Source organism: uncultured Clostridium sp. (genome assembly GCF_934754925.1).
In the GTDB taxonomy this organism is placed as follows: Bacteria; Bacillota; Clostridia; order Clostridiales; family Clostridiaceae; genus Clostridium.
In genome coordinates this window covers 1-57,671 of record NZ_CAKVJA010000009.1, presented here as the reverse complement: position 1 = coordinate 57,671, position 57,671 = coordinate 1, and the positions used below count along the sequence as shown (strand labels likewise).

Annotated in this window: 54 protein-coding genes and 1 pseudogene; 42 read left to right on the top strand and 13 right to left on the bottom strand. The window is 27.5% G+C overall.

The genetic code is table 11. The annotated features are described in order from the left end of the window. Positions 1–293: 293 nt before the first annotated feature. Both Q0G30_RS05220 and Q0G30_RS05215 read left to right on the top strand, forming a co-directional pair. Positions 294–1,769, top strand: coding sequence for a UDP-N-acetylmuramoyl-L-alanyl-D-glutamate--2,6-diaminopimelate ligase (locus Q0G30_RS05220; RefSeq protein WP_294387455.1), 1,476 nt, complete (start codon positions 294–296; stop codon positions 1,767–1,769). Positions 1,770–2,035: 266 nt separating this feature from the next. Next, positions 2,036–4,297, top strand: a complete 2,262-nt coding sequence (locus Q0G30_RS05215; RefSeq protein ID WP_294387453.1) for a glycogen/starch/alpha-glucan phosphorylase — start codon at positions 2,036–2,038, stop codon at positions 4,295–4,297. Between the two features lie 113 nt (positions 4,298–4,410). Here the strand turns inward: Q0G30_RS05215 and Q0G30_RS05210 are convergent, their stop codons facing one another. Both Q0G30_RS05210 and yaaA read right to left on the bottom strand, forming a co-directional pair. After that, positions 4,411–4,755, bottom strand: a complete 345-nt coding sequence (locus Q0G30_RS05210; RefSeq protein WP_294387451.1) for a hypothetical protein — start codon at positions 4,753–4,755, stop codon at positions 4,411–4,413. A 532-nt stretch (positions 4,756–5,287) separates the two neighbouring features. Then, complete coding sequence (gene yaaA, locus Q0G30_RS05205) at positions 5,288–6,043, bottom strand: peroxide stress protein YaaA (RefSeq protein WP_294387448.1); 756 nt, start codon at positions 6,041–6,043, stop codon at positions 5,288–5,290. 198 nt (positions 6,044–6,241) lie between these two features. Here yaaA and Q0G30_RS05200 point away from each other — a divergent pair, with 198 nt between their 5' ends. From Q0G30_RS05200 to Q0G30_RS05180, 5 genes are all read left to right on the top strand, one after another. Then, positions 6,242–7,168 carry a patatin-like phospholipase family protein gene (locus Q0G30_RS05200; protein WP_294387445.1) on the top strand — a complete coding sequence of 309 codons (927 nt, stop codon included), beginning with the start codon at positions 6,242–6,244 and terminating at the stop codon, positions 7,166–7,168. Between the two features lie 128 nt (positions 7,169–7,296). Then, entirely contained in the window at positions 7,297–7,734 is a 438-nt protein-coding gene (locus tag Q0G30_RS05195; protein ID WP_294387442.1) for a GatB/YqeY domain-containing protein, read from the top strand. Positions 7,735–7,858: 124 nt separating this feature from the next. Beyond that, positions 7,859–9,034 carry a YibE/F family protein gene (locus Q0G30_RS05190; RefSeq protein ID WP_294387439.1) on the top strand — a complete coding sequence of 392 codons (1,176 nt, stop codon included), beginning with the start codon at positions 7,859–7,861 and terminating at the stop codon, positions 9,032–9,034. After that, on the top strand, positions 8,976–9,785 hold the full coding sequence (locus Q0G30_RS05185; protein WP_294387436.1) for a YibE/F family protein: 810 nt from the start codon (positions 8,976–8,978) through the stop codon (positions 9,783–9,785). Before Q0G30_RS05190 ends, Q0G30_RS05185 begins: the two co-directional genes overlap by 59 nt. A gap of 109 nt (positions 9,786–9,894) precedes the next feature. Then, positions 9,895–11,652, top strand: a complete 1,758-nt coding sequence (locus Q0G30_RS05180; RefSeq protein WP_195515001.1) for an aminopeptidase P family protein — start codon at positions 9,895–9,897, stop codon at positions 11,650–11,652. A gap of 130 nt (positions 11,653–11,782) precedes the next feature. On the opposite strand, the gene Q0G30_RS05175 is transcribed toward Q0G30_RS05180, so the two are convergent. Then, positions 11,783–11,962: a hypothetical protein gene (locus Q0G30_RS05175; protein WP_148322201.1), complete on the bottom strand. Its 180-nt coding sequence runs from the start codon at positions 11,960–11,962 to the stop codon at positions 11,783–11,785. A gap of 253 nt (positions 11,963–12,215) precedes the next feature. Between Q0G30_RS05175 and Q0G30_RS05170 the strand changes: the two genes are divergently transcribed. The 12 genes from Q0G30_RS05170 to Q0G30_RS05115 all read left to right on the top strand — a co-directional run bounded on the left by Q0G30_RS05170 (position 12,216) and on the right by Q0G30_RS05115 (position 26,644). Beyond that, complete coding sequence (locus Q0G30_RS05170; RefSeq protein WP_294387428.1) at positions 12,216–14,015, top strand: peptidoglycan-binding protein; 1,800 nt, start codon at positions 12,216–12,218, stop codon at positions 14,013–14,015. 275 nt (positions 14,016–14,290) lie between these two features. After that, complete coding sequence (locus Q0G30_RS05165; protein WP_294387425.1) at positions 14,291–15,121, top strand: ABC transporter permease; 831 nt, start codon at positions 14,291–14,293, stop codon at positions 15,119–15,121. A gap of 1 nt (position 15,122) precedes the next feature. Further along, positions 15,123–15,905, top strand: a complete 783-nt coding sequence (locus Q0G30_RS05160) for an ABC transporter permease (protein ID WP_294387386.1) — start codon at positions 15,123–15,125, stop codon at positions 15,903–15,905. 36 nt (positions 15,906–15,941) lie between these two features. Next, entirely contained in the window at positions 15,942–16,973 is a 1,032-nt protein-coding gene (locus Q0G30_RS05155; protein ID WP_148322195.1) for an ABC transporter ATP-binding protein, read from the top strand. A 26-nt stretch (positions 16,974–16,999) separates the two neighbouring features. Next, positions 17,000–18,046, top strand: a complete 1,047-nt coding sequence (locus Q0G30_RS05150) for an ABC transporter substrate-binding protein (protein WP_294387382.1) — start codon at positions 17,000–17,002, stop codon at positions 18,044–18,046. Positions 18,047–18,062: 16 nt separating this feature from the next. After that, positions 18,063–19,775, top strand: a complete 1,713-nt coding sequence (locus tag Q0G30_RS05145) for an adenine deaminase C-terminal domain-containing protein (protein WP_294387380.1) — start codon at positions 18,063–18,065, stop codon at positions 19,773–19,775. Between the two features lie 54 nt (positions 19,776–19,829). After that, on the top strand, positions 19,830–21,164 hold the full coding sequence (locus Q0G30_RS05140) for an amidohydrolase (protein ID WP_133013864.1): 1,335 nt from the start codon (positions 19,830–19,832) through the stop codon (positions 21,162–21,164). Positions 21,165–21,418: 254 nt separating this feature from the next. Beyond that, positions 21,419–22,234 (top strand): hypothetical protein, encoded by an 816-nt coding sequence (locus Q0G30_RS05135; RefSeq protein WP_294387375.1) that lies wholly within the window; start codon positions 21,419–21,421, stop codon positions 22,232–22,234. Between the two features lie 12 nt (positions 22,235–22,246). Continuing rightward, positions 22,247–23,377 (top strand): AAA family ATPase, encoded by a 1,131-nt coding sequence (locus Q0G30_RS05130; RefSeq protein ID WP_294387373.1) that lies wholly within the window; start codon positions 22,247–22,249, stop codon positions 23,375–23,377. A 3-nt stretch (positions 23,378–23,380) separates the two neighbouring features. After that, a complete protein-coding gene (locus Q0G30_RS05125; RefSeq protein ID WP_294387370.1) occupies positions 23,381–24,787 on the top strand; it encodes a VWA-like domain-containing protein in 1,407 nt (468 codons plus the stop codon). Between the two features lie 92 nt (positions 24,788–24,879). Continuing rightward, positions 24,880–25,641 carry an SDR family NAD(P)-dependent oxidoreductase gene (locus Q0G30_RS05120; protein ID WP_294387367.1) on the top strand — a complete coding sequence of 254 codons (762 nt, stop codon included), beginning with the start codon at positions 24,880–24,882 and terminating at the stop codon, positions 25,639–25,641. 103 nt (positions 25,642–25,744) lie between these two features. Further along, complete coding sequence (locus Q0G30_RS05115) at positions 25,745–26,644, top strand: tetratricopeptide repeat protein (RefSeq protein ID WP_294387495.1); 900 nt, start codon at positions 25,745–25,747, stop codon at positions 26,642–26,644. Positions 26,645–26,695: 51 nt separating this feature from the next. On the opposite strand, the gene queF is transcribed toward Q0G30_RS05115, so the two are convergent. The 3 genes from queF to Q0G30_RS05100 form a co-directional block, all read right to left on the bottom strand. Beyond that, positions 26,696–27,178 (bottom strand): preQ(1) synthase, encoded by a 483-nt coding sequence (gene queF, locus Q0G30_RS05110; RefSeq protein WP_294387365.1) that lies wholly within the window; start codon positions 27,176–27,178, stop codon positions 26,696–26,698. Between the two features lie 3 nt (positions 27,179–27,181). Continuing rightward, the gene (locus Q0G30_RS05105) at positions 27,182–27,661 is read right to left on the bottom strand and encodes a QueT transporter family protein (RefSeq protein WP_294387363.1); all 480 of its coding nucleotides are present in this window, start codon (positions 27,659–27,661) and stop codon (positions 27,182–27,184) included. A gap of 327 nt (positions 27,662–27,988) precedes the next feature. Further along, positions 27,989–28,660 (bottom strand): AraC family transcriptional regulator, encoded by a 672-nt coding sequence (locus Q0G30_RS05100; protein ID WP_294387359.1) that lies wholly within the window; start codon positions 28,658–28,660, stop codon positions 27,989–27,991. A 144-nt stretch (positions 28,661–28,804) separates the two neighbouring features. Between Q0G30_RS05100 and Q0G30_RS05095 the strand changes: the two genes are divergently transcribed. From Q0G30_RS05095 to Q0G30_RS05060, 8 genes are all read left to right on the top strand, one after another. Further along, a complete protein-coding gene (locus Q0G30_RS05095) occupies positions 28,805–29,323 on the top strand; it encodes a flavodoxin family protein (protein WP_294387357.1) in 519 nt (172 codons plus the stop codon). 26 nt (positions 29,324–29,349) lie between these two features. Beyond that, positions 29,350–30,093: a nitrogenase iron protein NifH gene (locus tag Q0G30_RS05090; RefSeq protein ID WP_294387493.1), complete on the top strand. Its 744-nt coding sequence runs from the start codon at positions 29,350–29,352 to the stop codon at positions 30,091–30,093. A gap of 34 nt (positions 30,094–30,127) precedes the next feature. After that, positions 30,128–31,159 carry an ABC transporter substrate-binding protein gene (locus tag Q0G30_RS05085; protein WP_294387355.1) on the top strand — a complete coding sequence of 344 codons (1,032 nt, stop codon included), beginning with the start codon at positions 30,128–30,130 and terminating at the stop codon, positions 31,157–31,159. Positions 31,160–31,184: 25 nt separating this feature from the next. Next, positions 31,185–32,192: an iron ABC transporter permease gene (locus Q0G30_RS05080; RefSeq protein ID WP_294387353.1), complete on the top strand. Its 1,008-nt coding sequence runs from the start codon at positions 31,185–31,187 to the stop codon at positions 32,190–32,192. Beyond that, positions 32,182–32,967 carry an ABC transporter ATP-binding protein gene (locus tag Q0G30_RS05075; RefSeq protein WP_294130098.1) on the top strand — a complete coding sequence of 262 codons (786 nt, stop codon included), beginning with the start codon at positions 32,182–32,184 and terminating at the stop codon, positions 32,965–32,967. The genes Q0G30_RS05080 and Q0G30_RS05075 overlap by 11 nt, the downstream gene beginning before the upstream one ends. A gap of 10 nt (positions 32,968–32,977) precedes the next feature. After that, positions 32,978–34,288: a nitrogenase component 1 gene (locus Q0G30_RS05070; protein WP_294387348.1), complete on the top strand. Its 1,311-nt coding sequence runs from the start codon at positions 32,978–32,980 to the stop codon at positions 34,286–34,288. Further along, positions 34,275–35,501 carry a nitrogenase component 1 gene (locus Q0G30_RS05065; protein ID WP_294387343.1) on the top strand — a complete coding sequence of 409 codons (1,227 nt, stop codon included), beginning with the start codon at positions 34,275–34,277 and terminating at the stop codon, positions 35,499–35,501. Before Q0G30_RS05070 ends, Q0G30_RS05065 begins: the two co-directional genes overlap by 14 nt. 163 nt (positions 35,502–35,664) lie before the next feature. Next, positions 35,665–36,252, top strand: a complete 588-nt coding sequence (locus tag Q0G30_RS05060) for an ECF transporter S component (RefSeq protein ID WP_294387340.1) — start codon at positions 35,665–35,667, stop codon at positions 36,250–36,252. 390 nt (positions 36,253–36,642) lie between these two features. On the opposite strand, the gene Q0G30_RS05055 is transcribed toward Q0G30_RS05060, so the two are convergent. After that, positions 36,643–37,551 (bottom strand): DUF362 domain-containing protein, encoded by a 909-nt coding sequence (locus tag Q0G30_RS05055; protein WP_294130105.1) that lies wholly within the window; start codon positions 37,549–37,551, stop codon positions 36,643–36,645. A gap of 121 nt (positions 37,552–37,672) precedes the next feature. Next, a complete protein-coding gene (locus Q0G30_RS05050; RefSeq protein WP_294387337.1) occupies positions 37,673–38,452 on the bottom strand; it encodes an AraC family transcriptional regulator in 780 nt (259 codons plus the stop codon). A gap of 161 nt (positions 38,453–38,613) precedes the next feature. Between Q0G30_RS05050 and Q0G30_RS05045 the strand changes: the two genes are divergently transcribed. From Q0G30_RS05045 to Q0G30_RS05005, 9 genes are all read left to right on the top strand, one after another. Beyond that, positions 38,614–40,599, top strand: a complete 1,986-nt coding sequence (locus Q0G30_RS05045; protein ID WP_294387335.1) for a beta-L-arabinofuranosidase domain-containing protein — start codon at positions 38,614–38,616, stop codon at positions 40,597–40,599. A gap of 218 nt (positions 40,600–40,817) precedes the next feature. Further along, the gene (locus tag Q0G30_RS05040) at positions 40,818–42,224 is read left to right on the top strand and encodes an MATE family efflux transporter (protein WP_294387334.1); all 1,407 of its coding nucleotides are present in this window, start codon (positions 40,818–40,820) and stop codon (positions 42,222–42,224) included. 186 nt (positions 42,225–42,410) lie between these two features. Beyond that, entirely contained in the window at positions 42,411–43,424 is a 1,014-nt protein-coding gene (locus Q0G30_RS05035) for a LacI family DNA-binding transcriptional regulator (protein ID WP_294387332.1), read from the top strand. Between the two features lie 146 nt (positions 43,425–43,570). Then, positions 43,571–44,539 carry an alpha/beta hydrolase gene (locus Q0G30_RS05030; protein ID WP_294387328.1) on the top strand — a complete coding sequence of 323 codons (969 nt, stop codon included), beginning with the start codon at positions 43,571–43,573 and terminating at the stop codon, positions 44,537–44,539. Positions 44,540–44,635: 96 nt separating this feature from the next. Beyond that, on the top strand, positions 44,636–46,702 hold the full coding sequence (locus Q0G30_RS05025) for an alpha-galactosidase (protein ID WP_294387326.1): 2,067 nt from the start codon (positions 44,636–44,638) through the stop codon (positions 46,700–46,702). A 296-nt stretch (positions 46,703–46,998) separates the two neighbouring features. Next, positions 46,999–48,378 (top strand): melibiose:sodium transporter MelB, encoded by a 1,380-nt coding sequence (gene melB, locus Q0G30_RS05020; RefSeq protein WP_294387323.1) that lies wholly within the window; start codon positions 46,999–47,001, stop codon positions 48,376–48,378. Between the two features lie 149 nt (positions 48,379–48,527). Beyond that, positions 48,528–50,480 carry a beta-galactosidase gene (locus Q0G30_RS05015; protein ID WP_294387320.1) on the top strand — a complete coding sequence of 651 codons (1,953 nt, stop codon included), beginning with the start codon at positions 48,528–48,530 and terminating at the stop codon, positions 50,478–50,480. A 197-nt stretch (positions 50,481–50,677) separates the two neighbouring features. After that, the gene (locus Q0G30_RS05010; RefSeq protein WP_294130130.1) at positions 50,678–51,214 is read left to right on the top strand and encodes a hypothetical protein; all 537 of its coding nucleotides are present in this window, start codon (positions 50,678–50,680) and stop codon (positions 51,212–51,214) included. A 31-nt stretch (positions 51,215–51,245) separates the two neighbouring features. Beyond that, on the top strand, positions 51,246–51,875 hold the full coding sequence (locus Q0G30_RS05005; protein WP_195468916.1) for a histidine phosphatase family protein: 630 nt from the start codon (positions 51,246–51,248) through the stop codon (positions 51,873–51,875). A gap of 95 nt (positions 51,876–51,970) precedes the next feature. On the opposite strand, the gene Q0G30_RS05000 is transcribed toward Q0G30_RS05005, so the two are convergent. Both Q0G30_RS05000 and Q0G30_RS04995 read right to left on the bottom strand, forming a co-directional pair. Beyond that, entirely contained in the window at positions 51,971–53,002 is a 1,032-nt protein-coding gene (locus Q0G30_RS05000; protein ID WP_195468915.1) for a DNA/RNA non-specific endonuclease, read from the bottom strand. A 2-nt stretch (positions 53,003–53,004) separates the two neighbouring features. Further along, positions 53,005–53,421 (bottom strand): ribonuclease Z, encoded by a 417-nt coding sequence (locus Q0G30_RS04995; protein WP_195468914.1) that lies wholly within the window; start codon positions 53,419–53,421, stop codon positions 53,005–53,007. 322 nt (positions 53,422–53,743) lie between these two features. Between Q0G30_RS04995 and Q0G30_RS04990 the strand changes: the two genes are divergently transcribed. From Q0G30_RS04990 to Q0G30_RS04980, 4 genes are all read left to right on the top strand, one after another. After that, positions 53,744–54,397: a FusB/FusC family EF-G-binding protein gene (locus Q0G30_RS04990; protein WP_195468913.1), complete on the top strand. Its 654-nt coding sequence runs from the start codon at positions 53,744–53,746 to the stop codon at positions 54,395–54,397. Between the two features lie 59 nt (positions 54,398–54,456). After that, positions 54,457–54,546 (top strand): nucleotidyltransferase domain-containing protein, encoded by a 90-nt coding sequence (locus tag Q0G30_RS14390; protein WP_195468961.1) that lies wholly within the window; start codon positions 54,457–54,459, stop codon positions 54,544–54,546. Between the two features lie 146 nt (positions 54,547–54,692). Further along, positions 54,693–55,238, top strand: coding sequence for a Gfo/Idh/MocA family oxidoreductase (locus tag Q0G30_RS04985; protein ID WP_294387317.1), 546 nt, complete (start codon positions 54,693–54,695; stop codon positions 55,236–55,238). Positions 55,239–55,280: 42 nt separating this feature from the next. Next, complete coding sequence (locus Q0G30_RS04980; RefSeq protein WP_294387312.1) at positions 55,281–55,514, top strand: hypothetical protein; 234 nt, start codon at positions 55,281–55,283, stop codon at positions 55,512–55,514. A 100-nt stretch (positions 55,515–55,614) separates the two neighbouring features. On the opposite strand, the gene Q0G30_RS04975 is transcribed toward Q0G30_RS04980, so the two are convergent. Further along, complete coding sequence (locus tag Q0G30_RS04975; RefSeq protein ID WP_279324979.1) at positions 55,615–55,743, bottom strand: hypothetical protein; 129 nt, start codon at positions 55,741–55,743, stop codon at positions 55,615–55,617. A 96-nt stretch (positions 55,744–55,839) separates the two neighbouring features. Here Q0G30_RS04975 and Q0G30_RS04970 point away from each other — a divergent pair, with 96 nt between their 5' ends. Further along, the gene (locus Q0G30_RS04970) at positions 55,840–56,247 is read left to right on the top strand and encodes a secondary thiamine-phosphate synthase enzyme YjbQ (RefSeq protein ID WP_195468912.1); all 408 of its coding nucleotides are present in this window, start codon (positions 55,840–55,842) and stop codon (positions 56,245–56,247) included. A gap of 72 nt (positions 56,248–56,319) precedes the next feature. Here Q0G30_RS04970 and Q0G30_RS04965 read toward each other — a convergent pair whose 3' ends face one another. Then, positions 56,320–56,499, bottom strand: a complete 180-nt coding sequence (locus tag Q0G30_RS04965; RefSeq protein ID WP_133013904.1) for a transcriptional regulator — start codon at positions 56,497–56,499, stop codon at positions 56,320–56,322. 90 nt (positions 56,500–56,589) lie between these two features. Here Q0G30_RS04965 and Q0G30_RS04960 point away from each other — a divergent pair. Continuing rightward, positions 56,590–56,964: pseudogene (locus Q0G30_RS04960) on the top strand (cytidine deaminase). Between the two features lie 150 nt (positions 56,965–57,114). Here Q0G30_RS04960 and Q0G30_RS04955 read toward each other — a convergent pair. Further along, positions 57,115–57,276 carry a hypothetical protein gene (locus Q0G30_RS04955; protein WP_195468905.1) on the bottom strand — a complete coding sequence of 54 codons (162 nt, stop codon included), beginning with the start codon at positions 57,274–57,276 and terminating at the stop codon, positions 57,115–57,117. Positions 57,277–57,671 lie beyond the last annotated feature (395 nt).

The window sequence follows — 57,671 nt, the reverse complement described above, 5'->3', positions numbered from 1 at the left end:
CTTTGATGACTAAAATTAAAAAAACTATTTGTTAAATTATATTATAAATGGAATTAAAATGCCACAAAATTTATAAAAAATATATAGATTAAATAAAAATAATTAGTAAAAGTGTTATTTATAAAAGTAGTAAGCATCACAAAAGAATTGAATATAATAAAATATAGATTTATTTATTCATTAAATCACTTTTTATAGATAAAGCACTATAAATGATGTACAATATTATGAGATAATAAAATACATTGTTATAAATAATTAATGAAAATCAATTTAAGATAAGGAGATTTTAGATGTTATTAAGTGAAATATTGAAAAATTCAAAGTTAGATTATACTTCTACAAATGAAATAGATTATACAAAAATAAATGTTATAGATATTACAAGAGATACAAGGGAAGTAATAGAAGGAAGTCTTTTTATTGCTGTTATAGGATTAAAAGTAGATGGGCATGATTTAATAAATGATGCCATAGAAAAAGGTGCAAAGGTAATTGTTCACAGTAAAGATATAAGTGATATTAAAGAAGGCGTTGCTTACATAAGGGTAAGTGATACAAGAGAATGTATGGCTATTATTGCAAAGACATTCTTTAACATACAAGATGGTGACTTAACATTCTTAGGGGTAACAGGTACTAACGGAAAGACTACATCAACATATATGATGAAGCACATATTAGAACATGCAGGAAACAAGGTTGGTCTTATAGGAACTATAGCCAATTATATTGGTGATAAGATGATTCCTACATCAATGACAACTCCAGAAGCTATAGAATTATTTAGACTTATTAAGGATATGAGAGAAGCGGGCTGTAAATACTGCTTAATGGAAGTATCATCTCATGCATCTGCAATGGGAAGAGTAGAAGGATTAAACTTCAGCAGAGGTATGTTTACAAACTTAACTCAAGATCATATGGACTATCATAAGACATTTGAAAATTATTATAATGCAAAGTTTAAGTTTATTAAGGGAGCTGAAACTACTGTTATAAATTGTGATGATCAATATGGAAAAAGAATGTTAGATACATTATATGAGAATAGCAATGATAATAAAGTTGTTACTTCTTATGGAGTAAATTCTGGATATGTTAGGGCTAAAAATTTAGACTTACAAGCAAATGGTTCAACTTTTGACTTATATATAGATGAAGAATTTAAGGGAAGTATTAAGCTTCATATTCCAGGACTTTATAATATTTATAATGCATTAGGTGTTATAGGAATGCTTGTTGTTGGTGGATATGTAAATGTAGATGATGTCATAGAAGGTTTTGATACAATGAAAGCAGTTGCTGGAAGATGTGAAAGAGTATATCATGATAAAATGAAATCTACAATAGTTATAGATTATGCTCATACTCCAGATGGATTAGAAAATATTTTAGAAACTATGAAGGAAGTTGTTAAAGGAAAATTAATAACAGTATTCGGTTGTGGTGGAGATAGAGATAAAACCAAGAGACCTTTAATGGGAGCAATTGCTGAAAAATATAGTGATGTTGCAATAGTAACGTCTGATAATCCACGAACAGAAGATCCACACAGAATAATAGAAGATATATTAGAGGGAATTAAGGATAGTCATACTGTTATTGAAGATAGAAAAGAAGCTATAGAGTATGCATGTAGAATTGCAGGTAAAGATGATATAGTTGTTATAGCAGGAAAAGGTCACGAAGATTATCAAATAATAGGAACAGTAAAACATCATTTTAGTGATAAAGAAACAGTTATAAATTATTTTGATAGCATTTAATTAAATAATTATTTTAAAAATAGGTATACTGAAAGGTATGCCTATTATTTTTTTGAAGATTTAAGAGGTAGCCATGAAAAAGATTACAAGAAAACGTATAAAAATAGTATATTTTTTAAAAGTAACATAAAAAATATACAAAAAATAAAAAAAATGTACAAAGATTATTTTTAAAAATTGTTATTATATAATTGTAAATGAGATAATTATAAAATAAGTTATTAAATATTATTAAAAATAATGAATTTAAGGTGGGATAATTTATTATGGTAAAAAATAATTTAGCTGAAATCTTAAAAAATAGATTTCAAAAATCAATAGAAGAAGCAACAAACGAAGAAGTATATTTAGCATTATTAGAAATGACAAAAGGATGTATTAAAAATAAAGGAACAAATAAAGGTAGTAAAAAATTATATTATATTTCAGCAGAATTTTTAATCGGAAAATTATTATCAAATAATTTAATAAATTTAGGCCTTTATGATGAAGTTAAAGAAGTGTTAGCTGCTAATGGAAAGGATTTAACTGAAATAGAAGAAATAGAGTTAGAACCTTCATTAGGAAATGGTGGATTAGGAAGATTAGCTGCATGTTTCTTAGATTCAATAGCAACGTTAGGTTTAAACGGAGATGGTGTTGGATTAAACTATCACTATGGATTATTTAAGCAAGTATTTAAGAATAATAAACAAACAGCTGAAAAGAACCCATGGATAACTCCTGAAAGTTGGTTAAATAAATCTAACATTAAATTTGATGTATTATTTGGTGGATTTAAGGTAACTTCAACATTATATGATATAGATGTAACAGGATACAATCAAGCTTCAAATAAATTAAGATTATTTGATATTGATACAATTAATGAAGATTTAGTTAAAGATGGAATAAGTTTTGATAAAGAGGATATTAAAGAAAACTTAACATTATTCTTATATCCAGATGATAGTGATGAAGCAGGACACTTATTAAGAATATATCAACAATATTTTATGGTAAGTAATGCTGCGCAATTAATTCTTTTAGAAGCAGAAGAGAATGGATATGACTTACACAAGTTACATGAGCATGTAGTTGTTCAAATTAATGATACACACCCTTCAATGGTTATACCAGAATTAATAAGATTATTAGGAGAAAAGGGTATCGAAATGCAAGAAGCTATCGGTATCGTTACCAAGACTTGTGCATATACAAATCATACAATATTAGCTGAAGCATTAGAAAAATGGCCAATAGCTTATTTAGAAAAGGTTGTGCCTCAACTAATGCCAATTATAAGAGAATTAGACAACTTAGTTAAAGAAAAATATGATGATGAAAGAGTCTATATTATAGATAAAGATGATAGAGTTCATATGGCTCATATGGATATTCATTATGGATTTAGTGTAAATGGTGTTGCAGCACTTCACACAGAAATATTAGAACAAGAAGAATTAAGACCATTTTATGATATCTATCCAGAAAAATTTAATAATAAGACAAATGGTATAACTTTTAGAAGATGGTTAATCCACTGTAATAATGAATTAACTAATTATATTACAGAACTTATTGGTGATGAGTTCAAGACTGATGCAACTAAATTAGAAGATTTAGGTAAGTATGTTGATAACAAAGAGGTATTAAAAAAGCTTGGAGAAATAAAGAAGCATAATAAAATTGCATTAAAGAAATATTTAAAAGACACTCAAAATATTGAAATAGATGAAAACTCTATTTTTGATATTCAAATAAAGAGACTTCACGAATATAAGAGACAACAAATGAATGTTTTATATATCATTCATAAATATTTAGATATTAAAGCAGGAAACATTCCAACAACTCCAATCACAATGATATTTGGAGCAAAGGCTGCACCAGCTTATATAATTGCACAGGATATAATTCATACAATTCTTTGCTTACAAGAAATTATAAATAATGATCCACTTGTTAGCAAACATTTAAAAGTTGTTATGGTTGAAAACTATAATGTAACTAAAGCTTCTAAGTTAATACCAGCTTGTGATGTTTCTGAACAAATTTCTTTAGCATCTAAGGAAGCTTCAGGAACAGGTAATATGAAGTTTATGTTAAATGGTGCATTAACTTTAGGAACTGAAGATGGAGCTAACGTTGAAATTCATCAATTAGTTGGTGATGATAACATCTATATCTTTGGTGAGTCAAGTGAACAAGTAATTGAGCATTATAAGAAAGCTGACTATATTTCAAAGAAATATTATGAAAAAGAAAATATCAAGGAACTAGTTGACTTTATAGTAAGTGATGAAATGTTAAAGGTTGGAGATGAAGTTAATCTAAACAGACTTCACCATGAATTAATAGTTAAGGACTGGTTCATGACGTTACTTGATATTGAAGATTATATTAAAACTAAGGATAAAGTATTTAAAGATTATGAAGATAGAGAAACTTGGAATAGAAAAGTTTTAATAAACATCAGTAAAGCAGGATTCTTCTCATCAGATAGAACAATTGCTCAATACAATGAAGATATATGGAAATTAAAATAATATAATAAACGAAGGAAAAATTTAAAGGAGCTTATCATAAGATCAGCTCCTTTATTATTCCAAGATTTAAACTAGTATTACTTAAAATAATAATAAATGTTTAGTAGTTTTTATTAAACTGCAACATTTAGAATTTCTTCTACCTTCTTTTTAGAAGTTGGAATTATTCCACAATTAGGAGTTGAATATGGTAAGTAATTTATATTTAAGGGTTTTCTTTCAGCAAATAAAGCTTCATACTTGTTAGAAGGTTTATTTGATTCAACACTTTTAATTAACCCTTGCTCTATAAACTTCTTTTCAGAAATGTTATATAGTAAATAGAAAATTTCTTCATCTTTGGCATCACTAATTAGTCTTTCAGCATTTAAGTTATTTATTTTAAAGTTATAACCATTAATTAATTTGTTAGCAGTATAATCTGACTTTGCATTAGTTCTTAAAATGTAATATCTCATAAAAAAATCTCTCCCCATTTAGAATATATTTTTATAAAATTAACTAGACATTAATTTTATCTATTTTCTCATTTAATTATAAGTAGTTTGGCCACTCTACAATTATATATAATAACATTTATGGAAAATAAAGTAAATGAGGAGCGAGAAATTTTTATACAAGTAAATTAGATAAAAATATACATTATATATTACATGTTGTTGCAAAAAATCTAGTTTAGAGAGAAATGGTAGTATTTAATTTTTTTATTTGCATCATTATCTAATTTACTGTCAAGTAGGTTTTATAATGACATTGAAGCATTGGATAGATAAAGATTGTAAAGAGAATGAAGTTAAATTAGCAAAAATTATAGCGAAATGGATACCTATTCCATTAAATTTGTCTAAATAATTTTAATTTAGTTTAATTTGAAGATATTTATTATTTAAAGTTCAATATATTAAATTTTTCAAGATTTTAATATATTACTATATAGAAGGATGTCCAATTTGAACATCCTTTCTAATATACTTATTTTAAAAAAAGCCATTATTTTAAGAAAACAAATTCATTAGGTTTTGAATGTTCTTTTGAATAAGAGAATCCAAGTTCCTTAAAGTCCTTAACTTTTTCTATATCAGTAATATTATTTTCGGCTAAATAGCGTATCATAAGTCCACGAGCCATTTTAGCCTCTGTTGCTTTCACTTTAATTTTAGAGTTAACAAAATTTCCAAAAACACATGTTATGAAAATATCATCCTTTGTTAAATACTTTTCGATAGTCTTGCTATATTCTTTTGAAGCAAGATTTAATATAGTTTTAGCATCTTTAGTAAGTTCTTTATATAAAGAATCTCCCCAGAAAGAGTATAAGTTTTTGTTATCTCCTATTGATAACTTTGCTTGCATTTCTAATCTATAAGGGACGATACCATCAAATGGTTTTAAAATACCATAAAAACCAGATAAAATTCTTAAATGATTAGATATATAATCAAATTCTGAATTGCTAAATGAATCTGGAGACATGTATTTGTATTGGATACCTTCATAAGAAAGAATTGCAGGTGATAAATTTTTATATAAATTCATATTTTTATACCTAGAATAGTTAAGCTCTGCAATTTCATCATTACAAGCTAAAAGTTTTTTTAAATCATCATAGCTATAATTTTTTAAATTACTATATAAATACTCTGTCTTGTCCATAAAACATGGTATAGATTCGCTTATAATATCGTCATTATTTATATTCATTTTTTTTGCAGGTGAAATAATTATATTAAATGTTTTAGTGTTCAAATTAATCAGCTCCTAAATGAAATGTCATAAATAGTATATCATACATAATAATTATTATTATATAAAAATTAAAAGTTTAGAATTAATTCTAATAATGTTAAATAAAAATATTATTAGGAAAAATTATGAATATTTTATAAGTTTAAATTTTATAGTATAATTTATTTAATAAAAAATGGAAAATAGAGAGGGCAATTTATGAAGATAGGATTAGTATTAGCTGGTGGAGGCGGAAAGGGAGCATATGAACTTGGTGTTTGGAAAGCCTTAAAGCAGTTGAATTTAACTAAATACATATCAGTTTTTTCAGGCACTTCTATAGGAGCCTTTAATTCTGTATTATTTGCTATGGATGAAATGGAAAAGGCAGATAAACTTTGGGAAGAAGTAACAATGGATAAATTAGTACCTGTTAGTAAAACAGAGTTAATTAAAAGAGGAATTGGACTATATATTGGAGGAAAGAATCTACAGCTAGCTAAAAAGTTTTTAACAGATAAATTGGAACATGGAGCTATTAGTAATGATGGCGCTGTAGAAATGGTAGAAAAGTATCTAGATTTTAATAAAATTAATGAAAATAAAAAAATATGTTATGCAGCATGTACAAAGTTACCTAATCTTAATGCTAAGTATTTTAAAATAAATGATTATGATGATGAGACTGCAAAAAAGATTGTATTAGCGTCAGCGTCACTACCCTTAATATATGATAGCACTGAGGTTCTAGGAGAAAAATATATAGACGGAGGAATAGCAGATAATGTTCCAATCCAGCCTGTATATGGAGAAAAATGTGATATTATAATTGTAGTTCTATTATCTAAAGATGCACAAATTGATAGATCTCTTTATCCAAATTCAAGACTTATAATAATAGCACCAGAAAATTTATCTGAAAATACTATAACAGGGACTTTGAATTTAGATAGAGATGCAAAGCGTGTAAGAATAATTGAAGGATATAATGATACTCTTAATAAGATAGAACCAATTATGGAATTAATTAAGTTTGTTCATAAGAAAGAAGAGGAAGTGAAGAATCCAACTTTATATAAAACTTATAAGTATTTAAAAGATATAAAGAAGAAAATTCATAAGAAGAAAATAAATAAAATTAAATAGAATTTATTAAATATTATTATAATAAATTTTGGATAAATTTGATTTTAAGGTAAAAACTGATATAATTTATATAAAAATATAATAGATGAAAGAGAGGGTAGGTTAGTTATATAAACTAACTATAAAATATGTTAAAAGAGGTATTAAAAAAAGATGAAATAGCAGCAATGAAGGCAAGAGATAAGGCAAGAGTTAGCGTTTTAAGATTAGTTAATTCTGAAATTAAGGCTTATGAAGTTAATAACAGAGAGGAAATTCCAGATGAAAATGTTATTAAAATAATAGAAAAAAGTATAAAGCAAACTAAGGAAGCTTTAGAATATGCTGTTCAAGCTAATAATGAAGAAAAGATTGCAGAAGGAAATTTTGCATTAGAAGTTTTAACTCCATATTTACCAAAACAATTAACTGAAGAAGAAGTTAATGCCATGTTAAAAGAAATCATAACTAATGGAAATTATACAGCTAAGGATATGGGAAAAATAATGAAAGAAATAATGCCAATGGTAAATGGTAAGTTTGATAGATCTAAAATTAATCCAATGGTAAAACAAATATTAGGTTAATAAAATAAATTTTAATAAAGGGTTGAGAGTATACTATTCTCAACCTTATTATATTTGATGTATACTTATGAAGGATATAAATTAGGATTTATATTTATAATATAATGTTAAGAAGGGAGTTTCCATGGAAAAAACAAAAAAATATATTAGAAATAATAGAATAAAAGTTTTTAGTTTGCTAATATTATTTATTATTTTTATAGCTGTATTTATATGGACTAATAATGATTATAATATATACAAATCAACAATAGCTAAGATAATAAATGTTAGTGAGTCTTTTGATAAAACAGAAGAGGGTCCAGATGGAAGGGAAGAGAATTATTACAATCAGGTTATTACAGCTAAAGTGAAAAATGGTAAATTTAAAGGAGAAATAGTTACATTAAAAAATACATACTCATCATCTATGCTTAAGGATGAAAAATATAAAAAAGGTGACGATTTGTTTGTAAGCATCAGAGAAGATAATGGAAACTTTACTGGAAGTATTAGTGGTGTAAAAAGAGATAAATTTATAGTTTTACTTATAGAAATATTTATTTTTACTATTGTTAGTATAGCTGGGAAATTTGGCGTTTATACACTAGCTACATTGATTGTTAATATATCTGCATTTATATATTTTATAAAGTTATATATTTTAGGAAGGGATTTCGTACTAATAAATTTATTAATGATAATATTTTTTAGTACTGTAACGTTATTGTTACTTGGCGGTTTTTCAAGAAAAAACGTAGGAGCAATAATTTCAACACTAATAACAACTTCGTTAATATATGTATTATACAAGCTAATTATAGAACTTACAGGTGATTTACATTATGAATTAATGGATTATATATCAGGACCTAATGATATAGAAAACATATTTTTATCAGGTGTAATAATAGGATGCTTAGGTGCAGTTATGGATGTAAGTATAACAATTAATTCTGCTGTTAACGAAATTGTTAATTCAAAAAGTTCTGTCACTCTAAAGCAGTTAGTTAAATCTATAAGAGAAATTGGACATGATATTATGGGAACTATGATAAATGTTCTAATGTTTTCTTATATAGGAGGGAGTTTAACTATTGTTATATTGAAAATAATAAATGGATATAATTTGGCAAGGATGATTCAGTTTGATATTTCTTTTGAAATAATTAGATTTTTAATTGGCTCTATAGGAATAGTTGCAGCTGTACCTATATCAGCCTTAGTTGCGGTATTATTTTTTAGGAAAGGAATGAAGAAAGATGATACTGATATTAGCAATAGTGTTATTAGTATTAATGATTCTAATAGGGGGAGATAGGGGGGCAAAATCTTTTATTGCACTTATGTGTAATATGCTTGCCTTAGTAATTGGTCTTTATCTTATAATTTTAGGAATTAATCCACTAATAATAACTATTTTAGGTATTATAGTTTTTTGTCAGATAACATTGATATATCAAAATGGACATAATTTAAAAACTTATGCTGCAGTTATTTCGGTTATTTTTGTTACATTAATATTAAGTTTAATTATTATGTATATAGGTAATAAATCTAATTTTGGTGGATATAGTGAATTAGATTTAAGTTCAGATATTAGTATCTATTTATCTCCTAATGTAAATATTAATATGAATCAATTAATGATATGTATGATTATAGTAAGTTTGTTAGGGGCAATAATGGATACGGCAATGGCAATAACATCTTCTTTATTTGAATTTAATGAAGTTAATAATGACATTACTATTAAAGAGTTAATAAAGATGGGATTTAATGTTGGAAGAGACATATTAGGAACTACAGTTAATACACTTTTCTTTGCCACCATAGGAGAAACTATGATGATTAGTATTTTATTTATGAAAAACAATTATACTTTTGAAAGTGTTATTAATTCAAAGGAGTTTTTTCAAAACTTATTTAGCTTAGCTATTTCTAATATAGGATGTTTACTTATAATACCAATAAGTATTTTTATAGGAACTTATATGTTAAAGGGAGATAATAAAGTTATAAATAAAATAAAATTTTATTGTAACAGGTTAGAGAAAGAAAATAATAATTAAAATAGGATAAATTTATTTTTTAAAACAATTGAAATATTACAAAATTGCTATTAAAGTAAATATTATACAAATAGTAATAAGATTATTATAAATTAGGGGGAAAGAAAAAATGAGTAAACTTAAGAAATTAAGAGAAGTTATGAAAAAATATAATATTAATTATTACATAATTCCAAGTGCAGATCCTCATCAAAGTGAATATGTAGCAGAATATTATAGAGGAAGAGCAGAAGTGTCAGGATTTACTGGTTCTGCTGGTACATTATTAGTTGGAGAAAAAGAAGCTAAATTATGGACTGATGGAAGATATTTTATACAAGCAGCAGAGCAATTACAAGGTAGTGGAATTGATTTAATGAAAATGGCAACACCAGGATATGATACTATTAATCAATGGGTAGAAAAGAACATTAAAGAAAATAAAACATTAGGTTTTGATGGAAGATGTTATAGTACTAATCAATATAAAGATTTATTAAAGATAGCTGAGAAGAATAAGTTCAATATAAATATGGACAAGGATTTATTAGAAGAGATATGGAATGATAGACCAAGCTTACCAGAAGATAAGATTTTTGTTCATGATGAAAAATATTGTGGAAAAAGTGTAAAAGAAAAACTAAATGAAGTTAGAAAATATATGAAGGAAAATGAAGTTCAAAACTACTTATTAACTTCTTTAGATGATATAGCATGGCTTTTTAATATTAGAGGCAATGATATTTTGTTTAATCCGGTGGCGTTAAGTTATGCAATAATAACAGAGAATGAGGCAAAGCTTTATATTAGTAAAACTAAAGTTGATGCTGAAGTAGAAGCAGCCTTAAAAGCACAAGAAGTTATTATATATGATTATAGTGAAATTGAAGAGCATGTAAAACATCTTAATGGAAATACATTAATAGATCCAGCTAAAGTTAATGCTAAACTTTATTCTTTATTATCTTGCACAATAATAGAAAAGCTAAATGTAACTACTAAATTAAAGGCTATAAAAAATGAGATTGAAATAGCTAATTTTGAAAATGCTCATATTAAAGATGGCGTTGCAATGGTTAAATTTATAAAATATTTAAAAGATAATATTGGTAAAGAAAAAGTTACTGAAATATCAGCTAGTAAAAAGTTATCAGAATTGAGAAGTCAAGGTGAACTAGCAAAGGGAGATAGCTTTGGAACAATAGCTGGATATAAAGAACATGCGGCTATGATGCATTATAGTGCTACTCCTAAAAGTGATTATGAATTAAAACCACAGGGATTATTTTTAGTGGATTCAGGTGGACAATATTTAGATGGAACTACTGATATAACAAGAACTTTTGTATTAGGAGATATTACAGAAGAGGAGAAAAGAGACTTTACTTTAGTGTTAAAAGGTCACATTAATTTGGCAAAAGCTAAATTTTTAAAGGGATCTACAGGGTGTAATTTAGATATTTTAGCTAGAGGTCCATTGTGGCAATATGGTTTAGATTATAAGTGTGGAACAGGGCATGGAGTTGGATTTTTCTTAAATGTTCATGAAGGGCCACAAGGTATAAGACCTAATGGAAATACAGTTCCATTGGAGCCAGGAATGATATTAACTAATGAACCTGGTGTTTATAAAGAGGGTAAATTTGGAATAAGAACTGAAAATGTTATGGTAGTAGTTAAGGATGAAAGTAATGAATGTGGAGAATTTTATAAATTTGATACAATATCATACTGTCCTATAGATTTAAATGGAATTAAAGTAGAATTGTTAAATGAGGATGAGAAAAAATGGTTAAACAATTATCATAAGAAAGTATATAATAAGCTTTCACCTTATTTAAACTCAGAAGAGAAAGAATTATTAAAAAGAGAAACAAGAGAAATATAACTATAAATAAGAAAAAGTTAGGATTGGAGATATAATCCTAACTTTTTTTCTGTAAATTATATAAATAAAAATAATAGTACCAAAGATAGAGTAGTTATATAAGAATTGCGTTTAATATTAGCTTAGTGTACTAGAAAAATAAGAATAATAACGGCCATATTAGCCAGTTGTTACCAAAGCCGCAGTTTCCAGAACCACAGTTATTAAAGCCACAATTTCTACAGCCGCAGTTATTAAAATTACCACAATTATTTCTACCACAATTATTTCTACAACAATTTCTGTTACGATTATTACAAGATCTTCCCATAAATTTTCCTCCTATGAAATATGAAAACTTAATTCATATTCTGTTAAATTTGTTTTATACTATAATATACTCAACATAAAAAATATAGTGCATATTATTTATGGAAATTTTAGTATAATTACAATATTTAAAAAAATAGTTTTGATATAATAAATGTAAATATTAGATAAAAGCCTTAATATATGGGATGTATACTCACATAATAATACAGATTTAATATATTAATAACGAAGTATTAAATTAAGGTGGTAAAATGAGTTTTGGAAAATTAGAATTTATTTTATATGTGGGGGAAGAGGCGTTACCAGTTACTGATGCTGAAATAATTATTTTAAATACAGATACAGCAGATATTTTTAGTAATAAGGTTTTAAAGGTAGATAGTAATGGTAAAAGTAAACCTGTGAGTTTATATACCTATGAGAGATATTTATCAGAAGAGCCTGATGCATCTATCAAGCCATATAAAACTTATGATGCTATTATTATTAGTAATACACTACAAAATAAATATATAAAAAATATCCCTATTTTTGCTGGTATAACATCTATTCAAAAAGTTCAGATGACTCCAAAAGCAAGGGGATTAAATGCAATTGATATTATAGATATACCACCAAATGGGTTAATTGCAAGTGAAGAAGTAATAGCTGAAGAAAAAATAGGGGTTAAAAATATTGCAATGGAAGCTAGTAATGAAAAAGGTGAAAAAATACTAAAGGAAGTTGTTATACCTGAATATATAACTGTTCATTTAGGTTCTCCAAATTCAAGTGCACAAAATGTGACTGTATTATTTACTGATTATTTAAAAAATGTTGCATCAAGTGAAATATACCCAACATGGCCAAGAGCAGCATTAGAAAGTAACATTTATGCTCAAATTTCATTTACTTTAAATAGAATATACACTGAATGGTATAGAAGTAGAGGATATGATTTTGATATTACAAATTCAACAGCTTATGACCATTATTTTGTAAATGGAAGAAATATTTATGATACTATAAGTGAAGTTGTAGATGATATATTCAATGAATATATATCTAGAATTCAATTTAAAGAACCATTATTGGCTCAATATTGTAATGGGACAACTGTTACTTGTGATGGATTATCTCAATGGGGAACAGTAAGTTATGCAGATCAAGGATATGATGCATTTAAAATATTACAGGTGTATTATGGTAATAATATTGAATTAAGAACAGCTAATTATGAATATGGCACCATACAATCCTATCCTGGTAAGGCACTAAGAGTAGGTGATAGTGGTGAGGATGTTAAAACAATTCAAATGCAACTAAATAGAATAAGAAAAAATTATCCTGAAATTCCTGAAATAACAAATGTAAATGGAGAGTTTAATGAGGCAACTAAAAATGCTGTAAAAACCTTTCAAAAGATTTTTAATTTAACTCAAGATGGAATAGTAGGAAAACAAACATGGTATAAGATATCACAAATTTATGTAGGTGTAAAAAAACTAGCAGAACTTAATTCAGAGGGAGAAAAGTTACCTTTACCTGAAACTGCGCCAACAGAAACAATACGATTAGGTGCTGAAGGAGAAAACGTAAAGATTGCACAATACTTATTAGCTGTTATAGGAGCTTTTTATGATGAAATATTACCGGTAAAAATTACTGGAAAATATGATAATGAAACAGAGGAGTCAGTAAGATCATTCCAAAGGCAATTTAATTTAACTGTGGATGGGATTATTGGACCTAAAACATGGAGTAAGCTGATAGAAGTATATAAAACTCTAGAACCTTATATACTAGATTCTTCAGGGAAATTTATTAAATATCCAGGATATGTGCTAAAGAGGGGAAAGAGGGGTGAATCAGTAAGGCTTATTCAAACTTGGTTAGATGCAATTAATTCAAAATATCCATTTATTCCAGCAGTTACTGTTGATGGAATATTTGGAGATAGAACTAGAGAAGCTGTGATGATATTTCAAAGGTGGGCTGGATTAGTAGATGATGGAATAGTAGGGAAATTAACTTGGGATAAATTATATGAAGTCTATAGAAGCGTGGTTTAAATAAAAACTCTCTATGTATTGTAACTTAATCAATACGTAGAGAGTTTTTTGTTTTTAAATAAGATTTAAAATCTATAACAGTTTAATAAGAGGTTAAGTATAATTGTTGAGTTTAATCTCATATATTTCGTATTTATAATAAGTCAAGTTAAATATTACGAAAAATAATAATAAAAATATTGACAATGTTCGTAACAGGTAATAGAATTAAAGTGAAATATGAAGAATAAAATTAAATTAAGTCGAACATAAATTATTTAAGCTGGAGGAAAAGTATGAAAAGAAAAGGTCGTTATTTACTATTTATTCCATGTATAGTATTGGTAGCTTATTTTATGATAGTTCCATTAGTAGAGACAATAATTCCTACATTTACAGATACAAAAGATGGAATGTTTAGTGCGTATAAGGAATTTTTTACAGACTCATATATGATGTCAATATTTTTGAGAACAATCAAAATATCAGTAATATCATCAGTAATCTGTATGATTATAGGGGTACCAGTATCTTACTATATATCAAGGGTATCTAAAAAAATAAGAGGATTATTTATTGCATTAACAGTGTTTCCTATATTAACAAATTCAGTTGTGCGTTCATTTGCTTGGATGAGTATATTAGGAAAAAGTGGAATAATAAATAATTTACTTATGAAATTAAATATAATAAATGAACCATTATCTCTTTTATATACAGAGGGAGCAATTATAGTTGGTACTGTATATATATTCTTACCTTTAATGATTATTTCATTAGTAGGTGTTATGGAAAATATAGATAATGATTTATTAGAGGCAGCAGAAAGCCTAGGAGCAAATAAATTAAAGTCATTCTTTAAGGTTGTGTTTCCTTTAAGTTTACCAGGATTAATAGTTGGAACGGTTTTAGTATTTACAGGTTCTTTAACTGCATACACAACTCCACAATTATTAGGGGGAAATAAAAATACAGTTTTAGCAACATTAATATATCAAAAAACTATGACATTAGGAGATTGGCAAGGTGCTGCAGTAGTAGCAACTATAATGATTGTAGTAACTTTAATAGTGATAAAAGGAATCAATTTCTTGGCATCAAGATTAGATAAGAGAGGTGTTTCATAAGATGAAAAAAAATAAAGTTTTAACAGTGTTTGTTATATTAACATATATATTCTTATTTGCACCATTAGTTATTATTGCAATGACAAGTATAGGAACAGAAAATTATATAGCATTTCCACCAAAAGGATTTTCTTTAAAGTGGTTTATTACAGTTTTTGAATCACAATCATTTATAAAGAGCATGGGGACAAGTTTTGTAATATCTGGAATAGCTACATTGGTAGCATTAATAATAGGTATGCCAGCAGCTTATGGATTAAGTAGATTTAACTTTAAAGGAAAATCTCTTATTAAAAGCTTCTTCTTTTCACCATTAATAGTACCTGGAATAGTAGTAGGTTTTTCGCTGTTCCAATTCTTATTAGTAAAATTAAATCTTTCAGTATATATGAGTTTATTTATTGGACATACAGTAGTAATTATTCCTTACATTATAAGAGTTGTAGGATCGAGTTTAGAAGGGTTTGATTATTCTATAGAAGAAGCAGCTATGAGTTTAGGATGTAAAAAGTCATTAACATTCTTTAAGGTAGTATTACCTAACATAACATCAGGTGTAATGGCAGCTTTTATGTTAGCATTTATAAATTCATTTAATAATGTTCCAGTATCTATGTTCTTAACTGGACCAGGGGTAAGTACATTACCTATAACAATGATGAATTATGTTGAATATAATTATGACCCAACAGTATCAGCATTGTCAGTAATATTAATGATATTAACTATTGGAATTATGTACATATTAGAAAAAACATTAGGTCTTAATAATTTTGCAGGATAAAGTTAGAACTAAATAATTAGTTGGAGGACAATAAAGATGGATTTAATAAATTTACAAAATATAAATGTTTCATATGATAAGAAAAATAACATATTAGAAAATTTAAATTTAAAGGTTAAAAAAGGAGAGTTAGTTTCTCTACTTGGACCAAGTGGTTGTGGAAAAACTACTACTTTAAGAGTTGTAGCAGGGTTTATAGAGCCAACAGCAGGTAAATTTTTATTAGGTGATAAAGATTATACAAAAATACCTGTACATAATAGAAATTTTGGATTAGTGTTTCAAAGTTATGCCTTATTTCCGCACTTAACTGTAGAAGAAAATGTGGCCTTTGGATTAAAGATGAAAAAGATGCCTAAAGAAGAGATAAAAACAAAAGTAGCAGAAATATTAGAAACGGTTGATATGAGTCATTTAGCTAAGAGATATCCTAAGGAGTTATCTGGTGGACAAAGACAAAGAGTAGCTATAGCAAGAGCTTTAGTTATTGAACCAAGCCTTTTACTTTTAGATGAGCCATTAAGTAATCTTGATGCTAAATTAAGATTAAAAATGAGAGTTGAAATAAGAAAGCTTCAACAAAAACTAGGAATAACAACATTATTTGTTACTCACGATCAAGAAGAATGTTTTTCAATTTCTGATAGAGTAGCAGTGCTTAATAAAGGAGTGATAGAGCAATTTGATACTCCAGAAAATATATACTCAAATCCAGCAACAGAGTTTGTTGCAAGATTTGTAGGATTTGAAAATTTCTTTGAATTAAATAAGATATCTGAAGATACTTATGAAAATGAAGGTGGAATTAAATTAAAGGTTACAAGAGCAAAGGAAAATTCTAAGGCAAAAGGAACTATAAGACCAGATGATATAAGGATAGTTGAAGATGATTTGGAAAATACAGTAGAAGGTACTATAGAGATAAGAACTTTCTTAGGGAAAGCTTATCAATATGATGTAAAAACAGCTATGGGTAACATTATTGTAAATAGTGAAAATAATGTTGTATATGAAAAAGGTGAGAAAATAAAACTTCAATTACCATCAAATAAAATTGTAATATTATAAAAATATTTATATTAAGGAGTTTACTTATGAAAAAGAGAATTTTATCAGTATTATTAGCAGGAGTTCTATCTGCAACGGCATTAGTAGGATGTGGAAGTGCAGAAGGAGAATCATCAAATAAAAAACTTGTAATCTCAACTTGGGGATTAAATGAAGATGTTTTAAAAGAGACAGTATTTAAACCTTTTGAAGAAGAATATGGAGTAGAAATTGTTTTAGAAGTAGGAAATAACTCTGAGAGATTAACTAAAATGAAAAACAATCCAAACTCTCAAATAGATATAACTTATTTAGCAGAATCTTTTGCAGAACAAGGAATAGAGGCTGGAATATTTGAAGAGTTAGATTATTCAAAGATTCCTAATGCTGAAAAGCTTAATAGTAAAGCGCAAACTACTGTAGAAAGAGGGTTTGGTCCAGCTTATACATTAAATAGTATTGGAATAGTTGTAGATCCATCTGCAGGAATAGAGATTAATTCATGGGAAGATTTATGGAAGCCTGAATTAGCTAATAAAATAGCTATTCCAGATATAACAACTACTAATGGACCTGCAATAGTTGAAATAGCAGCAGAAAAAGCCGGTGTTGATGTACAAACAGACAATGGAGAAGCTGCATTTAAAGAATTAGAAGCTTTGAAACCTAATATTGTTAAAACTTATAGCAAGTCTTCAGATTTAGCAAATATGTTTGCAAGTGGTGAAATAGTGGCAGCAATAGCAGCAGATTTCGCTTATGGAAATATTGCAAAAGCAAAACCAGAAGTAACTTATGTAGTTCCAGAATCAGGAACTTACTTAAACTTTAATACAATTAATATAAACAAAAATTCAAAAAACAAAGAGTTAGCTTATGAATTTATTAACTATGCATTAAGTGAAGAGGTTCAAGAAAGAACTGCTAAGGCTTTAAGTGAATCACCAGTTAATACTGACGTTGAATTAACAGAAGAAGAAGCTACAAATTTAACATATGGTTCAGTAGTTGATAATGCTAAAATAATTGATTTTAAATTTGTTAATACATTAATGGATGAATGGGTTAATACTTGGAACAGAATAATGAACTAGTATTATGGGTATAAAAATGGAAGTACAATTAATTATTAAAAACTTAAAAGTATATAACAGTTATTTTAAAAAGTTTATACAAGGTGACGTTGTAATAAATGATGGGAAATTTATTCATATAGGAAATAATTATGAGGATAGATTAAGCTCTAAAAATATTATAGACGGAAATAATAAGTACATGATTCCAGGATTAATAGATATACACATGCATATAGAAAGCTCAATGACAATACCAGGTGAGTTTTCTAAAGCAGCAATAAAACAGGGGGTCACTACAGTTGTAGCTGACCCTCATGAAATTGCAAATGTTTTTGGGATTGAAGGAATAAAGGAATTTATTAAGTCTAAAGAAAAGCTTGATATTTTTTATGGTATACCAAGTTCTGTACCTTCAACTAGTAAGCATTTAGAGACTACTGGAGGAGAAATAACTGTTAATGAAGTAAAGGAATTATTATCTTATGAAAATATACTTTGTCTTGGGGAAGTAATGAACTTTAAAGACTTAATAGAAGATGAGAATTCAGCTATAAATAATATTATTAATGTTAGTAAAGATAAGAAGATTCCATTGGAAGGGCATTGTCCTAAAATAGATGGAGTTGACTTATCATTTTATATTTACAGAGGTGTTGATGGAGATCATACACAACAGTCAGTAGCCTCTCTTGAAGAAAAAATCAAAAATGGCATGTTTATTGAAATGCAACATAAATCAATGACTACAGAAAATATTAAATTTTTAGTAGAAAATAATTTATATGAACATTTTGCTTTAGCTACAGATGATGTTATGGCTGATAAATTAACTAAAGGACACCTTAATGAATTAGTAAAAGAAGCTGTAAATTTAGGTATGTCTATAGAAAATGCAATATATGTAGCTACTTATACTCCGGCTAAAAGAATGAGGCTTTTTGATAGAGGAACAATAGCTCCAGGAAAAATAGCAGATTTTATTTTACTTGATGATATAAAAAACTTTGATATTTATGAAGTGTATAAAAATGGAGAAGTTGTATTTAATAGATGTAACGGCTTAAAAGAAAAGTATTTTATGAAAAAAAGTAATTTTCATAAGAAGTTTTATAATAGCATAAAGTTAAATCAAATTACTAAGGAAAATTTATTAGTTAGGGTACCACAAAAATATAATAATAATAATAAAGTTACTTGTAGAACTATGAATATTATGAAGAATACTACATTTACAGAAGAAGGGGAAGTTTCTTTGGATGTAGAAAATAACATTTTAAAATGGGAAAATAGTAACTGTGCTTTAATTGCTGTTTTTGAGAGATACGGAAAAAATAATAATGTAGCTTTTGGATTAGTACAAGGAGAGATTATTAAAGAAGGAGCAGTAGCTACAACTTGGGCTCATGATAATCATAATGTTATGGTTATGGGAAGAAATGTTGAAGATATGGCTTTAGCTGTTAATAAATTAATAGACTTTAATGGAGGATATATTGTTGTAAAGGATAATAATGTATTAGCAAAATTAGAGTTACCTATAGGTGGAATAGTTAGTGATGAACCAATTGAAGTTGTAGGAGAAAAATTAGGTAAGGTTAGAAGTGCTATGAAGGAATTAGGTTATAATCATATGAATGAAATAATGTCATTTAGCACCTTATCTTTGCCAGTAAGTCCAGCTATAAAAATTACAGATAAGGGACTTATTGATGTTAAAAAGTGTAAAGTGGTATCACTATTTAAATAAGTAAAAGAGACTATGTATGTGCATAGTCTTTTACTGCAGGTTGGAGGATTTAAAATGAAAAAGAAAATTACTATAGTTGAAAATACTACAGTTATTACTATGAATGAAAATAGAGATATCATAGAAAATGGAGTAGTAGTGTTTGAAGAAAACAAAATAATTTATGTTGGTGATAATAAGGGAAAAGAAAATTTTATAAATAAAGATAATTATGAAGTTGAGATTATAGATGGTGAAGAAGGAATATTAATGCCTGGAATGATAAATTGTCATACTCATGCATCAATGGTTCCTTTTAGAAGTTTAGCTGATGATTATAAAGACAGATTAAAGAGATATTTATTTCCTTTAGAGCAAAAATTAGTAGATGAAAATTTAACTTATATTGGAGCTAAATACGCTATAGCAGAAATGCTATTAGGTGGTGTAACTACTTTTTGTGACATGTATTATTTTGAAGATGAAGTTGCTAAGGCTTCTAAAGAGCTTAATATGAGAGGAGTATTATGTGAAACAATAGTGAATTTTTCAGCTCCCGATGCTAAGGAGCCTTTTGGAGGATTAGATTATTCAAGAAAGTTTATTGAAAAGTGGAAAAATGATAGTCTTATAATTCCTGGAATAGCACCGCATGCACCTTATACTAATAGTGATGAATCATTAAAAGAGGCTTATGAAATAAGTAAAAAATATAATGTTCCAATGACAATGCATGTTGCTGAAATGGACTATGAGTTTAAAGAGTGTATAGAAAAACATGGCATGACACCTGTTCAATATTTAAATAAGTTGGGTATACTAGACTCTAATTTTATATCAGCTCATACAGTATTAGTAAATGATGAGGATATAAAAATATTAAAAGATAAAGGGGTAGGGGTATCTCATAATATAGGAGCTAATGCAAAAGGAGCAAAAGGGGTTGCACCTATAATTAAGATGAAAGAAGAAGGAATTAATATAGGTCTTGGTACTGATGGACCTATGAGTGGAAATACTTTAGATGTAATTGGACAAATGGTTCAAGTAGGAAAGATTCATAAATTATTTAATAATGATAGAACAATATTACCATCAATAGAGTTAGTTGAGATGGCAACTATAGGTGGAGCAAAAGTATTAGGATTAGATAAGGAAGTAGGATCAATTGAAGTTGGAAAGAAAGCAGATTTGGCTTTAATAGAAACTAAATCTGTAAATATGCAACCGATATATGATTATTATGCAGCGATAGTTTATTCTGCAAATGCTAGTAATATTGATACCGTAATTGTTGATGGAAAGGTAGTTGTTAAAAATAAAAAATTAATAAGCGGTGACTTTACTGAAATTAGAAATAATTTATTGGGATTAAAAGATAAGATAAATAAGATTGCAAAAGAACTATAATTTTATAAAATAATTTAATAATGAAGTTATAAAATGCCTATCAAGTACTATAGTGTTTTGATAGGTATTTTAATATTTATAAATATAATAAAAAAGAATAAGCATAAGAGGTTATTATAGATATAATTAAAAAAAATAATAAATCCTACTATATTTATCTACTTTAAAAATTTTAAAAAAGTATTATAATAAATATAGGTAATAATTATTATTAAATAAAAATAAAAATTAATAATAGAGATAGAGGAAATTTTATGGATGATACAAAAGTAGTTGAAATGATAAAGATAAATCCAATTGTTATAAAAAATATAAGTAATCCTACAGAGGAAATGAAAAAAATAGCTGTAGAGAAAGATGGACTTTTATTAAGATATATAAAGAATCCAACTATAGAAATACAAGAATTAGCTATGAAAAGCAATCCTAGAGCTATTGAGTTTATAGATAATCCTACAGAGAAAATGATGATAGAAGCTATAAAGAGTGGATGGAGTAATTTAAACTATATTAAAAATCCTACTAATGATGTAATTAAATTAGCTATAGAGCAAAGGGGATGGGCTATTAGATACGTTAAGGACCCTAGTGAAGAGCTACAGTTACTAGCTGTAAGAAAAGATTACGATTCAATTAAATATATTAAAGAGCCTTATGAAAGTGTTCAAGAAGAGGCTGTAAATATAAGTTATGATGCATTGAGATATATTAATTCACCATGTTATAAGGCAGAGGTTGAAGCTGTTAAAAATAATGAAGCAGCAGTAAAATTTATTAATAATTTAAATAAAGATAAGGTATTAAGCTTTTTAAAGGTTAATATTTTAGTAATTAGATATATTACTAAAAGTATGTTAAATGAAATATCTGAAGATGAATTAAAAGATATGCTAAGAGAAGTATTGTCAAAGGATAATGTGCAAGAAAAGTATGTAAGGGATTTTTTAAACTGCAGTATCATTGATAAAGATAGTAATGATATAGCTATTGATAAAATCATGTTTATTTATAAATATGGAAGCAAGAAAGCGAAAAAAATTGCAGTAGATGAAAAACTAAAGATGATGTAAGGGGAATTTAAAATGAATTTTATAGATACGTTAAAAAGTGTGGAATTAGTATTGGCAACGGAAGAAGTTCCTTTAGTAGTTGGTGAAAGCGGAATTGGAAAGACAGCTTTAGCAAATAGATTAGCTAATGAAAATAATTGGAGCTTAATAGTTATTGATGGAAATCTTCTTAAAGAAGGAGAAATAGGGGGATTACCTACAGTAGAATCATATATGTCTATAGATTCTAATGGAAATAAGATTGAAAAGAAAACAACAATATATGCTGTTCATACAAAGCTTAGAGAAATTGATGAAGAAATATCTAAAGGAAAAAAAGTTCTTTTATTTATAGATGAAATAAATCGTTGTGAGCATACAGTACAGCAAGAACTTATGAATTTAATATTAAATAGAGAAATTAATGGATACAAATTACATGATGATGTAAATATATTAGCAGCAATGAATCCATCAAGTAAATATGGTTCAGATTTTGATTATCAAGTAGTTGATATGGATGCAGCTCAAGAAAATAGATTTGTATGGCTTAACATGGAAAGTGATTATAAAGCTTGGTTAAAGTGGGCAATGGAAGCTGGAATTGAGCAAAAAGTAATAGAGTTTATTGGAGTTTTCCCAGAATATCTACATAAGATAAATGAAGATGATGTAAGAGCAACACCAAGAAGTTATGAAAGAGTATCTAAAGCATTTAAAGCTTATAAAGAGAAGAAAGATTCTATACCTAGGTCAGTATTTTTAAATGTTATAAAAGGTAATGTTGGAAAGGTTATAGCAGAGGAATTTATAAATTTTGTTGAATCAGAACATAGTCCTTTAATATCTTTTGAGGAAGTTTTCGTAGGTGATACTTTAAGTGAAGAAGTTATAGAAAAGGTTAAAAGTGAAAGTCATACTAGACTTTATTTAAGTGCAATGAATATTTTAAAGAGTTTAGAAGAAAACATAAAAAATAGTAATGAGGAAGATGTATATCACATAAATAGATTTATTGAATTTTTAAAGAAATATCCTGTAGATTTAATGGTAGGGATTATGAAGGATATGAAAAATAGCTATCCTGAAAGTTATAAAAGAGCTTTAGAGAATGAAGAGTTTGTAGAAAGTTATTTTGAAGCTTATAGTGCAATAAGGGGATAGCATATGGATAGTTATTTTGAAAAGTTAAAAAAGGAACTTTATATTAAAGCTGATAAAATAGTAAATAGTTCAGTTATGTTTAAAGCATTACGTGCTGGTGAAAAGTTTCAGATAGATATTCCTAAAGATTTTGAAGAAGAATTTTTTAAACTTATAGATAAAGTAAATCTAAGTCTTATGGAAGAAAAGGATAATTTCTATGGTTACTTTTTATTTCAAATGGGAAGAGAAATACGTTTTGATATAAGTACTCCTACTGGTATAAATTTTAAAGGTGCTAAATATGTTATATATTTTAATCCCATAATATTTTTACAGCTTAATATAAAACAAATGGAAACTACTATTAAGCATGAAATTCATCATGTATTATCTATGCACTTAATAAGAGCTAAAGAATTAAAAGGTAACTTTAGTACACTTGCAATTAATTTAGCTATGGATATAGTAGTAAATCAATATCTTAATAATTTACCACCATATGCAATTACTTTAAAGGGAATAAACTTAAAGTATGAACTAAATCTTGAGCCTTATAATACCTTTGAATATTACGCAGAAAATATTCAAAATGTATTAAATGTGCTTGAAGAGGATGATGAAGGCGAAGAAGATGATAGTTGGGGAGAAGATACTGATAGTGGATTTAATCCAGAGAAAGCTCATGATTTATGGGATGAAAATGAAAATATAGATGAAAAAATGCTTAAGGATTTTACTGAGAAGTTCATAAGTAATGCTGAAAAGTGTACAATTCCTCTTTATTTAGAAGGAATGATATCTGCCTTAAGAAAAAGTAAAGGAGAGCTTCCTTGGAATTTATATCTTAAGAGATTAATGGGGACTGTAGAAAGTAATAAGAAAAAAACTATAACAAGAAGAAATAGAAGACAGCCTAATAGATTAGATTTACGAGGTGAACTTAGAAATCATAAGGCAGAAATAGCAGTTGCTATTGATATAAGTGGAAGTATTAGTGATGAAGAGTTTAAGCAAGCTATTAAGGAAGTTTTAGCTATAGTAAAAAATTATAATCATGAAATAACTATAATAGAATGTGACCAAGAAGTTAAACGTGCATATAAAGCAAAAAATATAAATGATATAAAAGAAAGATGTTCTTCTTGTGGAGGAACTAGATTTACTCCTGTTTTTCAATATGCTAATAGTAAAAATATTAATTTGTTAGTTTATTTTACTGATGGCAAGGGTGAAGATAAATTACAAGTTAAACCGAGGGGATATAAAGTTTTATGGGTTATTTCCGGAAGAGGAGATAAGCTTTCATTAAATGAACCTCATGGTGCAGTTAAAAAGCTTAGTAAAGTTGAAGTAAAAGATAACTTAGTGGATATGAAAGATGTTAGAAATGATGGATATTCAATGAATAATCAAGAACCAATTTTTTAATTAATTTAATAATAAAGATATGGAATAATTGAATATATTATTGTAAAAATTATATTTAGTTAAAAAGGTTAAGGTGAAAGGAGAATGGCATTATGGGAATATTAGAAAACAGTATAAAAAATAAAGTAGTTATAGTAACTGGGGGAACTAGGGGAATTGGATTTTCAACGGTAAAGACATTTCTTGAAAATGGAGCAAAGGTTGCGCTCTGTGGCTCAAGAAAAGAAACAGTAGATAAAGCTTTATCAGAACTTAACAAAATAAATTCTAGCTATGAAGTTATTGGGTTTTCAACTGATTTGCTAAATTTATCAGAAGTTAAAAAGATGATGGAAGAAGTTATAAATAAATGGGGAACTATAGATGTGCTAATTAATAATGCAGGTATAAGCGATAATGTTAGTATATATGACCAAGATTCAGAGCATTTTGCAAAGATAATAGATATAAATGTAGAGGCAGTATTTAATTGTAGTAAAATAGCTGCTGAGAAAATGAAATCAAAAGGTAAAGGAGTTATACTTAATACAAGTTCAATAGTAAGTATAAATGGACAAAAATCAGGTGTAGGATATCCAACTTCTAAATTTGCCGTAAATGGATTAACTAAATCTTTAGCAAGAGAGCTAGGTAAGGATGGAATAAGAGTTAATGCGGTAGCTCCAGGAATAATTGGTACTGATATGGTAGCGGCATTAGATCAAAATATGATAAAGGCTATGGCTGCTAATATTCCCTTAGGAAGAATTGGAGAACCAGAGGAGATTGCTAATGTATTTTTATTCTTAGCTTCAGATATGGCAAGTTATATAAGTGGGGCTATTTTATCTGTTGATGGAGCAACAGTAATTTAATATAATATAAATTAGATATAATGAAATTAGTGTAAAAATAAGATTGTACCAAATAAGGTGCAATCTTATTTAATTTGGAGGATTTACTTTGGAAAAGACATACATGTTTGATAACTATATATCTATAGGACGTAACTTTATGACTGAAAAGAATTATTTAAAGGCTTTAAAGTTTTTTAAGAAGGCATACAATTGTCCAGAAGGAAAAGATGATATAGATTTAATATTAGACTTAGCATTTCTTTATGATAAAATAGCACATTTTGATTTAGCAGAAAAAATGTATAGAAGAGTATTAGAATTAGATGAGACTAATGCTATAGCCTATTATGGATTAGGTATAATTTATGATGATGATGAATTATATGAAGAAGCTATTGAGTATTATAAAAATGCTATAAAATATGATAACAAATATGAAAAGGCTTATTTCTTTTTAGCTAATGCTTATGATGAATTAGGTAATAAAGAAGAGGCAATAAAAAATTATAAGGAAGTATTAAAGCTAAATTCAAAGGATTTATGGGCAAATGCTAATTTAGGATGTATTTATGATGAACTAGGCGATACTAAGTTAGCTTTAGAATATATGGAAAAAGCCCTTAAAATAAATAGTAATCATTTTAGAATACTATTTAATATGGGAGTATTTAATAAAAAGTTAGGTAACTTAGAGTTGGCAGAAGAATATTATAAGAAATCAATAGAAGAAAATCCTTATTATCCATATAGTTATTTAAATTATGCAGTAATGTATAGAGAAAAGGAAGATTATACTAGGGCCATTGAAATAATAAATGAAGGTATATTAGAGAATAAAGATCAAGGATTTTTATATTATAATAGAGCTTGCTTTTATGTAGCGGTTAATAAATTAGAGTTAGCATTAGAAGATATACTTAAATCTATAGAATTAAATGATTTCTTTGAAGAATATATGAAGGAAGATGAAGAACTTAATGCTATAAGAGAATTAGAAAAATATAAGAAAATGTTTGGATAAAAAACAGTAGGCAGGCTTATGGAATATAAGTTTGTCTACTGTATAGTTTTATTATCTATTATCTATTTTTTCAGGATATAAATCATGATTACTTAATCTATTAAAAGCAACTTCTTCCCATCTTGTTCCTGGTTTTCCGTAGTTACAGTAAGGATCAATAGAAATGCCACCTCTTGGAGTAAATTTACCCCAAACTTCAATATATTTAGGATCCATTAGTTTTATTAAATCTTTCATTATGATATTCATACAGTCTTCATGAAAATCACCATGATTTCTAAAGCTAAATAAATATAATTTTAATGATTTACTTTCAACCATTTTTATGTTTGGAACATATGAAATATAAATTGTAGCAAAGTCTGGTTGAGAAGTAATAGGACATAAACTAGTAAATTCAGGACAATTAAATTTAACAAAATAATCATTTTCAGGATGTTTGTTATCAAATGTCTCTAAGATATCAGGATTATATCCAAAATCATATTTTACATTTTGATTTCCAAGTAAGTCTAAATTTAAATCATTTCTCATAAATTAATCTCCAATCTTATCTTTTAATGCCTTAATTAAAAATGAACCAAGTATTGCTGGTATAACTTGTCCTAAACATAAGCTAGTTGCAAGAGCGCTATATGGAACATTTAATATCATTGATAACCAAATAGGAACTATTAATCCTGGTATAAATATTATTGGTAGTATTGTAATTGTAATATTTAGTTTATATTTGCGAACACAATAAACTAATAAGGCTGTTAATATACCAACGAATCCACCACCAAGGATATCAAATATACTTAAACCTCCTAAAAGCATATTAGATAATAAGTTCGAAAGTCCCAAAGGTAAAACTAGGAATGGAAAAATATAAGCTAATGCATATAAACTAGTTGCTAAACGAATTTGTATAGCTCCAAAAGAAAAACTTTGAGTTATCGTCATTATTACAACATATAGAGCAATAACTATTGCTGAAATTGTTAGCTTTTTTGTTTTTGACATAGTAATTTCCATAACTATCACCTCCATAAAAATAAAAAAAGGATGGAAAAACTCCATCCTAAATAAACAATAATAGAATAACTATTATTAATCCCTAGTTTTATTTTGAGACAGGATGGTTTCGAACTGTCTTATTTAATTATGAATCAACTTTTCTCTAAAATAAAAGTTGTAAGTTTGATTAACTAGATTTAAAATCTAGTTAATCAAACTTAAGTATATAGTGATTAATAGGAAAAGTCAACCAATTATTATTTTAAATGTAATAAGGCTTGTGTAATAATGATAATCATATTTATTATAGTGATCTATCTACTTTCCCTATAATATTTATTTAAGTTAATTTTTTATATCTAAAATTTTAGTTTTATTTTTCATATTTTTATATTCTAAAGGAGTTATACCAATAATTTTTTTAAATAATCGACAAAAGTATGAGTAATTATTAAAACCACAACATAATGAAACTTCAACTAAAGAGAGTTGAGGGTCTAATAGTAGGTGTTTTGCAGCGGTTATTTTTCGTGTATTTACATATTCGCTAAATGTACAATTTGTATAATTTTTAAAAACCCTACAAAAATAAGTTTTATTCATATTTACAATAGAGCAAATATCATTTAAGGAAATATTTTCATCTATATGTTTATGAATATAATAAATAGCTTTTCTAATTTCAGGGTGAGGATACTTTTCACCTAAATAATCTTTACAATAACTATATGAGTTTATTATTTTATGGCCAGTAAGTAATAAAGAAGATAGATTACAGCTATCAAAATCTTCCTTGGTATTTTTAAAACAACATTTGTGTAAAGAAATTCCTTCCTTAACGAGAATATAGTTATAAATACTAAAGTTAAGAGATGAAATAAAGGCATCACAATGCTCGAATCCCGTAGTGTCTATAAGGTACTTCAAATTTTTATCAAATAGTTTAAGTGCTAGATTGGTATTTCCACAGTATACTAATGTGCAAATGTGCAGATGATTAAGTATATTTTTCTCCATAAAACTCCTCCTTATACTAAATATTACATTAAAAAGTGTAAAATAATTAAAAAACAAGAGAATATAGTTAAAGACTACCTAATTATACCATGATACAATTGTAAAGTAAAAATGATAATCATTATCAATTAAAAAGGGGAAGGTATGAATATTTTAATTACTTATTCAAGCAAAACAGGAAATACTGAAAAATTAGCAACAGGTATTTATAAAAATATAAATGAGGAACATGGATTGAATGTAGAAATAAAACCTATTGCTCAAGTTAAATGTACAGAAAATTATGATGCTATATTAATTGGATATTGGGTGGATAAGGGTGGACCTAATGAAGAAGCAAAAAAATTTATGGAAAAAATTAAAAATAAAAAAGTAGGCATATTTGCTACATTAGGTGCATATCCGGATTCAAATCATGGATTTAATAGTTTAGTTAGGGGCGAAGATCTTTTAAAAGAAAACAATGAAATAATAGGGAAATATATTTGTCAGGGAGCAGTTGACCCTAATTTAATTGAGGCTTTCAAAAAGTTAGATTCTAATAATTATCATGCTATAACAGATGAAAAATTAAGAAGATATAAAATTGCCAAGCTTCATCCTAATGAAGCTGAAATATTAAGTGCATCTATATTATTTAAGGAAAGATTAACAATAATTTAGGAGGAATAACTGTGGAAGATAAGAAGATTCGTAAGATTGCTATATATGGAAAAGGTGGTATTGGAAAATCAACTACAACATCTAATTTATCAGCAGCATTATCTCAATTGGGTTTAAAGGTTATGCAAATAGGATGTGATCCTAAAGCTGATTCAACTAAAAATCTTATGGGAGGAAAAAGAATTCCAACTGTTTTAGAGCAACTTAAGGAAAAGGGAGATGATTTATCATTAGAGGATATAGTTTTTTCAGGCTATAACGGAGTGTTATGCGTAGAGTCTGGAGGCCCTACACCAGGAATAGGATGTGCGGGAAGAGGAATTATATCAGCCTTTGAAAAGCTAGAGGAATTAGAAGCTTTTGAAACATATAAGCCAGATATTGTTTTATATGATGTTCTTGGAGATGTAGTATGCGGCGGCTTTGCAATGCCTATAAGAGGAGGATATGCAGAGGAAGTATATATTGTATCATCTGGTGAAATGATGTCTTTATATGCTGCATCAAATATTAGTTCAGCTATTAAAAATTTCAGAAGTAGAGGATATGCAGAATTAAAAGGCTTAATATTAAACTCAAAAAATATAGAAAATGAAATTAGTATTGTGGAAAAAGCAGTAGAAGAAATAGAGACGAAAATAGTTCACGTAATACCAAGAAGTGGTGAAATTCAGATTGCAGAAAATGCAGGGGGAACAGTATTTGAGTTTCTAAAAGAATCAAGTATGCAAAAGGTATATACAGAGTTAGCAAATAAAATTATAGCATAAAATTAAGGTTTATAAAATTAGGGGGATTTACATTATGATGAGTAGAAAAACAAGATTAGTAGCAATGATGATTTCAGCAACATTAGCAGTAGGAATGTTTACTGGGTGTTCGGAAAAAAGTACAGGAGAATCAGGAGCGGTAGGTGCTGAAGTGGTATCTTCTGGAGCTAGTGAGGCAGAAAATGTAGAAGAAAAGTTTACGTTAGAATATACAGAAATAATGAAACAACAAGGTTTCACAGAACCAATAGTGTTAGAAAGTAAACCACAAAGAGTAGTGTGTGTATCAACATCAACAACACCTTTATTATTTGAAGTAGGTGCATCACTTGTTGGAATTCCAACTTCAACAGTTTTTGAAACACCTAGTGATTACAATGGAGAAAAGTTACAATCACTTATGTCTGATGATTTTAATATAGAAACAGTTGTAGCTCTTAATCCTGATTTAGTTATAATTCCATCTTCATCTAAAGAACAATATGGGGATGCTTTAGAATCATCAAATATTCCAGTTTATTATACAAATAGTGGACATTCAGCAACATATGAATCTGTAGTTCAAGAAGCAGAAGTAATTATAAATGCTTTTGGGAAGGATTCAGAAAATGCAAAGAAAGTATTACAATCATTTGATGACTTAGATAAAAAGATGGAGGAAAGTAAGAAAGCCTTAGAAGGAAAAACAGTTATGATACTTGCTACAACTCAATATATACAATCAAAGAGTGGTACTGCAGGTTCTATGGCAGATATGATAGGTCTAACTAATGTATATGAGAATGAACAAGCTGGAATGGTTCCTCTTGATCAGGAAACTACTCTTGGATACAATCCAGACGTTATATTAGCAATAGGAAGTAGTATGTCAGAGGAAGATAATAAAGCAGTTTTTGAAGCAGCATTTGATGAAAACAGTGAATATTGGGGAAGTTTTGAAGCAATAAAGAATGATAAAGTTATTTATTTACCATCAAGCTATATGCCAAGTACGGGTATAGGAGTAATAAAGCAAATATCAGACCTTATAGATTTAGTTTATGAAAAACTAGAAATTAATAATTAATTAAATAAAAAAGTAGGAGTAAGAGATGAAAAAGAAATCAAAATCTATAATAAAGGTTACTTCAGTTATATTAATTCTTAGCTGCATATTATGTATATTAGCTCTTATTTCTATATCTATAGGAAGTGCAAGATATTCTTTAAGGGATATAATGACTAATTTATTAACTGAAGAAAGCAATCCTATTAAGATTATAATATATAATTTAAGATTGCCACGTATAATTTCAGCTATTTTAATAGGTGCAGCATTATCAGTAGGAGGAGCATTATTGCAATCTGTTATGAGAAATCCTTTAGCTGATCCAGGAACAATTGGTGTATCAGCAGGGGCAGGTACAGCTGCAACTACTATATTACTATTATTTCCACATATGACAACGGCGGTTCCAATATTTGCTTTTGGAGGAGCTGCCCTTGCTTGTGGGCTAATATATTTATTAGCTTGGAAGGGTGGAGTAGACCCAGTAAGAATAATTCTTTCTGGAGTAGCAATAAACTCCGTTTTAGGAGGATATAATGGATTCTTACAAATGTTATATTCAGATAATTTACAAGGAGTTTTGGGATTTATGAATGGAAGTCTATCAGGGCGTTCATGGAGTGATGTTAAAACTCTGGCTATATATGTTATCATAGGGTTATTTTTAGCTTTAATATGTATAAAAAGTGCTAATGCACTGCAGCTTGGAGACGAAATGGCGAAAAATTTAGGGATTAACGTAAACTTAAGTAGAATAGCCTTATCTGCTGTTTCAGCATTTTTGGCAGCGGCCACAGTAAGTGTTGCAGGAATGATCGGATTTGTAGGACTTGTTGTACCACATATTGCAAGGATGATAGTAGGTTCAGATTATAAAATTATGATTCCAACCAGTATGCTTTTAGGAGCTGTAGTATTACTTTTTGCTGATACTGTAGGTCGTACATTAGTACCAGGAATGGATATTCCAGTAGGAACCATTATGTCTATGGTAGGTGGACCATTTTTCTTATACATGCTTAGAAAGAAGGGGAAAATAAGTGGAAATTAATTGTAGAGGTATAGAGGTTAAATATGGAGAATATAAAGCTGTAAAGGGAATAGATACATCATTATATAAAGGAGTTATCACAACTATTATAGGTCCTAACGGATCAGGAAAATCTACATTTTTAAAATCTATAACTAGATTGTTAAAATATGATAGAGGAACTGTTCATATAAATAATAGAAATATTGAATCTTTTAAAGGAAAAGAGCTATCAAAGATGATAGCTGTTCTTCCTCAAAGACATTCAGCTCCACCAGATTTTAAGGTTGAGGAGCTTGTAAGCTATGGTAGAATGCCACATAAAAAATGGTATGATAATAAAAATGATGCCAAAGATCCAATTGTTAATTGGGCAATGGAATGTACTAATATAAGTCATTTAAAAAAGAAGTCTATTAATGAAATTTCAGGGGGAGAATCACAAAGAGTATGGATAGCTACAGTGTTAGCTCAAAATCCGGAGATACTATTTTTAGATGAGCCTACAACTTATTTAGATATTTCTCATCAGTTAGAAACTATGAATTTAGTAAAGAGGCTGAATAAAGAGCATGGAATTGGAGTTGTTATGGTCTTACATGATTTATCTCATGCTTTAGAAGTTAGTGATAGAATAATAGTTTTAAAAGATGGTAAGAAGTATGATGAGGGAAAACCAACAGATGTAATAACATCTAAAATGATGAAAGAAGTTTATAACGTAGATTGTGACATTATAAATATAGAAGGAAGAGATAAACCAATTATTGCATATAAAGAAATTGCAGCGGTTTAGAGGGGGAGACATGATAAATTCAACAGAAATAATTAATAAATTATCTAAGTTAGATAGTATAAACAATATGAAAGATGTAAAACCATTAACATATGCATCATTTCCGGGATCACATTGTCCCCTATTTGGGTCAGCACTATTACTTAAAGAAATTAAAGATGCTGTATTTGTAGTAATAGGAACAGATGAATGTTCTTATTATACTAAGCAAATGACCATGAGATCAGAGGTATATGGTGGTATAGATGGAAGATGTGTCAGTATTATTCTTAATCAGCATGATATAACTTTTGGATGTCAAAAGAAAATTGAATCAGCATTTAGTGAACTAATGGAAGAATACAAGCCTAATGCAGTTTTTCTTATAACAACATGTGTTGTTGAACTAATTGGTGATGATGTTGAATCTTTAGGAGATACATTAGGTGATGAGTATGGAGTGCCAGTTGTCACAGTACATACTGAGCATTTTAAATCAGAAAATCATATTGTAGGTTTAGAAAGAACATTATCAGCCTGTATAGGTATAATGGAGAGACAAGCTAAATCAGAGAATATATCAGTAAACGTTATAGGTCAGAGAAGCGGAAATTTTAGTGAGACAGAATTAGGAAAAATATTAAGCGATTCTAATGTAGAAATTAATTTAATGTTACCAGGTTGTACAGTAGAAGATATACGTAAAGCACCACAAGCACATATAAATATTGTTACAAGTTCCATAGGATTACCATTGGCTAAAAAAATGAGAAGTAAATTTAAGATACCATATATATTATTTGAAAAATTTACTGATCCAGAATATATATTAGAAGCATATAATAATCTTTTTGATACATTACAGTTAGAATTACCAAAGGAAGTTATACAACTTTATAATAAGGCTAATGATGCTGTGAATTTTGGAAAAAAGGTTTTAAAAGGAGCTAAATATATATATGGAAATACACCGTTCCAATGTTTTGAAGTAAACTCATTTATGACAAAATTAGGAATGATACCAGAGCTTATACAAGTATCTTATATGACAGAAAATGATGATAAGTATATAGAGGATATATTAAGTAAAGAAAATCCTTATGTATGTAAAAGTGCTAATATAGCACCATTACAAGGAGTATACGATATATTAAAACCAGATTTATACTTAGGACATGAATATGCTACAAGGTTAGCTAAAAAGGGAATTGCGCTAGTAAGAAGTGATATGGCATCAGCAATGGCTGGAATGGAAGTAGTTAATTTCTTTGTAGAAGAGTTAGTTAGAGCATATAAAGAATCAAAAGAATATCAAGGAGGTACAGTAAATGAGCTTATGTAGATATTTGCCGACTCCATCAGATAGAATGGGAATTTTATGGACACTTTTATCTATAGATGATACTGTAGTAATAGAATTTGGTCCAACAGGAACAACACATTTTAGTATGGGCTTTTTTGGGAAAATTGGGGTGGAACAAGAAAACAGATTATTTGCAACACATATGAGTGAAGATGATGTAATAATGGGTTATACAGAAACTCTAGAAGAGGCTATTATAGAGGTTGATAAATGGATAAGCCCTAAAGCTATTTTTATAGTAGCATCATCTGTTAGTGCAATAATTGGAACTGATTTAAAAGGTGTATGTAGAGCTATTAGCCCTAAGGTATCAGCTAAATTATATGCTTTAGAAAATGGTGGCTTTAGAGGTGACTATACAACTGGAATAAAAATTGCTTACGATACTTTGTTTAAAAATATGTTAGGTGAAAAAACGGAAAAATTAGATAATACTTATAACATATTAGGGGCATCATTATATAGTTATCGTATGCGTTCTGATATTAATGAAATTAAAGAATTAATGAAGAATAGCTTTAATTATGATGTAATAGGTACATTATGTGTAGATACTAGTGAAGAGGTTATTAGGAATACTGTTAAAGCTAAACTTAATATTGTTATCTCTTTTGAAGCTTTAGAGTTAGCAAAGTATATGAAGGAAGTTTATGATATACCATATATTTATGGAGCACCATATGGATATACAGGAACATTAGAGTGGTTGAAGCAAATATCACAAACTATAGATGTAAGTATTGATAATAAGGTTACTCAAGAGTTAATGAAGCGTATTATGAATATTAAGCATTATCCTATGTATAAAAGAATGCTTAAAAATTCTAAGCCAACTATGAGTATATATTCTGAATATGATAGATTATTAGGATTTAGAAAAATATCAGAAGAAATTGGATTCAATATAGATAGTTTTATATGTAATCATAGCATTAAAGATATAGATGATAAGGATATAACTACTCTAAATTCAGAAAGAGAAAGAATAGAGTTATTTAAAAATAAAAATAATCAATTAATTATAGCTGATGATGTGACATTAAGAATGGCTAATGATACAAATGTAAAACTTAGAGCTAGTATGCCAATAGTATATGGAAGTCAAGTAGCTAATCATATACCTTTAATAGGAATAAAAGGTATGGATTATTTCTTGGAGTATGTTGATCAATATTTACAGACTTTAAGCTAATAAAATTGTGAAAATGAACTATAGATACAATAAACTATAGTTCATTTTTATTACATTTAAATAAATTTGTATAAAGTGCATATTTGTATGGATACAATTGATTTATTTATATTAATAGGTATAAAATGGATATAAAGTTTTAGAAATAAGGGGGCAAATATCGATGAATAAACAAATCAGATTTAAAAAATTAATTCAAACAGCATTACTTGCAGCATTATGCTTTGTATCTTTTACTTATTTGCAAATTAAAATTCCAGTGCCAGGTGGAGATGCAACTTCACTTCATATTGGAAATACATTTTGCGTTTTAGCAGCTTTATTACTTGGAGGATGGTATGGAGGATTAGCAGGGGCAATAGGAATGACAATTGCAGACTTAATTGATCCTGTATATATAATAGTAGCACCTAAGACATTTATTTTAAAATTATGCATAGGTTTAATAACAGGTTTAATCGCACATAAAATAGCAAAAATAGGAGAAAGTAATGATAGTAAATATATTTTTAAGTGGAGTTTAATAGCATCAATTGCTGGACTTGCTTTTAATGTAATTGCTGACCCTATAGTTGGATTCTTCTATAAGCAATATATACTTGGACAACCTCAAGATGCAGCTATGATTTTAGCTAAATTAAGTGCAGCAACAACATTTATAAATGCAATAGTATCAGTAATTTTAGTATCAATCATATATAACGCAATAAGACCAATACTAAAAAAATCAGGTTTACTACTACCAGTATAACTAAATTGTTCGTTAAAGCTTAAATACCGTGATGACGAAAATTAATGATATTATCTCCAGAAATTAGTGTAATTTTCGTTAAGAATTTATATTGTTTTTTCCAGAAAAAGTTCTAAAGCTTCGAAGTTCACTATCGTTTACCTTAAGTGAGATTCAAAATTTTAATTTTGCCAATCGAACTTACACATCCGACATCAGGCGGAGGTGCTTCCTTTTAAAAGGAAACTCACTCTTCACTATCGCTCAGAGGAGTAAGTTCATCTAACTAAATCAAGATTTAGAGATTCACTTAACGGACTTTCCTTCCAAAAACAATTAAATTCTAGACGAAAATTTCACCGTTCCCGGAAAATAAATATTTCATTTTTTCGCCCCATGTAGTGCGCAATTCTATTCAATAGAGAATTCTTTGCCGTATGCACATTTATTAAAATGTTTTTCTGCATCTTGAAGATTCATACCTAAAATCTTTATAGGTGAATCTGAATTAATTGTAACTTCTCCACAACCTAAGCCTTTATTTATTGATTTATATAAATAATTTATTGCTTGTGGTTTAAAACCAAGAAGCCTAGCACCAACTGTATCTGTAGCAATAGGATCAGTTCCGCATAATACTAAACCAGTATGATTTCCAATTCCTTTATGAGGACCAGTTCCAACCATAGCAGGACTAGCACTAACTATAGAAAGGTCTATAGTGAATTTTTCTAGCATTGCACTTATAAATCCATGCAAATCTTTATGTATTCCTAAATTTTTCTTAGGATAACCTTGCTCTTCACCACTTGGCCAGCCCATAGCTATATTTTTAATAGCAGCAGAAATAGTAGCTTCTTCATGAATTTTTAATTGAGTAAATGATATTAAAAAAGTCATTTCTTCATAAAGTTTATTTAAGGCTATTGATATAGGGCAGCTATGGTTAAGAGGAATATTAATAAAAGGTCCATTATTTAAGTTTATAAACTCAACATTTTCAGATTTTATAACATCCATAAAACCTACATCTGTCATTAGCTTTTCAACATCTTTCTGAGCAGAAGCAGTAGCAACTACTATTCTTTTGGGTGTGCAACCCTTAATTATTTGAATTATCTTTTTTAAACTATTAGGACCAACTACATCCCCAACATCGGGGCCACCAGTTCCAACCCAGTTTGGGGTAATAACCACAACATCATCACTTTTTATCATAGAAGAAATATTAAGTAAATTTAAACCTTCTTCAATGGCAAGTGATTCATTATTGTTTTGTGTAATTGCAACTAGTGGACTTAATGTTCTCCTTACTCTCATAATAAAAATCTCCTTATAAAATAAAAGTTATAAAACTATTTATGTTATAACCTATTTTTCACTTTTTATTTAGAGCTTTATTTTGTAAGATAAAAAAGATTTCGTTTTTTTACATGATAGATTAATTAGCTTTAGTTCTAAAAGCATTAGGAGAAGTGTTAAATAATTTTTTAAAAGCTTTACTATAATGAAACTCATCATAAAAGCCAAACATATCAGCTATTTCTTTTAACTTCATATCAGGATAAGAAACTAAAAAATATTTAGAGTTATTAAGTTTAAGTTCTAAATGATATTCATGAATACTTTTCCCAGTATTATTTTTAAAATGTTTCTGTATAGTTCTAGAAGAAAAATTTAATAACCTAGATAAATTATCAATACTAATTTTACTTTGAATATTTTCTTCTAATATTGATATTATGTCTTTTGTAAGTTGATTATATTGAAGTGTATCAATTTTATTAACTTCTAAGTCTATTTCAGCTAAAATTCTAGATAAAATTGAGCTTTTTATTTTTGTATTATCTATATTACTTATATTACATAATGATGATAATTCGTGAAAGTAATAGGGTAATTTAGGGTTATCTTTAAGGTTTAATTTTGATGGAATACAGTAAAAGTTATCAATAATTTTATCAGGTTTATTAAAAATAACATCATCTTTAATGTCATAAGAAAAATGAATGTAATAACAAGATGTGTTGTTAAGATTATTTGAATGTGGATAATGGTGCTTATAAGCAGGTAAAAACATAATATCACCTTCACGACTTTCAATTAGTTCATTTTCAACAATTACATTAAAACCTCCACTTACAACGTAAACTAAATCGTGAAAAGGTAAAGTTCTATCAGGATGAGCAATAGTACTATTAAAGATTAATTTACTGCACATATCAACTTTTCTAAAACAGTTTAAATTCAAATTTGTATATAACATGTGCATTATTTTACATGAGCTTCTCATTAAAGTCAATGGAGTCAATAAATGGAATATTAGTATAATTAAATTATACTAATGGTAATGAAAATGGTGAGAATATGGAGGGTGAAATTATGGATAATATGGTCACTAAAGACTTAGCAAGTAATATAAAATTTAATAATGTAAATATAACAGATAGGTTTTTTGGATACTATCAAAACTTGATAATTAATGAGGTTATACCTTATCAATGGAAGGTATTAAATGATGAGTTAGAAGATGTAGAAAAAAGCTCTGCAATAAAAAATTTTAAAATAGCAGCAAAAGAAATGAAAGGAAATTTTTATGGATTTATCTTTCAAGATAGTGATGTTTATAAGTGGTTAGAAGCAGTTGCATATAGTTTGCACTTAAAAGAAAATAAAGAGTTAGAAAAATGTGCAGATGAAGTTATAGATTTAATAGGAAGAGCACAACAAGAGGACGGATATCTTCATACTTATTTTATAATAGAAAGGCCAGATATGAAGTTTAAAGACCTTTGGGAATGTCATGAATTATATTGTGCAGGACATTTCTTTGAAGCAGCTACAGCTTATTATAATGCAACTGGAAAAGAAAAGGTTATTAAAATAGCTAAGAAGTTAGCAGATTGCATTTATAATAATTTTGGAACTGAAGAAGGAAAAATAAAAGGATATGATGGCCATGAAGAAGTTGAGTTAGGTCTTATGTCTTTGTACAGTGTAACAAAAGAAAAGAAATATTTAGATTTAGCTAAGTTTTTTATTGATGAAAGGGGACAATCTCCACATTTTTTTGAACTGGAATGGGAAGCAAGAGGAAAAACTAGCTATTGGAATGGTTGGAATCCTTGTGAATCACCAAATGCTTCGAAAGATTTTATTTCTTGTATAGGTGCAGAATATAATCAAACCCATAAGCCAGTAAGAGAACAAGATGAAGCTGTTGGACATGCTGTTCGAGTTGTATATATGTTATGTGGAATGATTGATGTTGCTAAAGAGTCAAAAGATAATAGTTTATTAGAGGCTTGTCAAAAGTTATGGAATAATATAGTGAATAAAAAGATGTATATAACAGGAGCGATAGGATCTACACATGTTGGAGAAGCATTTACAGGAAACTATGATTTACCTAATGATTCATTATATGGAGAGACATGTGCTTCAATAGGACTTGCTATGGCTTCTAAGAGAATGTTAAATACAGATATAAATTCAAAGTATAGTGATGTAATAGAAAAGGAAATATATAATGGAATAATCTCAGGGATAGCAATGGATGGAAAGTCTTTTTTTTATGTAAATCCATTAGAAGTATATCCTAAAAATCATACTAATCCTGTTTTGAAACAAGTAAAGGTTGAAAGACAAAAATGGTATCCTTGTGCATGTTGTCCACCAAATGTAGCTAGATTTTTATTAAACATAGGAGATTATATATATTCAGCTAACAATGATACATTATATATTAATCAATATATTGCAAATAATTCAAGGATTAATATAGGAAAGTCTTTTATGAATATAGAAATGGAATGTGATTTGTTAAAATATCAAGATGTGAAAATAAAAATAAGTAGCACTGATTTGGAAAATAGGAATGTGGCATTAAGACTACCTAGTTGGAGCAATGGATATACAGTAAAGGTATCTAATAATAAAGTAGAGTGTGAAATTATAAATGGATATATATATTTAAATAATATAAGGAAAAAAGAGATTTCTATATATTTAAGATTAAATCCTGAATTGAAAATGATAAAGGCAAATAAAAGAGTAAGATATGATGCTGGGAAAGTTGCTATAACATATGGACCATTAGTATATTGTGCAGAAGAAATAGATAATGGAGATATGTTGTATAATTTAATACTTAAAGATTCAATAAATTTTAAAAAAGAGAAATTTAGCCATAATGGATTAGAATTATTTAAAGTAATAGTTGATGGATATAGAGAAATTGATGATGATGATAGCTTATACCATGAAAATAATGTTACTTTAGAAAATCAAAAAATAACATTAGTTCCATATCACTATTGGGGAAATAGGGGTATTGGAGAAATGCAAGTTTGGTTTAGAATAAAATAAAAAAGTAATAAAAACCATCTAGAAAGTTTACTTATTATCTAGATGGTTTTTATTATAAAAAAGTATAAAAATAGTATAAGAAAACACATGGAAATTATTTCACCTTTGTAATAATATATATGTTAGCAAAAGAAATATAACATTTTGTGGAAGAATTAGTTATTAAAAGAGAAACTTAGTTTAGTTAAAATTATAATTAAAATAAAGAGGAAAAAGTTATGGGAAAGAATGATGTAAAAGACTTAACACAAGGTAATGTATTCAAGCTGATTTTAGGATTTTCAATTCCATTATTACTTGGAATGCTATTTCAACAGTTCTATAGTATGGTAGATACAATTATTGTTGGTAGATACTTAGGGGTTACTGCTTTGGCAGAAGTAGGATCAACAGGTTCAATAAACTTTATGATAATTGGTTTTTGTATGGGCGTTTGTAACGGATTTGCTATACCAGTAGCACAAAAATTTGGAGCACGTAATTATAAACTTTTACGTAAATATGTATTTAATAGTGGAGTATTAGCAGTAATATTTTCAGTTATTATGACTTTAGTAGTATGCTTACTTTGCAGAAATATTTTAGGGTGGATGAATACACCTAATGATATAATGGAGGGTGCATATAGTTATATATTTGTTATATTTTTAGGAATACCAGTTACTTATTTATATAATTTATTAGCTGGAATAATACGTTCACTTGGTGATAGTAAAACACCACTAATGTTTTTAATTATGTCATCAATAATTAATATTATTTTAGATTTAGTATTTATAATTGTTTTTAATATGGGAGTATCAGGAGCTGCTTGGGCTACAGTTATATCACAAGGTGTATCAGGTATATGCTGCTTAATATTTATGGCAAAAAGATATAGTATCCTAAAATTTGAAAAAGATGAACTTAAGATTAATGGCCACTGTATTAGAAGATTGTGTTATATGGGAGTACCTATGGGACTACAATATTCTATAACAGCAATAGGAAGTGTAATACTTCAAACGGCAGTAAATGGATTAGGTTCTCTTGTTGTTGCTGCAGTTACTGCTGGAAGTAAGATTTCTATGTTTTTATGTTGTCCATTTGATGCATTAGGTTCTACTATGGCAACTTATGCAGGACAAAATGTTGGAGCAAAAAAATTAGATCGTGTAAATGAGGGAATTAAAAATAGTATAATAATAGGGTCTGTGTATTCTATAATCGCTTTTTTAGTATCTATTTTCTTTGGAAAAACTATAGCGTTACTTTTTGTAGATGGAAATGAGTTAGAATTACTTTCAATGGTAAGTAAACAATTAATAATTACAGCATTATTTTATATTCCATTATGTTTAGTAAATGTTGTACGTTTTACTATTCAAGGAATGGGGTATTCAACTTTTGCAATATTTGCAGGAATATGTGAAATGATAGCTAGAACAATATGTGGATTTATTTTAGTACCTATATTTGGATTTAATGCAGTATGTTTAGCAAGTCCTATTGCTTGGATATGTGCAGATTTATTTTTGATACCTGGATATATAAGTGTAATGAATAAGATGAAGAGGGAAATAAAACCGTTAACTAAAGAAAAAGTAGGTAATATTAAAGAGATTAGTAGAAGCATAGAAGTTTAAAATTCATAAAATATACGTTAAATATTTGATAAGTTATCAAGGGTTTAGCGTATTTTTTATATTAAATTTATGTTTATAAGAAGAGTAAAAAATATATTAGTATAATACTATAAAGTTAAATTGATTTATATTATAATGTTAATAAAATGCAGAAAGTTAAAAGGAACATTGAGGTGAAAGATAATAATGGCTACATTAAAAGAAATAGCAGATAAGGTAGGGGTATCTTTAGCAACTGTGTCTAGAGTTTTAAATAATGATAGTGGAATTTTAGTTGCCGATGAAACTAAGGCACAAATATTAAAGGTAGCAACGGAATTAAATTATAAGACTGCAAAGCAGAGAAAAGGTAAAAACTTGGAAAAGAAAATAGTTACTATAGGAATCGTAGAAATGTATGATGTAGTTAAACAATTACAAGATCCTTATTATTTGCTTTTGAGAAATATAGTTGAGAAAAAGGCTTTTGAAAATGATATAAAGCTTGTTAGGCTTTTTAAGAAAGAAAATGATTATGAGTTTCTTGAAGATATTGAATTACAAGGAATTATTGCTATAGGAAAATTTACTTCAAAGGAAGTAGAGAAATTAGCTAATAGAACTTCTAATATAGTATTTATAGATTCATCGCCTAATGATGAGTTATATGATAGTGTAAAAGTTAACTATAAATTAGGAGTAAGGCAAGCATTAGATTATTTTATTGAGTTAGGACATAAAGATATTGGGTTCATCGGTGAAAAATATACATTAGGTGATAATAAAATTCCTATTTTTGATGAAAGGTTAAAATATTTTTATGAATATATGAATAATAATAACTTATTAAATGAAAAGTTTATAATTAATAGCAGTATGACAGCAGAGGGTGGACATGAGGCTATAATTAACTATATTGATAATAAATATAAGATGCCAACAGCATTTTTTGCAGCTAATGATGCTGTTGCAAGTGGATTAATTAAAGGACTATCTGAAAGAAATATAAAGGTTCCTGAAGAAATAAGTATAATAGGATTTAATGATACAATAATATCACAATATACAAACCCACCACTAACAGCTATAAGAGTACATATAGAGTATTTAGGTGAGGTTGCAGTAAATCTTATGATTGAAAAAATAAAGGGCAGAAACTATGCAAAAAAAGTTATAATACCTAGTGAATTTGTACTGAGAAATAGTGTAAGAAAGATATAATAGAAAGCTATGAAAAAGAGAGTATTCTTAGGAAAGTAAGATACTCTCTTTACTTTTTTAGGAATATTATAAATTGTAAGTGAGGTATAAATGTTATATTATATAACCTATAAAAACGTTAACATGAAATGGGAGTAGGTATAAATATGGAGGATGGAAATAATAAGTTTATTCATAATTATGGATATGATAAATATGTAGTAGAAGAGGTGAAAGAAAAATTAGGCAAAATAAAAGAGTTTGGATATTTTATGGGAACCAATAATGTAAATATATATTATGAAAAATATTGTATAGAAAAGGAAAAGGGTGCAATAGTAATATGTCATGGATTTTCTGAATGTATAAATAAATTTACAGAGATGATATATTATTTTTTAGAAATGGGATATTCAGTTTATGCAATTGAACATAGGGGTCATGGAAGATCAGGCTCTTTAAGTAAAACTGATAAAAGTCAAGTTAATATAGATAAGTTTGAAAATTATGTGGAAGATTTAAAGTTATTCTTAGATGAAATAGTTACAAAAAATAGTTCAGAGTTATACCTATATGCACATTCTATGGGAGGAGCTATAGGAGCAATGTTTTTAGAAGAATATGATAAGTATTTTAAAAAGGCTATACTAAGTTCACCTATGATGGAAATAGAAACAGGAAAATTTTCCAAGAGGATGTCATATATAATAAGTAGTCTATATGTAGTAGCTAGAAAAGGAGATAAGTACGTATTAGGGCATGGACCATTTGATGGAAAATATCATTTAGAGGAATCAGGAACTAGTAATAAGTATAGGTATGAAAATCATTTAGAGGAATTAAAAGAAAATGAGAAATTACAAAGATCAGGAGGATCTTTTAAATGGCTTTTAGAATCTTTAAAGGCTACTGATAAAATACTTAAAAATAAAAATGTTGAAAAGATAGACATACCTATATTACTTTTCCAAGCAGGAAGAGATACTTTTGTAAGAGCTGGTGGACAAAATGAATTTTGTGAAAGAGTTAAAAACTGCAGAAAAATAAGATTTGAAAATGCAAAACATGAGATATTTCTAGAAAATGACGAAATACTTATTGAATATTTGAAAAAAATAAAAGAATTTTTAAAATAATTTTACTAAAAATATTGAAAATTTTACTATAAATATATTATAATACTCTTGGGAAAACGTTATCTAAAGGTATTGTGATAAGGAGATAGTAGAGTTATGGGAATTTTAATTAATAAATTAGAAAATATATTTAGTATTCAAACAAAAAATACTTCATATGTATTTGGTATAGACAATAAGGGCTTGTTAAGAAATTTATATTGGGGAAGTAAAATTAAGGAAATTGAAGACTTTGATATGCCTATATTGTGCGAAGTATCAACAAATGATCCAGTATATGAAATTACTAGAGAAGAATATCCTGTATATGGTAGTTTGAGATATAAAGAGCATTGTCTAAAGGTTACTTTTGAAGATAGAAGTAGAGAATTAGTTTATAAATATATAGGATATTATATTGATGGTAATGAATTAATAATAAAGTTAAAAGATAATTACTATGATTTCAATATTAATCTTCACTATAAGGTTTATGAACAGTATGATTTAATAGAAAGATATGTAAGTGTTAAAAATAATTCTAATGATATTATTGAAATTGAAAAAATACATAGTGGACAATTTCATATCCCTTATGAGGGATTGAATTTCTCTAATGTTCATGGTCATTGGGGGGCAGAGCAACAAAGGTTTATTCAAAAAGTTAACTATGGAAAGATTATTATAGAAAATAGAAGAGGAATATCAACTCATAATCACAACCCTTATTTTATATTAGATAAGGATGCTACTGAAACTACAGGGGAAGTATTCTTTGGAGCCTTAAAATTAAGTGGAAATTTTAGTGGGATAATAGAGCAAACTCAATATGGTGAAACATTAGTTCAAATGGGAATAAATTCACATGATTTTCAAATGAAGCTAAAACCAAAAGAGGAATTTGTTACTCCTGCAATTATAGCTGGATATAGTAATTCAGGTTTTGAAACTATGACCCATAATATTCATAATTTTGCAAAGGATAGAGTGCTAAGAAAAGGCATAAGACCTGTATTATATAATTCATGGGAGGCAACTGAATTTAAGGTAAGTTGTGATGAACAAATAAAACTTGCAGAAAAAGCTAAGGAAATAGGAGCAGAGTTATTTGTAGTAGATGATGGTTGGTTTGGAGAAAGACATGGAATAGATAATGGCTTAGGGGATTGGCATGTAAATAGAGACAAGTTCCCAGAAGGATTAGATCCGTTAATTAGAAAAGTTAAAGAAATGGATATGATGTTTGGTATATGGGTAGAGCCAGAAATGGTAAATCCATTATCACAACTTTATAAGGAACATCCAGATTGGATATATCACTTTAAAACTAGAGAAAGTGATACATCTAGAGGACAATATGTATTAAATTTAACTAAAAAGGAAGTAAAAAGATTTATTTATGATATGTTAGATAATTTATTATCAACTTATGATATTGATTATATTAAGTGGGATGCTAATAGACCTATGTCACAAACAGATATTGAAAAAGATATCTGGTACAAGCATATAGAAGCTATTTATGATATTGTTAGAGAATTAAAAATTAAGCATCCTAATGTACTATTTGAAGCCTGTGCATCTGGGGGTGGAAGAATTGATTACGGTATTTTAGGAATATTTGATGATTTTTGGACAAGTGATAATACTGATGCATATGATAGATTGTTTATTCAAGATAGTTATTCATATATTTATCCAATTAAGGCCATGAGAGCTTGGGTAACTGATTGTCCAAATTTCTTGTCTAAAAGAGTTATACCAATGAAGTTTAGATATCATAGTGCAATGATGGGAACATTAGGCGTTGGATGTAATATTTTAAAATTTAATGAAGATGAAATAAAATTATCACAAGAATTAATAAAAGAGTATAAAGAAATAAGGCATATAATCCAAGAAGGAGATTTTTATAGAATAGAAAATACATCAAAAAATAATTATAGTATTTATCAATATAATAAAGATGGTGAAAGTTTATTATTTGTATTCTTACCTCAAAGCTTAATTGGACATAGGGGAACTAATATTAAACTTAGAGGATTAGAAAATAATTCTAAATATATAATAAGAATTAATGGAGAAGAATTGATAAAATCAGGAGATTATTTAATGAATAGAGGTTTGGAAATAAAACTAAGTGGAGATTATGCTAGTGATATTATAAAGATTAATAAAATTTAATTAAGAATTATTTGAAAGTAGATTATTAAATTCTAATTGGACTTATATGTTCTTTAAGTATTTGATAATCTATTTTTATATGTATTATTTTAATAAAATATTTAATAACTATAATGTAAACTTATTAGGTATAAATATTAGATTATATTCTTTAATAAAAAAATGGTAAAATAAAATAAATTTTCACAGTAAAAATACTTGTAAAAAGTTTTCTGATATGGTAATATATAAATATGAAATATGAAAACAATTACAAGGGTAAGTAAAACACATAGGGTATTTGGAGGGAGAGAATTATGGGATTATCATTTAAAGAAAAGTATTCTTTTGGTATTGGTGCGCTAGGAAAAGATTTATGTTATGCAATTGTATCTAGTTACTTAATGATCTATTTTACTGATTCAATTGGATTAGCGCCAGCATTTGTAGGAAGTTTGTTTTTAGTAGCGAGATTATGGGATGCGGTTAATGATCCAGCAATGGGAATGATTGTTGACAACACAAAGACAAAATGGGGAAAATTTAGACCTTGGATTTTAATAGGTACATTGATAAATGCAGTAATATTAGTTTTCTTATTTAAAAGGCCAGAAGGATTAGAAGGAACTTCACTGTATGCTTATTATTCAGTGATGTATATATTATGGGGAATGACTTATACAATAATGGATATTCCTTATTGGTCAATGTTACCTTCTTTATCTAAGACAAATGAAGAAAGAGCTCAAATGTCAGTTATACCAAGAATATTTGCAAGTTGTGCATGGTTAATAATGGGAGCATTTGGACTTTCTATAGTTAATACTTTAGGAAATGGAAATCAAACTAAGGGGTATGGAGCTTTTGCAATAATAATATCAGTAATCTTTGTAATAACTTCTATTATAACTGTTGTAAACGTTAAGGATAGTAGTTGTAATGCAACAGAGATAAACAAAAAAGCAGAAAAAACAGGTCTAAAGAAAGCGTTTAAGCTTATAAAAGAAAATGATCAACTTATGGTATTTATAGGAGTAGTACTTGCTTATAATTTAGTTGCTCAATTATCAGGTGGAATGTCAATTTACTATTTTAAATATGTTGTTGGAAATGAAAATATGTATCAAGTGTTTACCGCATTTGCTGGATTAGCTGAAATATCAGCGCTTATGCTTTTCCCAATGCTTTCAAAGAGAATGAGCAAAAAGGGTGTATTTAGATTAGCATGTTACTTACCAGCAGTAGGTTTAATAATATTATTATTTGCAGGAATTTTTGTACCAGGAAATGCAGCACTTATAGCTTTATCAGGAATTATAGTTAAGTTAGGTTCAGGATTCAGCCTAGGAGCTACAACTGTTATGATTGCAGATGTAATAGATTATGGTGAAGTAAGATTTGGTTCAAGAAATGAAAGTATAATAGCTTCCTTCCAAACATTATTAGTTAAAACTGCATCAGCTGTATCAGGATGGTTAATAGGTGTTGGATTAACGATAGTAGGATATGTTCCTAATATAACACAAACAGCAGGAACAATATTAGGAATGAGGATACTTATGGTAGCAGTGCCATCAATAATAACATTATTAGGATTCTTTATTTATGTTAAAGGATACAAGTTACATGGTGAATATCAAGAAAAAATAATGGATGAGTTAAATAAGAAGAGAGAAGCTGAAGAATGTGTTATTTAATTTATAAGTAATCTATAGTGACATTATAAAAATGACAAATTGAAGTTTTAATTCTCCAATTTGTCATTTTTTATTTTAAGATATGCTATAAAAATAAAAAAATGATATAATATTTTAGTAAAATTTACAGTAAAAAAGGGGAGAGTAAAATGTTTTTAGGCGTTGATTATTATCCAGAGCATTGGAATGAATATATGTTAGAAGAAGATTTAAATAATATTATAGAGTTAGGGAGTAATGTAATAAGAATAGGTGAATTTGCATGGCATATGATGGAGAGTGAAGAAGGTAAATTTGATTTTTCATATTTTGATCATATAATAAATGAAGCTAAGAAAAAAGGATTAAAGATTATATTTGGTACTCCAACAGCTACAATGCCAGCTTGGCTTGCAAAAAAACATCCAGATGTTTTAGGTGAATTTGAAGATAATACTAAGAGAGTTTTTGGAGGAAGAAGACAATATTGTTTTAATAGTAAAACATATCTTAAATATAGTGAAACAATAATTAGGGAACTTGCAAATCATTTTAAGGAAGAAAAGGCTATAGTAGCTTGGCAAATAGATAATGAACTTGGTCACGAAGGTAGTGATGTATGTTTTTGTAATGAATGTAAAAATGCATTTAGAGATTATTTAAGAAAAAATTATAATAATGATATAAACAAGTTAAATGAAATATGGGGAACTAGATTTTGGTCTCAAACTTATAATGACTTTGATGAAATTCCGGTTCCAGCAAAGACAATAACTACTCACAATCCAAGTTTAAGAATGGAATGGGAAAGATTTAGGAATGTAAGTGTTGAAAATTATGCAAAATTACAAGTAAATATTTTAAAAGAAATATTAGGAGAAGATTCTATTATAATTCATGATTTCTCAGGTGGATACTTTGATAAAAGTTTTGATTTTTCAAAGGTAGCACAACATATAGATGTAGTTGCATATAATAATTATCCAGTATGGGGTGGGCAAAAGGAACCAATTCCACCACATGAAATTGCTTGTGGCTTAGATTTTATGAGAGGGGCTAAAAGACAAAACTTTTGGATTACAGAAGCTATAATGGGTGCTCAAGGACATGATGTTATTGGATATCTTCCAAGACCAAATCAAGCTAAAATGTGGTCATATCAAGCAATGGCTCATGGATGTAATTCTCTTATGTATTTCAGATATAGAGGAGCAACTAAGGGAGCAGAACAATATTGTTATGGAATAATAGATCAGGATAATAGAAAAAGAAGAAAGTTCTATGAAGTTCAAGATTTCTTTAAAGATATGAAAGAAAATGAAGGTGTTATAAATAGTGAAATAAAATCAGAAGTAGCAGTTATTTATGACTATGAATCTATGGCATCATTTAGAATCCAAAGACAAAGTTTTCTAATGGATTATAAAAATGAAGTATATAGATTATACAGACCTTTTTATGAAAATAATATAAATATTGATGTTATTCCATCATATGTAGACTTTAATGAATATAAAGTTCTATTAATACCAACCATGATTGTATTTAAGCCTGAAGTCCAACATAGAATTAAAGAATTTGTTAAAAATGGTGGTAAGGTAGTATTTAGCTTTAGAACTGCAATTAAAGATTACTATAATAACTTAACATTAGGAGAATTAAATCCAAGTTTTTATAATGATTTAATTGGTGGATTTGTTGAAGAAATAGAATCTCTTCAAGAAGGTCAATATGTTAAAGTTAAAGGAATAAATGATTTTAGTGGAGTAGAAGGTAGTGGAACTGTATTTAGAGATATGTTAAAAACTACTACTGCAGAAAGTCTATTTATGTATGATGATGAGTTTTATAATGACTTATCAGCTATAACATTAAATAAGTATGGTGCTGGAGAAGCTTATTATATTGGTACAGGTGTAGATAATAATATTATGAATATAATAGCTAAGAAGATATTATCAGATGCTAATATAGAAGTTATTGAATCAGAACAAGGCATAGAAGTTGTTAAGAGAGTAGTAAATGATGAAGAGTACTATTTTGTTATGAATCACACGGCATTAACAAAAGAGTTTAATGGAATTTCTTTAGCAGCTTATGAAAGCAAAATAATTAAAAAGTAATATTATAAAAGTTAATATTTATAGCCTTATCTAATATTTTATTTAGATAGGGCTATTTTTATATTTATTTTACTATAAAGCTTAAATAATTGATTTATTAATATAATAAGAATATTATTATATTAATAAATTAATTAGAAACAAATTATAGATAATTTCATTTTCTATAGTTATTTTATAAGATGGAGGGAATTTAAATGAAATTAAAAAAGATGATAGTTTGTATAACAAAAAGTGATATAAGAAATTTTTTAAAGTTACAAAATAAAATTAATATAAGTGATATTTTTATTAATGATGATTTAAGATTGCTTGGAAGTGTTAATATATTAGGTATGAACGTAAATATAGAAGCTGAATTAAGCTTTTCAAAAGTTGAATGCAATAATATTTATATAAATATAAAGAGTTTTAAGGTTTTAAAAATGAATATAGTAAATCCAATATCTAAAAAAGTATTTAATTATGTAATTAATGCTTTTACCGATATAGAAGGTGTTACATTTGAAGAAAATGACTTTAAATTAGAAGTTACTACTTTAATAAATAAATACTATAAAGAGCAAAAATTTATTGATTTAAACAAAGTACAAGTTATAGATGTATCAATAGTAGACAAAGAAGTTGAAGTATATTTTGGAGGTATAGACATTGATACTGAAGTTATTAGAAGAGAGTATGGAAAAAATGAAGTTCCTTATGTTGAAGCTGAAATAGTAAGTGATGGAGAATAATAAAAGTAAAGAGTTTTAGGAGAGAAATTTAATGGATACAATAATATACTTAACAAGGCATGGACAAACTCTGTGGAATATAGAAAAAAGATTACAAGGTAGAGGAAACTCTCCATTAACAGAACAAGGAATAGAAAGAGCTAAAGAACTTAGAGATAGAATAAAATATATACATATAGATATTATATATTCAAGTCCTATAGAGAGAGCACTTACTACTGCTAATATAATTAAAGGCGATAAAAGTATTGAAGTAATAACTGATGATGGCCTTATGGAAATGTGTTTTGGTGACTATGAAGGTCAAATAACAGATGAAGTTATGAAAGAAAATCCTGATTGGGATATAAGTCTTATTATGAAAGGAAATACTGAATTAGCAGCACCAAATGGAGAAAACTTAGCAGAAGTTAGAGATAGAGTAGCTAGAACAATGAATAAAATAATTGAAGCAAATAGGGGGAAAACTATTTTAATAGTGGCTCATGGAATAACCTTAAAGGCTATTATGTATTATTTTAAAGATGAAGAGGTAAATTCTGAAGTTATGGGACAAGCAACTTTAACTAAAGTAAATGTAGATAAAAATAATAAATTTCATATAGAATTTAAAAATGATAATAGTCATTTTACAAAAAAAGAGCAAAAGCTAGGATGGTAGATACTAAAGGTTTTGAGGTGAGATAATAAAAATTCCTACAGCAATTTTTACTGTAGGAATTTTTTTGTTATAAGATTTTTAGATAAAATTAAAGATTATCTAGAAGCTTTTCGATAGCCTGCATCAATGGCTTCTTGTTCACTATTGAATTTAACAAGGTATTCAGAATCTGCCATGTTTTCGTAATCTCTTTGACCAGGGCAGTGATAAATTTTTGATTTAGAGTTTCCTCTTATTACAGTTGTTTTATTAGAAGAAGTTGTGTTATTTGAGTTATTATTTGAGCTTGAAGAAGTAGTTGTGCTGTTTGATGAACCAGTTTTATTTACTTCTTCACCGCTAAGGGCACTATTACCAGTTGCATAATCTATTGTAATTCCAGGTTGAACATTATATACAAATACATTAAATTGAATTCCTTCACCATCATCTTCTACAGATTTTGCTTCCATTTGAACCCCTTTTGCAACAAGATTATTCCCATCAAATACAGGAGTTACTCTATATAAAACATGATTATTTGTTTCTTTTACATAGTCAGCTACCATATTTTCATATGGCAACATTAATGTTGCATTAAAGTATCTTGTACCAGTAATTAAATTTCTATCATTTGCATTTTCAGCAGTTAATTGATAACCAATTAAGTGAGATCTATTATAAAGATATTTTCCTTCAACAATATCATATTTTATTGATTGCCAACCACTTGGTTTAACAGAGCTAATAGATTCTCTTTTTTCTGTTGGCATTATATCTTTACCTACATTGGCATATGCAACACCACATCTTCCTAAACTATCTAGTGGACTATATTTTTCAAAAGAAGTAGTAGTTAAATCAGCTTTAGAGAAGTTAGGAACATTATTATTTAATATTATATAGTCTTGACCAGAGTAATCTGGAATATCAGTAGTATTTGAAATATTAATATTAGTATTACTATTGTTATTACTTCCATTTGGATTAGTTAAAGGTACATTATTAGAATTAGAGTTTTCGACTACTTGTCCACTATTATTTATAGAAGAATTATTAGTTGAAGAACAACCAATAAATCCAACTAAGCATAATAAAATCCCTAATGTCATAATTAGTGAGTTTTTTAATTTAAATATATTTTTCATTGCTATATTCTCCTATAAGTTTCTTTTGTTATTTTTTCATGAGATGATCCTTGAAATTCTTCTGTTTTAAGTAGTTCCCATGAGTTAGTGTTTAAATCAATATCAAAATAGAAGTCTGATGGATAAATACGGTTCCACTTATAGACAACTATAGTATTTATATTGTTTATATAATTTTTTACTTCTGTATTTTCTATTAAACAAAAATCATTGTCAGAGCATTCATTTAAAAAGTTTTCACAAACCTTTATATTACCGTCATCAATATCCTTATATAATTTATAAGAGTATTCGTTCATAAAAAGATCTTGATTTTTAACAAGTTCTTTTATATCAGCTCTAAGGACTTTATCTTGACTTTGCCTTCTTTTATTAAACATCATTCCATTTTTATCATCTAAACAAACAATTATATTCATTACTATCCTCCTTTTTATATTCTTTGTAATATTATATCAAAAGATTATATGATTTTGATATAGACTTTTTATTTGGCAGTTGAAAAAAATATGATATAATCTTATTATAATTAGGAGGTGATTAGCATGAAGGTATATAATGCTTTCAGATTTAAATCAGCTTGCTCCTTGCAAGGACTACAACAAAGTCAGCTATGCTTTGTCTGGAGCTTAAATAAATAAAAATAGCTGTAAATTTAATAAAGGTTTTAGAAAAACATAAATGATTTTTAGTATTCTTTGCTTTAATTATTAGTATTTTAAAGTTAAGGAGTAATGAATAATGAAAGAATTTATAAAAAAACAACAATATAATTATATAAAAAGATGTTTAGGCGATTTAAATGGTGCATTTAGAAATTGCGTAGATGGTAACATTATAGAAACTGTAAAGGCGTGTTCCCAAGAAAAGATTTTATCTATTTTTAATGATTTATCAATAGAGCAAAAAGACATACTAGATATTAGTAAAATTACTGATCCGTTGCATATAGAACCTTATTTAAAAGAATTAGATAAGTATGTATATGGGATGGAAAAGATAACAGCAATGGAAATCACTAAAGTTTTTAAGAAGGAGAAAAAGCTAAAGATACCAAATTTAGACAAACTAGATTCTAAACTTGTATATTTAGGTTGGATTGATGAATCAACTAGAAAACTTCTTATTACTTATAAGTTAGAGGGGAAACTTTTAGGAATGGCTTGTAGACTTCCAAAGACAAATAGTAAATCAACTAATATATGTACTTTTTGTAATAAGATTGGTTCAGAACAGGAAGTAGCCTTTGTATCACCAATATGTAAGCAAGTAAGGGAAGATGATTATAAGTCATTAGGATTTTATGTATGCTTAGATAGTGATGAATGTAATGAAAGAATAGAATCTGTAGAAAAGCTTGAAAAGATTCTAAAGAGTGTAAATAGAATTAAATAATTATTATAATTTATTAATAAAAATCCTACAGTAAATTTTTGATGTAGGATTTTTTATTAATATTTGCTTCTATATCAAAGGGAAAATATAGAAATAGTAGTGATATTGATATATTAATATTAGTTGATGATAATAAAAGTATTATATAATCTTGTTAAACTATTAGAAGTATTATATTTACAAGATTATTATGAATTAAAAAAGTATAAAAGTTTATGTAGAGACTTAAAAGATTTTTATTTTAGTAGAAGATATGCTAGTGATGATTATGAAATTTTAACTAAAGAAGAATATATTGATTATATTGATTACAGCAAATTTTGGATTTAAGAGTGAAGAGGATGTTGATTCAAGATTATATAATGCCAATTTAGCTGGAGGAGCTTTGTTAGATGTAGGGATATATCCAATATTATTTTCAAACTTTATAATGAATGATATTCCAAAGGAAATAAAAGCAAGTGCAACAATGACTAGAACAGGTGTAGATGAGACTGATGTTATTGATTTAAGATATAAAGATGGTGCATTAGCATCATTAACATGTTCTATTGCAGCAGAAACAGATAATACAACTGTTATCTATGGAGAAAAAGGTAAAATAGTAATACCAACTTTTTGGATGGCAAAGGAAGCCTATCTATATAGTTATGAGAATGAAGAAAAATTTGAAGATAAATATAATGAAGCTGGATATAAATATGAGATTATAGAAGCTAATAATTGTATAGTTAATAAAGTTTTAGAAAGTGAGATAGCATCACATGATGTAACTTTATGTTTAGCAAGAATAATGGATGAAATTAGAGAACAAATAGGATTAGTATATCCTTTTGAATAAACTTATATATGGTAATGATTTACAATAATGGGAGGAGATTTTGTGAGGAATAAAACAGATAAGGGATTTGAGTTAATTTATTGGAAATTGAGTTATAGGAGAAGGTTTATTAGGAATTTATGGTGGCTACCAATAGTTATTATATCAATAGCCTTTATGTTTTTAATCAATGATAAATTAATACTAAATAGAATAGTACCTATAGTACTATTAATTTTATATATAGTTGAATTAATATATAATTATATGAAGTGGAATAAATGTGAAAAAAGATAAAAATATAAGCAAAAAACATAGTTAATTACTGTGTTTTTGTTTTTTTAATTCTTCTTTTATAAAATCAGAATTATGTGTAAAAATCATCTTACTTTTTAAACTATTCACTAGGAGATTCGTTAAAATAGTGAGGTGAAAATTCTGTAATATTATAATCTTGTATATTATTAATTTTAAGAGGCTCATCAGATAAATTGTTATGTACATCATCAATAGATTCAGATTTCATAATAAATAATCCACTACTCATTTAATTTTTTTATTTTATTATATGATATTATAATCAGTAGGAAATATAATCTTTTTAGTATAGAAGGAGTGAAAAATGAAAAATTTATATAAGCATTCATTGAGTATAAATAAGGCTCAAACTATGGTTGATATTACTGAAATAATAAAGGAGGATATTAAAGATAGCAAAGTTAAGGATGGGATTGTTGTAGTGTACTGTCCTCACACAACTGCTGGAATTACTATAAATGAAAATGCTGATCCAGATGTGGTTAAGGATTTAATTTATGGTTTTGAAAAGGCATATCCAACTAATGATATTAAATATAAACATTTTGAAGGTAATTCACATGCACATATGAAATCATCAACTATGGGAGCATCGCAGACTCTTATAATAGATGATGAAAAACTTATTTTAGGTACATGGCAAGATATATACTTTTGCGAGTTTGATGGACCAAGAAATAGAAGTTTTTATGTTAAAATAATTGAAGGATAAAATTGATGTAATTAAAAAATTAAGTTATAGAAAAGTAAATAAATATAAAAAAGACCGTACATTGTGCGGTCTTTATTTAGCTGGTTCCCATTTGCAACGAACAGGAGAAACAATAGCTTCTTCTTTCTTTAATTCTTTAAAAGCCTTATCGATATCTTTACGATCAAGTCCTGATAATTTTTCAACTTCTCCAGCGCTAACAGGTTTTCCAGCTTCTCTCATAACATTTAAAATAGTTTCTTTAATATCCATTAAAATCACCTCTATGAATAATAATTATTATTTAATATTATATCTCTATTATTACCATAAATCAATAAAATATAACAATAATACCAAAATATAAATAAAATAAAGAGTTATAGAATATTTCTTTAACCTTTTATAGCTGGCGGACAAGTATCGGCAGCTATTTTAAGTGAAAAAGGAAATATATATACAGGGGTATGTATTGATGCTCCTTGTAGCTTAGGGATTTGTGCTGAACGTAATGCAATTTTTAATATGTTTACTAATGGTGAACATAAAATATCTAAATTAGTATGTATTATTCCAGATGGTTCAGTGGGTTCACCATGTGGTGCGTGTAGAGAACTTTTAATGGAGTTAGATAAAGAAAGTGGGGAAATTGAAATTCTTACTGATTATTCTAATCGTGAAACAGTAAAGTTAAAAGAACTTATGCCCGATTGGTGGGGATATAAACGCTTTGAATAGTAAATTTTAAAATTATTTATGTTTATTTTTTATAAAAATTTGATATAATATAAATAAGAAAATCTTAGTGCGTCAACACTAAGCAATCCTTAGAACATTTATTTTGTTTTAGGGCTATTGAATTTAGATGAATATCAACAAAAAAGGATGCTAATCTTGTGAGGATGGAGCATCTTTTTGTTTGCTTTTAATTTCAATATCAAGACCAATAAATTTTACTGAAATCTTTAAATAATGAATAAAAAGATTATGTTTTAAAACCAATCTAATTATATAAATAACAACAAAGCTCTTTATAATTAATTCAAGCATATCCAATACCACCCCCTGACTATGATAAAGTATCACCAATAGTCCTAGGGAGATAAAACGTTCAAAACCCCCGTAGCCATCCACTACGGATTTTCTAAATATTACTTTAGAATTATACCATAATTATGTAGAAAATAAACACAAGAATAAAATGGAAAAACATCGTTTGAAGAGTTTACGGAGAACCGTATCAAAAATAAATGAGGTTTTTACTAAAGTGGACTAATTAATAAATGAGATAACATATAGAATATAGAGTTCCTCAACATTAATCTTTAATGCTGTTGAGGAATTTTTATTTGTATTATTTATCAGGCGATTAAAGTGATATATAATAATAGGTATAAATTGACAAATGATTAATGTATATAAAGTTTGATTGATGCATAAAAAAC

Coding starts and splice junctions, on each gene's coding strand:
- Q0G30_RS05220 (WP_294387455.1), top strand. CDS start 294: ATGTTATTAAGTGAAATATTGAAAAATTCAAAGTTAGATTATACTTCT.
- Q0G30_RS05215 (WP_294387453.1), top strand. CDS start 2,036: ATGGTAAAAAATAATTTAGCTGAAATCTTAAAAAATAGATTTCAAAAA.
- Q0G30_RS05210 (WP_294387451.1), bottom strand. CDS start 4,755: ATGAGATATTACATTTTAAGAACTAATGCAAAGTCAGATTATACTGCT.
- Q0G30_RS05200 (WP_294387445.1), top strand. CDS start 6,242: ATGAAGATAGGATTAGTATTAGCTGGTGGAGGCGGAAAGGGAGCATAT.
- Q0G30_RS05195 (WP_294387442.1), top strand. CDS start 7,297: ATGTTAAAAGAGGTATTAAAAAAAGATGAAATAGCAGCAATGAAGGCA.
- Q0G30_RS05190 (WP_294387439.1), top strand. CDS start 7,859: ATGGAAAAAACAAAAAAATATATTAGAAATAATAGAATAAAAGTTTTT.
- Q0G30_RS05185 (WP_294387436.1), top strand. CDS start 8,976: ATGATACTGATATTAGCAATAGTGTTATTAGTATTAATGATTCTAATA.
- Q0G30_RS05180 (WP_195515001.1), top strand. CDS start 9,895: ATGAGTAAACTTAAGAAATTAAGAGAAGTTATGAAAAAATATAATATT.
- Q0G30_RS05175 (WP_148322201.1), bottom strand. CDS start 11,962: ATGGGAAGATCTTGTAATAATCGTAACAGAAATTGTTGTAGAAATAAT.
- Q0G30_RS05170 (WP_294387428.1), top strand. CDS start 12,216: ATGAGTTTTGGAAAATTAGAATTTATTTTATATGTGGGGGAAGAGGCG.
- Q0G30_RS05165 (WP_294387425.1), top strand. CDS start 14,291: ATGAAAAGAAAAGGTCGTTATTTACTATTTATTCCATGTATAGTATTG.
- Q0G30_RS05160 (WP_294387386.1), top strand. CDS start 15,123: ATGAAAAAAAATAAAGTTTTAACAGTGTTTGTTATATTAACATATATA.
- Q0G30_RS05155 (WP_148322195.1), top strand. CDS start 15,942: ATGGATTTAATAAATTTACAAAATATAAATGTTTCATATGATAAGAAA.
- Q0G30_RS05150 (WP_294387382.1), top strand. CDS start 17,000: ATGAAAAAGAGAATTTTATCAGTATTATTAGCAGGAGTTCTATCTGCA.
- Q0G30_RS05145 (WP_294387380.1), top strand. CDS start 18,063: ATGGAAGTACAATTAATTATTAAAAACTTAAAAGTATATAACAGTTAT.
- Q0G30_RS05140 (WP_133013864.1), top strand. CDS start 19,830: ATGAAAAAGAAAATTACTATAGTTGAAAATACTACAGTTATTACTATG.
- Q0G30_RS05135 (WP_294387375.1), top strand. CDS start 21,419: ATGGATGATACAAAAGTAGTTGAAATGATAAAGATAAATCCAATTGTT.
- Q0G30_RS05130 (WP_294387373.1), top strand. CDS start 22,247: ATGAATTTTATAGATACGTTAAAAAGTGTGGAATTAGTATTGGCAACG.
- Q0G30_RS05125 (WP_294387370.1), top strand. CDS start 23,381: ATGGATAGTTATTTTGAAAAGTTAAAAAAGGAACTTTATATTAAAGCT.
- Q0G30_RS05120 (WP_294387367.1), top strand. CDS start 24,880: ATGGGAATATTAGAAAACAGTATAAAAAATAAAGTAGTTATAGTAACT.
- Q0G30_RS05115 (WP_294387495.1), top strand. CDS start 25,745: ATGTTTGATAACTATATATCTATAGGACGTAACTTTATGACTGAAAAG.
- queF (WP_294387365.1), bottom strand. CDS start 27,178: ATGAGAAATGATTTAAATTTAGACTTACTTGGAAATCAAAATGTAAAA.
- Q0G30_RS05105 (WP_294387363.1), bottom strand. CDS start 27,661: ATGGAAATTACTATGTCAAAAACAAAAAAGCTAACAATTTCAGCAATA.
- Q0G30_RS05100 (WP_294387359.1), bottom strand. CDS start 28,660: ATGGAGAAAAATATACTTAATCATCTGCACATTTGCACATTAGTATAC.
- Q0G30_RS05095 (WP_294387357.1), top strand. CDS start 28,805: ATGAATATTTTAATTACTTATTCAAGCAAAACAGGAAATACTGAAAAA.
- Q0G30_RS05085 (WP_294387355.1), top strand. CDS start 30,128: ATGATGAGTAGAAAAACAAGATTAGTAGCAATGATGATTTCAGCAACA.
- Q0G30_RS05080 (WP_294387353.1), top strand. CDS start 31,185: ATGAAAAAGAAATCAAAATCTATAATAAAGGTTACTTCAGTTATATTA.
- Q0G30_RS05070 (WP_294387348.1), top strand. CDS start 32,978: ATGATAAATTCAACAGAAATAATTAATAAATTATCTAAGTTAGATAGT.
- Q0G30_RS05065 (WP_294387343.1), top strand. CDS start 34,275: ATGAGCTTATGTAGATATTTGCCGACTCCATCAGATAGAATGGGAATT.
- Q0G30_RS05060 (WP_294387340.1), top strand. CDS start 35,665: ATGAATAAACAAATCAGATTTAAAAAATTAATTCAAACAGCATTACTT.
- Q0G30_RS05055 (WP_294130105.1), bottom strand. CDS start 37,551: ATGAGAGTAAGGAGAACATTAAGTCCACTAGTTGCAATTACACAAAAC.
- Q0G30_RS05050 (WP_294387337.1), bottom strand. CDS start 38,452: ATGTGCAGTAAATTAATCTTTAATAGTACTATTGCTCATCCTGATAGA.
- Q0G30_RS05045 (WP_294387335.1), top strand. CDS start 38,614: ATGGATAATATGGTCACTAAAGACTTAGCAAGTAATATAAAATTTAAT.
- Q0G30_RS05040 (WP_294387334.1), top strand. CDS start 40,818: ATGGGAAAGAATGATGTAAAAGACTTAACACAAGGTAATGTATTCAAG.
- Q0G30_RS05035 (WP_294387332.1), top strand. CDS start 42,411: ATGGCTACATTAAAAGAAATAGCAGATAAGGTAGGGGTATCTTTAGCA.
- Q0G30_RS05030 (WP_294387328.1), top strand. CDS start 43,571: ATGGAGGATGGAAATAATAAGTTTATTCATAATTATGGATATGATAAA.
- Q0G30_RS05025 (WP_294387326.1), top strand. CDS start 44,636: ATGGGAATTTTAATTAATAAATTAGAAAATATATTTAGTATTCAAACA.
- melB (WP_294387323.1), top strand. CDS start 46,999: ATGGGATTATCATTTAAAGAAAAGTATTCTTTTGGTATTGGTGCGCTA.
- Q0G30_RS05015 (WP_294387320.1), top strand. CDS start 48,528: ATGTTTTTAGGCGTTGATTATTATCCAGAGCATTGGAATGAATATATG.
- Q0G30_RS05010 (WP_294130130.1), top strand. CDS start 50,678: ATGAAATTAAAAAAGATGATAGTTTGTATAACAAAAAGTGATATAAGA.
- Q0G30_RS05005 (WP_195468916.1), top strand. CDS start 51,246: ATGGATACAATAATATACTTAACAAGGCATGGACAAACTCTGTGGAAT.
- Q0G30_RS05000 (WP_195468915.1), bottom strand. CDS start 53,002: ATGAAAAATATATTTAAATTAAAAAACTCACTAATTATGACATTAGGG.
- Q0G30_RS04995 (WP_195468914.1), bottom strand. CDS start 53,421: ATGAATATAATTGTTTGTTTAGATGATAAAAATGGAATGATGTTTAAT.
- Q0G30_RS04990 (WP_195468913.1), top strand. CDS start 53,744: ATGAAAGAATTTATAAAAAAACAACAATATAATTATATAAAAAGATGT.
- Q0G30_RS04975 (WP_279324979.1), bottom strand. CDS start 55,743: ATGAAATCTGAATCTATTGATGATGTACATAACAATTTATCTGATGAG.
- Q0G30_RS04970 (WP_195468912.1), top strand. CDS start 55,840: ATGAAAAATTTATATAAGCATTCATTGAGTATAAATAAGGCTCAAACT.
- Q0G30_RS04965 (WP_133013904.1), bottom strand. CDS start 56,499: ATGGATATTAAAGAAACTATTTTAAATGTTATGAGAGAAGCTGGAAAA.
- Q0G30_RS04955 (WP_195468905.1), bottom strand. CDS start 57,276: ATGCTTGAATTAATTATAAAGAGCTTTGTTGTTATTTATATAATTAGA.